A 57,671-nucleotide genomic window follows, 5' to 3' on the forward strand; every position below is an offset into this window, starting at 1 on the left:
CAATTCAATAACGCGTCGCCCCAAAAATAAGTGATGACAGCACCAAGCGCAATCGACGGACCGAATGGCACCGGCGTTTTGCGGTCTTGATTGTTGATGCGCAGTTGGACGATTCCAGCAATCGCTCCGATGAGTGAAGCGAAGAACAAGGTCATTAACGTTCCGCTCGTCCCGAGCACTAAGCCGATGACGAAAAACAATTTGATGTCGCCCCCGCCCATGCCGCCTTTGGAAACAATGGCAATTAACAACAAAATTCCGAATCCGACAGCCGCTCCGAGCAATGCATCCCACCACGGATCAAGCGGGATGAACAACCGCAACGCGAGCAGCACAATACCGACCGGCAAAAGCACTTTATCCGGAATCAGCATATAGGCAATGTCCGAAACCGTGATGATGACCAGCAGCGATACGAAAATCAGCGCGACGATCAGTTCAGGCGTAAAGCCCAACTGCCAAAACGAAATGGCGAATAAAGCAGCGGTGATTGCTTCCATCAACGGATAAATCCAGTGGATCTTTTCGCCGCATGAGCGGCAGCGCCCTCTTAAAAATAAATAAGAAAATACCGGCACCAAGTCGAGCGCCGTCAGCTGGCGGTCGCATTTCGTGCAATGGGAAGGCGGAAACGCGATGGATTCGTTTTTCGGCACGCGCAGTCCGACTACATTATAGAACGAGCCGAACACAAGCCCGAAGATTGAAAAGAAAGTTGCATAAGTAATAAACATAGAAACCCTTCTTCACTTTTAAATTTTTATAACAAAAGGAGAAATCACAATGATTTCTCCTTGGCTGTTTTATGCATTACTGGCCGTCAGCTGCTGCTGATTCATCGGTTTCGACATGGACTTCAACGTCTACATCAACGTCCGTCCCGTCTTCAGCAGGCACTGCTACTTCTTCCTCAACTAATGCCGTACCATCGTTTTGCGGCAACGGATTCATCTTGCCAGCTGGAGGCGGTGCATCGACTTTCGGAAGTGTGTCCGCTAGAGCAATCAGATCCGGACGGAAATACGCGGAAAAGCTCAACGTAACATCAAGCGGCTCTTTTACTTCTTCAACAGTCGTCACTTCTTTGTTTGCTCCAAAGTCGATTGAATCGATAACTAAGATACGGTCCATCGCCTCAATTTCTTTGATGAATGTTGTGATGCCATTATAATCAGCTGTCTGAAAACCGACAGTAGTTTTTACTTGCTGGAGATTTTCCAATCCTTCAACCGGAACCGGCAGCGTTACCGGTTCTTCAACAATGCCAATATCTGTCACAAGCGATTTTGAAAGCAGTTCCGCTTGTTCAATCTGCAGAACGAGAAGTTCCGATAAAGGTTCAATCGAGACTTTCTGCTGCAATTCGCTGGTGCTGATTTTTTCACCTTCAGGGATTTCTTTCAATTGCGTCTGGAGCGCAATCAATACATCGCGTTCAGAGCTTAAGGTCTGTTCCGCTTGCAGGCGCGCTTCTTTTGCCGGTGCATAGACCATGAAATATGAATAAGCTCCGAGCGCCAATAAAAAGACAATCGCTAAAATAATAAGGCCTTTTTCTTTCTGACTTTTCGTCAAACTGCTCATTGTCCATTCCCCTCCGTTCCTTCTGGAGTGGCAGGTGTTTCTTCATTTACTTCTACATCTACTTCAACATCCGCAGCCGGTTCAGTTTCTGGAGTTTCAGTTGTTTCAGCTGGCGTCTCGGTTGCAGGCGTTTCTGCTGGAGTTTCAGCAGGCGGCGCTTCCGCTGCCGGTTGTTCCGCCGTGCCCTCTGCAGGCACTTCGCCTTCAACCACTTCAGCTGGAATCCGGTCGTCAATAAACAGCAAGGTATAAGTCGCAAGGTAGCGTGGATTTTCAATTACAGTATCTTCCTCTTCTACAACTACTACCGTTTCTCCAGTCGTTGAAGCGGCTGCTTCTTCCAATTCTTCCTGAGTGACAGAATCCAAAGTAGCCGATTTAAGCAATTCCGAAGTTTTCAACTGCGCTAAATAAAACGCAGCTTCCCGGGCTGTATCAAATTGAACGGTCAATACAGCTTGATCAAGACCCACATAAGAGAAACTATCGAAAAATCCACGAGCCGGCAATTTGGAAACCAAGTCTTTCAAGAGAGGCAAAGTATCAAATTGATAGCTTTCTGCCCAATCGACAGTTACTTTCAATTGCTGCTCTTCATTCATCCCTTGCTTTGCTTCCAATTGCTGACGAATAGCCGCCTGTTCCGCTGCTACTTGTGTTGATTGAGTCGCCAGTTCGGCTGCTTCATTTTCATTGGCATTCGCCAGAAATGCAAAAACTGCCCAAAGAATGACAGCCAATAATAAAATGGAAATCGCCGCAATAAGAAAAGCGGGACGGTCCCGCTCTTTCTGCGGCAATAAGTTAATATCTACAAGCATGGATTACACCTCTTTCAGCGCAAGACCGATGGCGCGGTTAAAACGTCCGGGTACATCTTTCGAATCATCGGAAGGAATGGCATCGATGACCACCGGCAAGACCGGCAAAGAAAAACGCTCTTCCAGACGAGCCCGGAACGCGTCCCAATCACTGTATTCGCCGTTGCAAATCACTTTCGTAATGCCGACTTCGCCGCCGTTCATATTAAAACTGTAGAAGTTGGCAAGTTTTTCGGCTTCCTCTTCGATCAAATCCATCACCGCTGCAGGGTCTTCAGAAATCGTTTCAGAAATCTCCAAATCGACCGGCCGCATAAAGAGCGGGAAATGTTCATGGAAAATGGAAATCGTCATTTTTTTCGATTGCAGATCAATCAGCATAACGTGCTCGTGTTCTGTGAAGTCATGCTGCAGGTAAGCCAAGCGGTATAAAGCGAGCGGTGTGATGTCAGCCACAACCGCTTTTAATTTCACTTTGTCCAGCGCATTTTCATAATCCAGGATGACCGACTCCTTGGAAGCGATGATGATCACTTCCGGTTCTTCGGTATCAGTATGGTAAGGCACCACATCAAAGACTGGATCTTCGAAGGGCAAGTAAAGCGTTGAACCGATTTCGATGAAGAAATGGCCTTTCAGTTCATCTTGTTCAACATCTTCGGGGTATGGTACTTTGCGGATAATAACGAATTCGTCAGGGGCGAGGAATCGGACTGACTTCTTAGAGAGACCCCACTGATTGACAGCCTTATCGAGTATCGCTTCCAGCGCTTCGGTATCGATGATTTTCCCATCTTCAATGATGCCAGCCGGAAGAGCAAGCTCTTCCGCGCAGCTCAATTGAAGTGGAGAATGGGATTTCAAGTCGACATGACGAATCGCGTCTTCTTCTATAGTTATTGTCGCGACTCGTGCTTTTCTCGATAAAAACGATAAGGCCATTTTCTCAGCTCCTTAATTCAAACTTCATTATTTAAGTAAAATGTTTTAACTTCCTATTTCGACAGTTGCAGGAGCAGCGCTACCTTTAGTGGTATTAGCATTAATTTCATCAACTGTGGCTCCAGTAAATTTTAAAGTTTTTGACCCAGAATAGTTTATTGGAGTGGCATTAGTGAATTCAATTGGACCTGTAGCAGGCTTAGTAACAGAGTCACCACCAGCAAAATTACCAAAAGATTCTAAGTATCCACCAGTTTGTAATGCTGTCAGTGTAACAGTACCAGCGCCAGGATTTTCAGTAAAATAAATATTTGCACCCGCAAGTACATTCTGAGCATCAGATTTTACAGCACTATAACGGCTGTTCTCAATAATATTACCAATCGCTGGAATAGCAATTGCCGCGATGATTGCGATAATAACGATAACTGCCAAAAGCTCGATCAACGTCATACCTTTCTGGTCTTTCAACTTCTTCTGAAGAAATTTCTTCATTTTCTTTCCCCCTATAATTTGTAAGTTTAGTACTACGATGAGTACAAGTTAATTATAACAATAGTCACGAAATATACAATAGCATTTTTCAAGTTTATTTGAAATTTTTTCATTTATTTATGTTATTTAGACCTACATTTGGTCCACATTTTGGAACATTTCAAACATAGGCATCATTATCGATAGTATTATAGTCCCTACTAACGCTGCTAATACAACAATCATCAATGGTTCTATTAATGCTTTTAAGCGGTCGGTTTCAGCTTCCACTTCTTTTTCATAAAACTCGGCCACTTTTGCTAGCATATGATCAAGTGAACCTGTTTGTTCTCCGATTGAAATCATATGGGGAATGAGCGGCGGGAATGCCCAGTGGTTCTTCATCGGCTCTGTCAAAGAACCTCCGCGTTCCAGCGAATCACGTGAAGCGAGGATCACTTTCGACATGACCGCATTGCCAACCACTTTCTCCGTCATCGTCATAGCTTGCAGTATTGGCACTGAACTTGAAAACAGAGAGCTTAACGTCCGAGTCAAACGCGCCAATGCGGATTTTTTTAACATGTTTCCAAAGAGTGGTATTTTCAACATGATTGTATCGAGAATGAATTTTCCTTTTTCACTTCGTTTCATCAGCCAAATAGTCCCTGCAAACGATAAAGCAGCCGCAATCAGGATGTACCAATAATTTTTCACAAAATCACTGGCCCCCATGACTACCTGAGTAAGCATCGGCAGCTCTCCACCCATGCCTTCAAACATCTCTGCAAACATCGGCACAATGGAAGACAGTAGGAAGATTACAACACCAATGGCCAGAAAACCAACAACGAGCGGATATGACATTGCTGAGATGACTTTCTGCCGCGTCTGATACGCTTTATCGTAATGCGTAGCGAGCCGGTCAAGCGATTCATCAATATTCCCCGACAGCTCTCCCGCACGGATTAAGTTAATCGTCAATGGCTCAAAAATCTTCGGATACTTAGCTAAAGTATTCGATAACGAGTTTCCTTTTCGCAGCTCATCATCCACTTCAGTTAAGGTCTTGCGCAGCGCTTTGGAATCCACTTGTTGAGACAATATTTTAACGGCATCAACGATAGTCACCCCTGCCCGCATTAAAGTAGAAAATTGGCGCAAGAACATAATGAACTGATCCCGCTTAACTGGTGCTCCGAACGAGATATCTTTTTGAAGGGCCGTTGCCGGCATTTCCCGGATATCAATGACTCGGACACCCTCATCTCGCAGCTTTTCAACTGCAGACCGCCGGTTTTCTGCGACAATAATGCCGGACCTGATTTTTTTGCGGTCACGCCCTTCGTATTTAAAGCGAGCCATCTTATTCCTCCTCTACCAAGAAAGGTTGGGCGATTTGGCGTGAAATTTTTCCTTTTTTCAATAGTTCCTGCACAGACGTCGACATCATGTGCATGCCGGCGGCGCGGTTGGTCAAAATGATGTTCGGAATCTGGTGCACTTTCTCCGTACGGATCAAGTTGGCAATGGCCGTGTTGTTAATCAGAATCTCCGTCGCCGCCACCCGTCCCTTGCCATCTGCTGTAGGCAGCAAGCGCTGCGAAATAACAGCTTTCAAGATTCCGCCTAACTGTGTCCGGATTTGAGAATGCTGTTCCGGCGGGAATACGTCGATAATCCGTTCAACTGTTGAAGCGGCACTGGATGTATGGAGCGTCCCCATAACCAAGTGACCCGTTTCAGCAGCGGTGATGGCCGTTGTGATTGTTTCCAAGTCACGCATCTCACCGACAAGGATAACGTCGGGATCTTGCCGAAGTGCTGCACGAAGGCCATTCGCGAACGAGTTTGTATCGAAGCCGACTTCGCGTTGGTCGATGACCGATGTGCCATGATTGTGCATATACTCGATCGGGTCTTCTAATGTAATGATGTGCTTGGTCAGATGTTCATTCATATGGCGGATCATCGCTGCAAGAGTTGTTGATTTACCGGAGCCGGTCGGGCCAGTCACTAGGATTAATCCTTGGTGCGTATCGGCCAGTTTTTTCAATGTATCCGGCATATTCAAATCATCAATGGTCGGAATTTTGGTTGGAATTGTCCGGAATGCGTGAGAAATGGAACCGCGCTGATGGAATGAGTTGACACGGAAACGCGCAACACCGGGAATGGAATACGAATAATCCATCTCTCCTTTTTCTAGGAATGTTTCCCATAGGGATTCCGGCATTAACACGCGGGCAATTTCTTTTGTTTTTTCCGGCAGCAATTTTTCTTCGCCGTATTGCTTTAACGAGCCGTGCATCCGGAAAACCGGCGGGATGCCGGTCGTCATGTGGATATCGGAAACTTTCAATTCAGTGGCAGCCGTCAAGACTGTATCTATAAAGTTTAAAGTTGTATTCATCGGTTTAATCTGTCATGGCAACGCGCAGCACTTCTTCTGTCGTTGTCAGACCCTCCTTCACTTTTAGTAAACCATCATCGATCAGGAAGATGGTGTTGTTTTTGATGGCGACTTCGCGGATTTCCGCTGCAGTGCCGCCGCGGTTGATGATTGTTTTCATGTCTTCGTCAACGACCAAGACTTCGTGTATCGCCATTCTCCCGCGGTAGCCGGACATATTGCAGCGCGGGCAGCCTTTGCCGCGCGCCACGATATCGATCGTCAAGCCGCGTTTCGCAAAGATCTCCTGTTCACGCGGAGTAGCTGGCTGCGCTTCACGGCAGTCACGGCAAACCCGCCGGATCAAACGCTGGGCTACAACAGCATTCAATGAAGCTGTAACTAGAAACGGCTCGATTCCCATATCCATCAAACGCGTGATGGATGCAATCGAATCGTTCGTATGGATGGTGCTCAATACCAAGTGGCCTGTCAGTGAAGCACGGATGGAAATATCCGCCGTTTCTTTGTCCCGGATTTCCCCTACCATGACGATGTCCGGATCCTGGCGTAAAATGGAGCGCAGCCCAGCTGCGAACGTTAAGCCGACATTTGAATTCACTTGGATCTGGTTGATGCCTTCAAGCTGGTACTCCACCGGATCTTCTACAGTGATGATATTGACTTCTTCACTGTTTAATTTATTGAGTGCCGCATAAAGCGTCGATGATTTCCCGGAACCGGTCGGACCGGATATTAAGACAATGCCGTTCGGCTTGTCAATTTCACGGAGAAATCGCTGCATATTCGTTTCGTTAAAGCCCAGCTTGTCGATATCCGTCAAGTTGGCGCCGAGGTCCAAAATCCGCATAACGATTTTTTCTCCGAAAACCGTCGGCAAAGACGAAACTCGCAAATCGATGGCGCGGACGTCAACGGTCGTCTTGATGCGCCCATCTTGAGGAACCCGGTTTTCGGTGATGTCCAAATTCGCCAAAATCTTAATTCGCGCTGTCACCATCTGCTGCATCGTTTTCGGCAAAATCTTTTCCGTGCGCAGCGTACCATCGATGCGGTAACGCACTAGAATGCGATTTTCCTGCGGGTCAAAATGCACATCACTTGCTTTCATCGATACAGCGTTAGATAGAATCTGATTGACGAGGCGGACAATCGGTCCGTCGATATCATCCAAGTTTTCTTCTTCCAATGTGTCCTGTGGCATTTCTTCCAGCATGTCATCATATGATTCTTCTTCATAATATTTGGCGATCGTTTTTAAGATATCTTCTCTTGATGCGATTGCCGGTTCGATCTGGAATCCGGTCGTCAAACGCAGATCATCGATGGTGATGAAATCAGTCGGGTCGGTCATGGCGATATATAATTTATCGCCTTCCGCCCTCAGTGGCACCAGTGATTTCCGTTTTGCGAATTCTTTCGGGACGACGTTGAACAATTTCGGATCGAACGGATACCCGAATAGCGTGACGTGTGGAATGCCAAGCTGCACTTCGAGCGTTTCGATCAATTGCTGCTCTGTGATCAAACCGCGCTGGACAAGTGCGTCCCCCAGTTTTTGATCCGTCGTCTTAGCATCCAACGTGCTTTGAAGGTCTTCTTCCGTGATAAGACCCAATTCTATTAAAATGTCACCTAGTCTTTTTCGTGTTGTTCTTGCCAAATCTTTTCCCCCTCAAAACTCGTTAAGGATTGACCAAATTTCCACCCTTGTCATACACCGGTTCTTCATCAGGATTTGTGGTGTCTGTTTCCGAATCTTTAGCCGGCACATCGTGGACACCGTCGGCATTTTCATCAATATATCCTGGCTGCCCTGGCAGTGGTGCTGCAGGAGTTGTCGCCGGTGCATCATGTACTCCATCGCCATTTGCGTCGATAAATCCTGGCTGTCCCGGAAGCGGTGTTGTTGCCGCAGGAACGTCATGGACACCGTCGCCATTCGCGTCGATAAATCCTGGCTGCCCCGGAAGCGGTGTTGTTGCCGCAGGAACGTCATGGACACCGTCGCCATTCGCGTCGATAAATCCTGGCTGCCCCGGAAGCGGAGTCGCTGGGCCAGCGGCAGGAGCTGTCTCTGTTTTCGTCAGCGGATAAATTTCAATCCGGTGGACCGGCGGGTAGAAATCAGTGGAAACCGGATCAAGCTTCAATTCTTCCCCGTTTGCTCTGATCGAGCGGAGCACGTTGATGCCTATTCCATCACGGCCTTCTTCTTCAACAGCTACGCCTGAAGTGACAAATGCGCTGTATTGTTTGACCAAACGCGGTTCGACTTTTTCTTCGCCGCTTGTCATCGTTTCGTATTCATAGAGGAAAGGATATCCGCTGATCATGGCCGTCAGCTTATCGCTTTCCATGGAAAGGTTTAAAAGGAATGTGCTGTTATTGGTATTGGTAAAAACAAAATCGATGCCGAGCGGACGGTTGATTGCCGCTTCCCGACCGAGTGGAACAGCCGTCGGTGCAGCTGTTCCAATGCTGCGTTCTTCTATAGAGAAGTTCGTCTGCAGGACCGCCGCGTAAATGGATGAAGCGATTTGTGTGAGTTCAGAATCCGTCACATTGGTAAGTTCCATACCGCTTATAAAGTCCAGGAATGAAAACTGGCTGCCCGGCGCAAACTCTATGCCGTTCAAGGCATTGACGACTGCCATGGCGTCGCCGCCTGTTAAGGTATGGGTAATCACAGCTTCTGACACCACATCACGCGCGACTTCCAGTGTATCGTCACTGATGGTTACACGCGTCTGTGTCTGTCCAGCCGCCAATGCTGTTTCAAGTTTGGAAGTAATGTTCTCAACATCACTGTCCGAGAAAGCCGCGACCGGAAACTGCTGTTTCAAGAAAGTTTTTGTCGTTTCCGGTGACAATTGGAAGACAAAAGTATTTTGCGTGCCGCTTTGGGCTTGTCCAATCGTTTCATCCAGCAAAATTTCCGTGTTATCAAGCGGATAGCTGGCGGTTGCATCCTGGTAAGTCACCTGGAGCTCTGCAGCCGTGCGCCACGCGTCAGCCTGGCCGACAAAAAGCTGTTTCGCCTGTTCGTGTTCCATATTGGAGACATCTGTTGTCCCGATATACGTATTGTCGCTGAATTCTTCCGTCGGGAATATCCACGTATCGACTGCCAATGCTCCTGCATTTGCAACGCCGAAAAACAGCAGCGCTGATGCGAATATGGCTGCAAAGGTAAGTCCGAATACTTTATTGTTCACGTTGATCTTCCTTCCCGACTGGTTTAATCGATTGCATGCCGAACGGTTTTGCCCCGACAAGTTCCGGTTCTTTCTCTGGTTCTGGCTCTTTTTTCAATTCCGGCATCTTCACCGTTTCCGGCATGATGACTTTTTCCGGAATTTTAATGGTTTCACGTTCTTTTATTGTTTCCGGTTCTTTGATTGCTGTTTTTGTTTCGATGACTGACGGTGCTGACGGTGCTGCAGAAATCAATTCCTGCCGGCGCGCTTTGCGCTCTTCGGCTTCCTGCTCTTTTTCTTTTTCTTCTTTTTCCAGCAGCTTCATATATACAAGGCTGGCTACAAGAGAAATTGCTACCAGCGCGAGCACCGGCATATACCAGGCAAATCCGGATTGCATTAATAGTCCGACTGCAGCTGCGGCAAGTGCCCCACCGGCAATGGTCATTCTTCTTGCTAACGGGATGGCTTTAAAGCCGAAATAAGCAAGCGGCAAAACGATAGCCGCGACGATGATTAAAAAAAGTATCCGGATCATGAAAGTCCTCCTAACGCCTTACTAATATTTTTAATACGTGTCAATAATCCACTTCAAAATCGAAGTCGGTATCCATGACAACCGGTGATGAAATTGGAACGGTTTGTGTACTCTTGATTGAGATTCCGCAATTATTCAAGAATTCCGCATAGTTTGGAGCTCTTTTCACGAACACACTAGTACGGCTATCAGCATTTAATCCTGTAAGCTTAAATGTCTTACTGGGGTCTGCAGAATAATAAATGATTCTTCCGCTATTGGTTACTTCAATAGTAGATGCCAATCGATCCAGATCTGCTTGGCGAATTTTATCAATGTCCATGCAGAGATGGGAATAATTATCGATTTGGAATTGTCCACCGACGTATAAACGCGAATCATTCCCTGCCGCATTTCCAAGAACCATCAAATTGGTATAGTATAAGTTCTTTATGTTCCCGCCGATATTAAGTTCTTTCAGCACAATTGTTTGTTTGGACATGTTCTTTCCTAAGTTGTTCATGTTTTGCTCATTGGTCAACGTGCCACTTATAACAAGATTTCCATTCACCAAGTTGTTCATATTATTTGATGCTCCTGTGTCAGTTGCCTTGACCACAACGTTAGCTCCCAAAAAGTCGAGCGAGTTGCAGTTGGATGTACAGACATTCTTTTGGAAATCATCGACATGAACCCAAAAGTCTACGGGATTTTTGCCGGCTGCAGTGACTTTCGCTATAAAAGCAGCTAATTTTTCATCACCGGTCATTTTGCATTCATAAGGAGCTATGGCTGTACCTGCAATAACATTTGTCAGCAAAGTTTCACAGGATTGTGTTGGCGGAGCCGTTTTAAATATATCCTGATAAGAAGCATCTTCTTTTCCAGCAATAATTTCCTGATCGACGTTATATACTTCGCCTGGATTCAAAAAAGTTGCTGGGATTTTAATGCTAAATCGTGAGTTTAATTTTTTCGGAGAACTTACCGACGTTCCTTCCACTTCCACCTTCACTTCTAATTTGCGTTCGCTTACTATCCGATCCACCAAAACACTGCTCACACTTTGAAGTTCACTGGACGTATAAGGAACATTCATCAAGCTCCAGGACTTGGGCGCATAACTGGATTTAGTGGAAGCAAAAGATTCGGTAGGCGTACCGTTGAGTTTGATCAATTCATTGATTTTAATAAGAATCTTTTCTGCGTAAAGCCGCTTCATTTTGAGATCAATATTTTGTTCCCAGTTTTTTCGTTCGGCTGACGTATCGCACGCATCTTTGTTGCTGGATTGCAGGCAGGCAACGATCAAATCCAATTCAAGCCGTGTCTGATTGAGCACTTCCTGTTTGATCAAATCGAGCGCTCTTTCGAAATCGGTCGAGTAATAGAGAACGCCCATCTCTGCTGCCGCTACCGACTGATTGGAAATATCAACCGCTTTTTCCTGCTTGGCATTATTGAGCGTGCCGGACATAAAGGTGGCAGAGATGCCCAATACCAAAACGACCAGCAAAAGAACGACAACTAACGCATAACCCTTTTCATTTTTTAAGGATTTCATCATCTGCTCCCCTTTTGCCCTAATTGGTTAAAATTCTGGTCAAGGTCGTTTTGACTTCGACCAATCTAGTAGGCTTAACTGGATCAGCGACTTTCAAAACTAGCTCGACGTGGTTCTTTTTCGGATCGATTTTCTCTGTAGCCAACCAATCTTCAAACTTTTTTCCATTAATCGTCCCGCTGTATAAAAAATTGGTATCTGTCAAACGGACAAATCCGCCACAGGTAATGATAGTGGGATCAACTTCATCTTCGTTGCATGCATTGAGTTCAAGATGGCCCCCATTCAATTTGAAGTAATAATGGTCGTTTCTCCGATGTTCACTGCTGAGCTTGGTCACGATTAAATTCGCTTCTTGCTGCAATTGCGTTTTGCTGGTTTCTGCCGCGGTATGCTTAAAGCCGATGGAAAGTGCTGTCCACGCAATTGCCGCCACAATCGAAACAAGCGCTAAAGCGGCAATCAATTCAACTAAAGTGACTCCTTTTTGATTTAACTTCAATTTATCCGCCTCCTATGGCAGCAGGAGGTTTTTTAGCCGCATACCGGATATAGGAATACGTCTCGCTGCTCATTTGGTAACTTCCGTCTCTGGAATTTTTATTGCTGAAAACTTTCAAATGGATTTTGTATAGTTTGATCCGGTCATTTTCTGCACACGGGATTTTAGTTCCTGATCCGATTGCTGAAGCTTCTTTTAACAAAAAAGGCTCGCATTGAAGATAGATGTCTGTCTCATAACGGTAATCGTCTTCTTTTTTATATCGCACAAAAGAATTAGCTGAATAAGGGAGACTATCCATGGAATTCGCTGGGTCATTGCTGTAGCCCAAAGCTTCCAGTTCCAATTTTATTTTTTCCTTCTTCAAAAACTCAGGTTCCAACGAAGTCGGATCTGTAGGACTAGTCACTAAAATTTTTTCCCATTTTGAAGGAGTCAATATGGAAGCAAGTTCTTGTTTCGCCAAGTTCATCGTGTCGAGTTTTATTTCCGTACGCGCATTAAAAAGCGTCATCTGCGGAAAAATGGTCATGATGCCGACGAAAAAGATACCTAGAATCGCCATTGCTGCTAATACTTCCACTAAAGTTAACCCTTTTTCATTGCCGACCTTTCTCATTTCCGCCCTCCCTCTTTACTAAGTAACAAACACATTCCTGTATTTTACTTATAACACTTTCTTTTAGTCCATTTATCATCATATGCTTATTATTACATTTTATTTACCAATATGCACCGTTTATTTGCAGTAAATTCTATTCTTTTTACTATAAAATTAAATTTCTTTGGCAGTTTATATAGGAGAAAAGGCCGTGAAATGATTTATTCCTCATTTCACAGCCTTATTTTACGTATGCGGCTACTTTATTGCGTCCGGCTTGCTTTGCGCCGATGTATAATGCTCGGTCCGCGTTGCGGATCAGCGCGTTCGGCTCATTGCTGTCATCCGGTGCCGTCGATACGCCGATGCTTAATGTGATGTGGACGTTCTCGGTGCTGCGTTCAGTATCCAGATCTCTTTGTATGGAGAATTTATGCTTTTCGATTTTCCTGCGAAGGGATTCTGCAAACAATAAGGCCAGGTCTTTGCTGTAGTTCTCGAACATGATGACGAATTCTTCTCCGCCGTAACGTGCCACAATGCCTTCTTTGCCTACTTCGGCTTCCAGGATGCGGGCCAATTCGATCAGGATGTCGTTGCCGCTTTGATGGCCGTATTTATCGTTGATGCCTTTGAAATGGTCGATGTCCAGCATGACGAGCGACAAATTCTTGATTCTTCCGATATTCACTTTTTCCATGCTTTTCTCCAGCGCTTCATCCAAGTAACGGTAATTATAGAGTTTCGTCAATCCGCAGCGCTCGCTTTTGGCGATGGCTTTTTGGACGTAGCCTGCTTTTTCAAGTGACACCGCAAAATACGTGCTCAAGATATCCAAGATTTTTAATTGGTGGCTGACAAATGCGTATTTTTTGCGGGAAGCGAGCAATAAGACACCTTCGATTTTATTGTTCCGAGCAATCGGTGTGCACATGATGCTTTCCGTATCGATTGGAATATAGCCGGTTACAATATCTTTCCATTCGCTTTTCTTCCTATATATAACGGGTGTATTTGTGACGATCACATTTCCTGCAATGCCTTTATGATAGCGGACAGGCGGAACAGAGAATTTCTCGAACTCCTGATTTTCATACATGCGCAGCATCAAGAGATTGCCATCGCGGTAATCGATGACATAGGCGTAATCGGATTTGAACATTTCAGAAACTTGGATGACAAACTGATCGAGCACTTCGTCTGTGGACAGCCGTTCTGCCAGCTGATGGCCGATTTCCCCTGCCTTTTTCAAGTCGCTGGTGATCTGCTCGGAGTTGTTATACATTTTCATGACGGCCGTCATGATCAAGAATGGAATCCCCAGCAGCAATAGCGCCGGAATGCCGATATAGGCTTCTGAAATATACAAAGCAATGGCATAAGGGAACACGAGAAGTGTCAAGGCGAAATCCCACATGGCATCAACCGAAAAGAATTTCGCTTTGCTCCCTGTAAAGCGGTCATAGGAATAATAAATGATTTGGTTGGCAGTGACTGAAACAATCTGGAAGATCAAGCCGTAGAAAATAATATGCACCAGGTTGAGCGAACCGATTTGGCCGCCTGCAGCGAGATAAGCTAGTCCGGAACAGCAGGAAATCAGGAAAAACATCGTAGAGTTGAAAGGAATCCGCATGGAAAGGGGTTCATCGGTACGGCTTCTCGTTAAGACAATCAGCATGGTCAGCTGGGAAATCAAGATTTCAACGAATATTCCGTATTTTAAGAACACAGCAATGGTCACCCATTGGACCAGATAAGTCGAGGCCCCGTTAATGTTCATCGGCATCAAACAGGTGATGACAAAAAACAGGACATAGGCGGTTAAATGCCACGGATCGATTTCAGGAGGAGGAAAATTCTGATAGACCAGGAACAAGCCGGGGGGCACAAGCAAAAGCCAAAGAGCCCAGAGTGCCATTGTTCTTTTGCTTAATTCTCCCATTCCATCAACTCCCCCTGATTTAATTGGCATTTATAGTGAACCGCTCTATTAGTTTTTCTGGATCCGGTAGTTTTCGAACATCTCAAAATGGTTATTTCGAAGATTTGACAATAAATAGAGAGAACCCGTGACTATGGTCACTTCTTTTTTATTTGGTACAGGTAATATATCATAATATTTGACAATTGTCTTTATTTTACTTCTATTTTCTGAAAATAAAATTTTCGCTGGGAGGGCACGTTCATTTTCGAAATCAACGAATGTGAAATGATCGCTGACTGTTTCTAACAGGCGGAGAATCTTTGTGTATTCTTTATCTTTCAGGATTCCCATGACAATATGAATCGGCCTGCCGGGATATTGCTCTTTGATCGTTTCCACTAATGCTTTGATGCTCGCTTCGTTGTGGGCTCCGTCCATAACGAGATTCGGATAGATTTCTTCAAAACGGAACGGAATGGTAGCACCGGCCAGCGCATTTTCTGCCATATCATGATTGAACTTCAGCAGCAAAATTTCTTTTGCAGCTTCAAGCGCCAGTTTGGCATTTTCTTTTTGGTGTCTGCCTTTTAGTTTTAATTCGATATCGATTTGCTTTTCCGGCAGAATCAGTTCTGCGTGGAGCATCTTTGCTTCATTTTCAATAATATTTCGGGCTGCTTCGGGGAGTGGACCGATGATGATTGGTTTCCACTTTTTTATAATTCCTGCTTTATGCCAAGCAATATTTTCCAGTGTGTCGCCCAAAAAATTTGTGTGCTCAAAGGAAATCGAAGTGATGATGGCCAGTTCAGGATCAATGACGTTCGTGCTGTCGAACCTGCCTCCCATCCCCGCTTCCATAATCGTGATGTCCGGCTTTTTTTGCTCGAATATAAGAAAAGCCGCCGCCGTCAGCAATTCGAAATCGGTCAGCGGCGTTTCGAGTTTCGACAAACGCGCCATGGCGCTGTCCATTTCTTCTTCCGTTACCGGTTTTCCGTCCACTTGGATTTGGTCGTGCAGGTCTTCTATGTTTGGCGAATAGAAATTGCCGACTGTCAGCCCATGCTTCCGCAAAATGGCGGCTAGAAAAGCACCAGTCGAACCTTTGCCGTTTGTGCCGGCGATATGTATAAAGTAACCTTTTTGATGCGGGTTGTTTAATTCCGCTAATGCGGCCGTAATGGCCTGCAAGCCTGGCTTGATTGATGGATCCGTTTCGATATTCCATTTCTTTTTATAAATCTCAAGTCCATTTATCATTATATAGCCTCCTTTCCGCGTTAAACGTGATACACTTTTTAAGTATAATTATAGCACGAAGGTGGCGTAGAAATGACAACATGTTGGGTGATTTACAACGGGAGTTTGGTTTCCGATAAATTCGCAGACCAGGCGCGCCTTGTTGCTGAAGCGGCAGAACGCGCCGGCGTTGCGGTCCATATAATGAAGAATCATGACATCCTGATGGATTTGAAGAACGATGCAGATATGCCGGACTTTGCTGTTCTGCTGGATAAGGATATCCTGCTCGGATATTTCCTGAAAAGCCGCGGCGTGCCGGTGTATAACGACCCGGCGATCATCGACTTGTGCGACAATAAAGCCACGCAGTATATCCGCCTGGCATCAGCCGGCTTGCCCATGCCAAGAACAATTGTGGCGCCGAAAGTGTATCCCAACTTCTCTATTCTGGAATCAGGTTATTTTGAACGGGTTATGGAGGAATTAACATTTCCGATGATCATTAAAGAAGGCCACGGCTCGTTCGGGATGAAAGTCTATTTGATTGAAAATGAAAAGGATTTTTATGATAAAGTCGAATCGCTGCGCGGCATCGATTTTGTGTTCCAGGAGTTTATCGCTTCCAGCCGCGGCCGCGACATCCGGGTGAATATTGTCGGGGGAGAAATTGTGGCGGCGATGTACCGCCATTCCGAAACGGATTTCCGGGCGAATATCACGAATGGTGGAGTCGCGTCTCCTATCGATTTGACCGAAGCACAAAAGCAGATGGCTTTGGAGGCGGCGGAAGCTGTCGGAGCGGTGTTCGCCGGAGTGGATTTATTGTTTGATGCGGATGAACAGCCGCTTGTCTGCGAAGTCAATGCGGCGGCGCATATCCGCAACATCCTGAATGTGACGGGTGTCAACGTAGCGGACGCTATGATTGCTTATATAATGGAGGATTTGCGATGATCGTTTTGTATGAGTCGGCAGATGCCCAGCGCAATATCGGGTTTATCCGGGAACTGCAGCACTTTCAAGAATTTCGGTTGATGGAATGGGATGACTGGACTGTCGACGGACTGGAGCGTTTGATTGGGGAACTTGCGGATGAGCTGGTGCTGTTTCGTGTGCGCCGGCCGGAAGCTGCCCGCTTTCTGGAAGACCGGGGCATTTTTCTGGTGAACCGGGCGGAAGTGAACCGCGTGGCGAATGACAAATGGCAAAGCTTTCAATTGATGCTGCTGCTCGGTATGCCGGTCGTTCCGACTTTCCGGCAAGCTCCGGAGTTTCCATGTGTCGTAAAATCCGCGGACGGTCACGGCGGTGCTGAAGTCGAGATTGTTGAATCTCTGGATGACATTTCATTTGAATCGGAATCGCTAATCTTTCAGCCGATTGTGGAACATACCGCAGATGTGCGAGTCTACGTAATCGGCAACGAAGTGGTTGGCGCGGTAAAAAGAAGTTCTGCTGATTCATTTAAAGCCAATTACTCGCTCGGCGGTTCGGCAGAGAAATATGTGATTTTGGCGGCACAGGAAAAAGATGTGCTGAAAATAGCGAGGGCGTTGAACAGCGATTATATCGGCATTGACTTCTTGCTGCTGCCGGACGGCCGGCATTTGTTTAATGAAATCGAAGATCCCGTTGGAGCGCGGTCTTTTTATGAAACGCATGAAGATAATATTGCCGAATTACTGGTCGGACATTTGAAGAAAATTGAAAAAGAACGGCCTTTTCGGCCGAAGAAGGAATAGAAGTTTTGGCAGTCTGCTGTTGCGGGCTGTTTTTTTAATTGTCTTGCGGAAATTTGGGAACACCGATAGAAAGCTTCGAGACGTCGATTGAAATCGTTGAAACACTGATTGAAACCGGTGAAATAGCGATAGAGATGTTGTGAAACGCAGATAAAGAAGCCATTATGTGGCATGTCATAAGTTTAGATGTTTAATATTTCCTCGATAATTATAATTAAAGCCTGAAATAAAAAAAGCGCTCCTGAATTTCATTCAGGAGCGCTCTGCTATTTTATTAAGAAGTCAGTTTCAGCCCAATTACAGCTGCCACAATCATGGCGATAAAACCGATCCGCTTCCAGTCTTTTGATTCGCCATAGATGAACATGCCGACTAGTGTACCGCCGACGGTGCCGATTCCGGTCCATACTGCATAGGATAATCCCATCGGCAACGTTCTCATCGCCAAGCCGAGCAGGCTGAAGCTGACAACGAATCCGCCAACCAGGATGACATAGGCGTCGAGCGTCTTGTATTTAACGACCCGGTTCATGCCGATTACCCCTAATACTTCAAAACAGCCAGCTAATATCAAGTATATCCAAGCCATATTACACTACCTCTTCTTTCTTGTCCGGATCTGCGGTAACCAGCTTCAGCCCGATGACGCCCGCCAGCAATAAGCTGATGAAAAATACTTTCGTCCAGCTGAACGGTTCTCCGAATACGACCATTTCCACGATGACCGTACCTGCTGTTCCGATGCCCGTAAACACCGCATACGCTGTAGCAACCGGCACTTTTTCCAAAGCTTTCAACAGCACGACGAATGATATATATATAAGGACGGCGACGACCACCCAGGCCATCACGCTGGAAGCATACTTCAATCCGATTGCCCATAATATTTCAATAATCCCTGCAACAATGACCAGCATCCAATGCATATTCATATCATTTCCTCGACTTTCATCAATCTTTTGAAACTCCGCGCCAGTAATAATGCCAGGAAGCATCCAGTCTTTTGTTCAACCGTTCCGGGCCTCCGTACAGCATTTCCACAAAGATGCCGTCCAGTACACCTAGAAAAGCAGCAGTTGCCCGCTGAACATCGATTGTGGCGCTGAGCTGTTTTTCATCTGCTGCCTTTTCCATGATCGGTTCCAGCAGCTCTTCCATTTTGTCCAGATAAGCATATACGTTTTTCATCACTTCATCGTAAAGATGCGCTGGCGGAAAAAACGAAATGCGCAGCCAGAACTTGGTGTCGGCGTTCTGTTCATAGCGCTCTTTATGGTGTATAAGAAAATCATATAAAAAGCTCTCAATCGAGTGGGCCTTGTTTTGTTCAATAAAACCGACGACTGTCGTTATTTCATTTTCCATAACTTCGTTGAATACTTGCAGAAAAAGTTCATCTTTCCCTTTGAAATAGGTATAGATGGATTGCTTTTTGATGCCCACGTCTTCGGCGATATGCGCCATCGAAGTCCCATCATAGCCATGTTCCGCAAAGCGATTCAATGCAGCTTCTTTTAATTGTTGCTGAGTCACGCTATCACCCTTCCGACCGTTCGTAAGGTAAATATAACATGTCCGTTTACGGGTGTCAATCGGAGAGGGTTGATTGGTGAATCGAAGATAAGAAAACCCGTTTTTATTAAACACATAAAAAAGCCGCTCCCCCGAAGGAGAGCGGCTAATCTTTTATAGGTTCTGCAATTCAACCATGCGTTTTTCGACTGTCGCGTGTTTTTCCAAGTAGTCTGCTTCTTTTTTGCGTTCTTCGGCAACTACGGCTTCCGGCGCTTTGGAAACAAAGCGTTCGTTTGAGAGTTTGCCTTGAACAAGTTTGACTTCTTTTGCCCATTTTTCAAGTTCTTTATTCAATCGGGCAAGTTCTGCTTCCACGTCGATCAAGCCTTCAAGCGGCATGAACAATTCAGCACCTGATACAACAGCTGACATCGATTTTTCCGGTGCTTCGATGTTTTGGCCGATCGTCAACGTTTCCGGATTGCAGAAACGCTCGATGTAAGCGGCATTCGCTTCCAGAACTGCATGTGTTTCAGCGTCTTTCGCTGAAATCGTCAACGGCACTTTCTTGCTCATCGGCGACTGAACTTCCGCACGGATGGTGCGAACCGCTGTAATGATGTCCATCAACAGCTTCATGCTCGTCGACTGGCTTTGGTCTGACAACGACTCATCAACCGTCGGCCAAGCGGCAACTGTGATCGAGTCGCCTTGATGCGGCAGGTTCTGCCAGATTTCTTCTGTGATAAATGGCATGAACGGGTGCAATAAACGCATCGTGTTGTCGAGTACGTACGCCAGAACCGAGCGCGTCATTTTCTTCGCTTCTTCGTCTTCGCCGTATAATGGCAGTTTCGCCATCTCGATGTACCAGTCACAGAAATCATCCCAGATGAAGTTGTAAAGCGAGCGGCCCACTTCGCCGAATTCGTAGCGTTCAGCCAAACTCGTCACTTGTTCGATGGTTTCATTCAAACGAGTCAAAATCCATGAATCAGCAACAGAGCGCTTGCCGGAAAGATCGATTTCTTCGTAGGTCATGCCGTCCATGTTCATCAATGCGAAACGGGAAGCATTCCAGATTTTATTGGCAAAGTTCCAGATGCTTTCGACTTTTTCCATTGAGAAGCGAAGGTCCTGCCCTGGAGACGATGCAGTTGCCAGGAAGTAGCGAAGCGAATCCGCTCCGTATTCCGCGATGACATCCATCGGATCGACACCGTTGCCAAGCGATTTCGACATTTTGCGTCCTTCGGCGTCGCGAACCAGCCCGTGGATCAATACATCCTTGAACGGTTTTTTGCCAGTAAATTCCAGCGCTTGGAAAATCATGCGAGATACCCAGAAGTTGATGATGTCGTACCCTGTAACGAGTGCATCGGTCGGGTAATAGCGTTTCAAGTCGTCGCTGTCTGCCGGCCAGCCAAGAGTCGAGAACGGCCATAATGCAGATGAGAACCATGTATCAAGAACGTCTTCGTCCTGCGTCCAGTTGTCGGCATCCGCCGGTGCGTCCATTCCTACGTAAATTTCGCCGGTTTCTTTATGGTACCAAGCCGGAATCTGATGGCCCCACCATAATTGACGGGAAATACACCAGTCGCGGATGTTTTCCATCCAGTGCAGATACGTTTTTTCAAAACGGTCCGGAACAAAGTTAACGGCGTTTTCGCCTTTTTGCAGATCAACCGACTGCTGAGCAAGCGGCTTCATATCAACAAACCATTGCGTCGACAGATACGGCTCAACTACTGCCCCGCTGCGTTCTGAATGCCCAACCGAATGCAAATGCTCTTCGATTTTGAATAAAACATCCATCTCTTGCAAGTCTTTAACGATTTGCTTGCGGCATTCGAAACGGTCCATGCCTTCGTATTTGCCGGCGTTTTCATTCATCGTGCCGTCTTCGTACATGATCAATACGCGTTCCAGATTGTGGCGGTTGCCGATTTCAAAGTCATTCGGGTCGTGAGCCGGCGTGATTTTCACCGCACCGCTTCCGAATTCCATGTCTACATAATCATCCGCGACAATTTGCATTTCACGGCCGATAATCGGCAATGTTACCGTCTTGCCGATCAAATGCTGGTAGCGCTCGTCTTTCGGGTGAACCGCTACCGCTGTATCGCCAAGCATCGTTTCCGGTCGAGTCGTCGCGATTTCAATATGGCCGGAGCCGTCAGTCAACGGATAGCGCATATGATAGAATGCGCCTTGAACGTCTTTGTATATAACTTCAATGTCGGAAATCGCGGTTTTTGTTGCTGGATCCCAGTTGATGATGTATTTGCCGCGGTAAATCAATTTTTTGTCATACAACTTAACAAATACTTCTTTAACCGCGTTCGACAAGCCTTCATCCAGCGTAAAACGCTCGCGTGAGTAATCAAGCCCTAACCCTAATTTCGACCATTGCTGGCGGATATGCCCTGCATACTCGTCTTTCCATTTCCAAGACTCTTCAAGGAATTTCTCGCGGCCAAGGTCATAGCGGGACTTACCTTCTTCTTTCAGCTTGCCTTCAACTTTCGCTTGAGTAGCGATGCCGGCATGGTCCATACCCGGCAGCCATAAAGCGTCAAACCCTTGCATGCGTTTCATGCGAGTCATGATGTCTTGAAGCGTTGTGTCCCAAGCATGCCCCAGGTGCAATTTGCCGGTAACGTTCGGCGGCGGAATCACAATGGTATACGGCGTTTTGCCGCTTTCAGGTTTTGCTTCAAAGAATTTGTTGTCAACCCACCACTCATAGCGTCCTTTTTCAATCGATTGCGGATCGTACTTCGTCGGCATTTGCTGGGTTGTTGGCATTTGTTCAGTCATTGAAATTCCTCCTTTTGTATATGTGTTCTTGAGAAAAAGTTTCCCGGAAAACAAAAAAACCCCTTCGTCTGTAAAAGGACGAAGGAGTTGTTCGCGGTACCACCTTTATGCACAAGTCAAAATAAACCTGGCTCTCAAGTTCGATAACGGATTTCACATCCGGTTTCCGCTACTCGACTTTCACGGGAACTGCTCCGAGGTGACATTCAAATGATTGTTCATGAAAACCTCTCACCGCTTGGTTTTCTCTCTGAAATGTACGCACATTCTACTTTCCTCATCAACGCATCAAATATATACTTTCGTTCATTATACTCAAGTTCCGCTTTTAGCGTCAAGCCTTTTGACAATGTAAGTGACAATCGGTGATGCTACCAGCAGAATAAAAAACAGCCGGAACAATTGAAAACTGGTGATGAGTGCTACATCCCCGCCAGTTGCCAGCGCCGTAATCGCCATTTCCGCAATGCCGCCGGGCGCCGCGCTTAAAAAGAAATCAAGGAAAATATAGTCCGGAAGCCAATTGGTCAGGACATATGCGATGAATACCGTAAAACTGATGAGCAGCACATTATTGAGGACAATCGCCGCACCTAAACGGAATGTCAGCTTATCGCCGATCTGTTCCATCTGCAGTCCGAGACTAGCACCGATGCAAATCTGTGCAATGGCAATGAGCCAATACGGCATATCGATTAAAATATCGCCTGTTATCGTCTGGACAATGGCCAGCGTCAATATCGGCGCCAGGAGTTCCGCAGCCGGAAAGCCGATTCGTTTCATTCCGAAATACAGTACCAATCCGATCATAAGCCCACCAAGAGATGCCACCGGAGCAAATGTGAATAACTGCTCAGCCAGTTCGCCTTGCTCCCTGCCGGTGAGAAACACCGTCAGAAACGGAACGATGGTGACGACCATGAAAATGCGGATGGTCTGCATCATCGTCACGACCGTAATATTCGCTGATTTCACATCTTCTGCAATGACCACCATCTGCGCAAGTCCCCCTGGAATCGATCCCAGCAGGCTGGTCGCCAGGCTTTCATTGACCATCTTTTTAAACAGCAGGCCGAGCAAGATGGACAAAATCACGACGGACAAAGTCATGAACGCCATATACGGCAAATCGAACCACATCAATAAAACCGCATCGCGTGTAAAAGAAGAGCCAATTTGCACACCCAACAGCACTAGCCCCGCTGTCCGAAGCAATTTTGGCCAATACAGCTCCACTTTGGTGAATTGGCTGACCAGCAATAGCGTAAACATCGGCCCGAGCAGCCACGGCAGGAAGATGCCAAGAGTTTCAAACAACCAGCCTGCCAATGCTGCAATCAGCGCTGTTCTAAAGAATATGGACATCCACCCACCTGCCTTTCGTTCTCCGAAATATCAATTAATTCCATGTTACCGCATCAAGCGGTTAAAATCTTCCCATTTGGAATAAATCTTTGGAAAACACAGGGGTTTCCCCCTTTATTCAGAAACTGAAAGAATAGTGTGATGCCGGCTTTTCGCAAGCGAAAAGCGAAAATGCTTCTTTACTTGCGGAAGAACAGAATTACTTGCGATAAACGGAAGTTTACTTGCGGCAAATATTGCTTTACTTGCAGCAAACGCCACTATACTTGCGGCAACGCCCTTTTGTTTGTAGAATCAGAAAATTTATTTACAGAATCAAAATTTACATTAAAAGCCCGGCTGCAAACAATTGCAGCCGGGCTCCGTCTTATTTATCTAGCTAATTTCGCAAACACAGTATGGAATGCTTCCACTGTTTTCGCGATATGTTCTTCCGTATGCGCTGAAGACAAGAACATGCCTTCAAACTGGGAAGGCGGCAGGAAAATGCCTTCTTCCGCCATTAAACGGTAGTAGTCCGCAAACAACTCGGTGTCGGATGTTTTCGCTGATGCAAAGTCAACGACAGGTTCATTCGTAAAGAAGAAGCCGATCATCGAGCCTGCACGGTTCACGGTGTGCGGGATGTTGTATTTCTCAGCCGCCGCACGGAATCCGGCTTCCAGCTGATCGCCTCGTTTGACGAAAGTTTCATAAGTTTCTTCATTTAAACGGGATAATGTTTCGTAGCCTGCAGTCATTGCAAGCGGGTTCCCGGACAAAGTCCCTGCCTGGTAAATCGAACCGCTTGGCGCCACTTGCTGCATGATTTCACGCTTGCCGCCGAATGCGCCGACCGGCAGTCCGCCGCCGATCACTTTTCCAAGGCAAGTCATATCCGGTGTTACACCGAAATGGCCTTGTGCGCAGTTATAGCCGACACGGAAGCCTGTCATGACTTCATCAAAGATCAAAATCGTGCCCGCTTCATGCGTCAAGTTGCGCAATTCCTGCAAGAAACCTTCGTTTGGAGGAACAACACCCATATTGCCCGCAACCGGTTCTACGATGACCGCTGCAAGGTCGTCACCGAATTCCTTGAATGCCAGACGCACGCTTTCAAGGTCGTTGTAAGGAACCGTAATGGTGTTTTTCGCAACCGATTCCGGCACTCCTGGTGAGTCCGGCAAGCCTAATGTCGCAACACCGGATCCTGCTTTGATCAGCAAGCTGTCGGCATGGCCGTGGTAGCAGCCTTCAAATTTCAGGATTTTGCTTCGGCCGGTATAGCCGCGCGCCACACGCAAAGCACTCATTGTGGCTTCTGTACCGGATGAAACCATGCGGATCATCTCAATCGATGGCACGCGTTCCATGACCAGTTTCGCCAATTTGGTTTCGAGTAAAGTTGGAGCTCCGAAACTTGTTCCGGATACTGCTACTTCCTGGATTGCCTTGACGACTTCCGGATGTGAATGGCCCAAAATCAGCGGCCCCCATGACAAGACATAGTCGATATACGTATTGCCGTCGATGTCGGTAATCGTGGCTCCGCTTCCGGAAGCCATGAAAATCGGATCCATGTTGACCGATTTGAAAGCACGCACCGGCGAGTTTACGCCGCCCGGCATTAATTTTTTTGCTTCTTCGAATGCTGCAATCGATTTTTCGTATCCCATTATTTCTCCTCCAGCCAACGTGCCGCGTCTTTTGCGTGGTACGTCATAACAATGTCTGCTCCTGCCCGTTTCATGCTAAGCAAAGTTTCAAGAACCATTTTCTTTTCATCCACCCAGCCATTCAACGCCGCTGCTTTAACCATAGCGTATTCGCCGGAAACGTTGTAGGCTACAATCGGAATATCAAAATTGTCGCGAACTTCGCGGATGATATCCAAATAAGAAAGAGCCGGTTTCACAATCATGAAATCCGCGCCTTCTTCGATATCAGAAGTTGCTTCACGAAGTGCTTCCAGACGGTTTGCCGGGTCCATTTGATAAGTTTTGCGGTCGCCGAATTGCGGTGTTGAATGCGCTGCTTCACGGAACGGTCCGTAATAAGCAGATGCATATTTCACACCGTAGCTCATGATCGGCGTGTTTTCAAATCCAGCTTGGTCAAGGCCGAAGCGGATCGCCGCAACAAATCCGTCCATCATATTCGATGGCGCGATAATGTCTGCTCCTGCTTTCGCCTGTGACACAGCGGTACGCGCCAATAGGTCAAGCGATTCGTCATTCAAAATCACACCGTTTTCAATAACCCCGCAATGGCCATGGTCTGTATACTGGCATAGGCAAGTATCCGCGATGACTACAAGATCCGGATGGCGCTCTTTTGCAAAACGGATGGCTTCCTGCGTGATGCCGTGGTCGTGGTAAGCTTGCGTTCCGACTGCATCTTTTTCATTCGGCACACCGAACAAAATAACGGATGGAATGCCCAGTTCGACTACTTCATCAAGTTCTTCACCCAGTCTGTCCAATGAAAAATGGAACACGCCCGGCATGGAAGAAATTTCTGTTTTGACGTTTTCGCCTTCTACGACGAAAATCGGGTAAATGAAATCTTCTTTCTGCAAGCTGGTTTCACGGACCATTGAGCGGAGATTCGCAGTGGTGCGCAAGCGGCGTCCGCGGTTGAAATTCAATTCATTCATTATTAAAAACTTCCTTTCACGATTTCGTTGATGATTTCGGTATACGTATATTTCTCAGGAATAAAGTCGACGGTTCCGCCTTCTTGGCGGATGGCATTTTCCGTAACATGCCCGATGGCAGCAACCCGGATACCGGACCAGTCCCCGCCTGCTTCCCGGTAAGCGGAAACGGCTGAAGGGCTGGCGAATATCACGGTGACGCCGTCCAAGGCTTTTAATTTCTCGGCATTCTCTATTTTAAAGGTGGTTTCATAAATAATCCATTCATCCACCTTCATCGGCATCGATGCGATGGTGTTTCTGGCAAGCGAGCCTTTGATGAATAAACAGTTGGCTTCACCGGCAACAGCAGGGAATTCCTTTACAAACACATCGGCGCTGTAAACGGATGGCATAAAGCTCACTTTATAGCCATGCTGCTCAAGGACTTCCGCTGTCTTTTCTCCGACGGCAGCGATTTTTGCGTGCGTTGCTGTATGCAATTGGAAAAACGCTTCCGCACTGTTTCCGCTCGTGAAAATTAACCAGTCGTAACGTTCGAAATCCGGCAGTTGCGACTGCCGGACTGAAGTTTCTATGAGTGGATAATACAAAGTTTTGCCGCCAAATTTTTCAACAAGTTCGACCGCTTCTTCCGGCTGGTTAGAGCCCGTAAAGACGATGGTCTCGCCCGTCAATGGAAATTCAGGATCAAACATGGTTCTCAGCTTTTACTTTTTGGATTAGTTCATAGCCGCCTTGTGAGCTGATGCGTTCAGCCACCGTACGACCTGCTTCGATCGGATCACGGCTGATGATGGATTCTTTGTAGATCTCATCGGCATCCGGTGATGAAATCAAGCCGGTAAACGATATTTCACCATTATCCACTGTCGCATATCCGGCAATCGGCACTTGGCAGCTGCCGTCCATGTCTTTTAGGAATTTACGTTCTGCAGTAACCGCTAAAGCTGTATTTTCATCATTGACTTTCGCCAATTCCGCAAGCAATTCCGCATCGTCTTCACGGCATTCAATGCCGAGTGCGCCTTGGCCAATCGCTGGCAGGCATTCATCCACTTCAAGGAATTCCGTTACAATATCGTCTTTCCAGCCCATCCGTTTAAGGCCGGCAGCTGCAAGAAGAATGGCATCAAATTCACCTGACTTCAATTTTTCCAAACGTGTATCGATGTTGCCTCGGATCCATTGGATATCCAGATCAGGACGCATCAACAGCAATTGAGAACTACGGCGCAGGCTGCTCGTTCCCACCACCGCTCCTACAGGAAGATCCATGAATTTCACATGGTCATTTGAAATAAACGCATCGCGCGGGTCTTCGCGTTCAGGTACACAGCCGATGACAAAGCCTTCAGGCAAAACTGATGGCATGTCTTTCATGCTGTGGACAGCGAAATCAATTTCTTTATCGTGCAAAGCTTGCTCGATTTCTTTTACGAACAACCCTTTGCCGCCGACTTTAGAAAGCGTCACATCCAAAATGCGGTCGCCTTTTGTCACAATTTCTTTTATTTCAAATTCAAATGGCGCTCCCGCTGCTTTCAATTTCTCGATAAACTGATTGGTCTGCGTTAACGCAAGCTTGCTTCTTCGTGAACCTACAATAATTTTTCTCAAATGAATCCTACCTTTCCTTAATACCAAAAATGAAATTCCGATAACCGGCTTCCTAAAAAGAAGTTGATTAATAATAGTAAAAACGCATAGATATGAGCCATGGCATATGACATGCCGTTCATTGCGCCTTTGCGGTGGCGGTACAGCACCACGCTGTAGACGATCAGCAAAATAAAGGACCCGATGATTTTAAAATCGAGCAGCGAGAATTCCGCCAGTGAGATATAAGCCCATTGCAGGCCTAAAACCAGCGACACGAACAGCAGCGATATTCCGACCAGAATCGAAATCGTCATGCCGATCTCCGTTTGGCCGAGTGACGGCAAATTGCTCCATTGCTTTGTCCATTTTTTCTTTTTCAGCAATCGGTACAGCACCATGTGCAGCGCTGAAAAGACAAATGACAAAGAAAATGCGACATACGATAAAATCGCGAATGTGATATGGATCAATAATAATTCCGATACCAGGTCCTGCCCGGCCGGTGACTTTTCAATCTGAACCGGTGCAAATGTATGGATGGTCATGAATATGAATCCGATAATGTTGATGAAAAACACCGCAAAATCAAAACGGTAGAAAATCCGCAGGACCAGTGACAAGGTCACCAAAAGCCAGGCATAAAAATAAATCCCTTCAAACAGCGTCAGTATCGGAAAGCGCTGCGTTTCGATGATATATAACACCAGGAAAACCGTTTGCATGACCCACACCACACCGAGCAGCGTCATGGCAATGCGGCTTGCTTTTTTCTCTTTATATAAGTAATCAATAAAATAAAAAACAAGGCTGACAGCATATAGAATAACCATAGCTTCGTGCAGCCTTGCCATTGTTATATCAGCCATCCCATTCCCCTTCGTTTCCATAATTAAAGGCGTTCCGCATCTACATTTTAGCATATAGATTCGAAAACGCCTCTTTCAGAAAGCTTAAAATGAATATCCGGGAGTTTCTTGATTTTGTTGGGTCTGTTCTATGTTTTTAGCCGCTTTGACTTTCGGAGCGCTCATTTGTTTATTGACTTCCGCTTCAACGTCATCTTCAATGCCGAAAATCTGCTGGAACAGCTCAAGCTTTTCAAACGAGTTGGGTGATCCGGCCATTTCTTTGGCCTGCAGGATCGGTTCTTTCAGCAATTGATTGATGATTGATTTGGTATGCTTGTTCAATATTTTCTTTTCGCGGTCTGTCAGGTCCGGCATTTTGTTTTCAATGCTCGCCATTGTTTCTGCTTGGATGTTCAATGCTTTCTGGCGCAATGCCGAAATGACTGGAACTACTCCAAGTGTCGCCAGCCAGTCGTTGAACTGGTGTGTTTCCTGGCCGATCATCGTCATGATTTCCCCTGCTGCCCGTTCGCGTTCAGCCAGGTTCGCTTCAACGATCCCTTGCATATCATCGATATCATATAAAAATACATTGGATAAGTCCGCAATACGCGGGTCTACATCGCGAGGCACAGCAATGTCCACCATGAATAATGGTTTGCCTTTGCGAAGTTTTTCCACAAACTGCATCAATTCAAAATCGATGACATAATCTGTAGCACCTGTTGAAGAAATCAGGATGTCTGCTTCAAGAAGCGCACATTGCAATTGGCTCATTGGAAGTGCACGCCCGTTGAATTTTTCAGCCAAAGCTTCAGCTTTATCCAATGTACGGTTAATGACCGTCACGTTGTCAGCGCCGCTGCCTTGTAAATTCTTGATAGCCAGTTCGCCCATTTTGCCCGCGCCTAAAATAACGACATGTTTGTTTTTCAACGTGCCGAAAATTTTCTTGCCCAGTTCAACCGCTGCATAGGAAACAGACACGGCGTTTTCGCCGATAGCCGTTTCAGAATGTGCCCGTTTCGCAAGCGTCACCGCTTGCTTGAACAATTGGTTGAATACTGTGCCCGTCGTTCCGTATTCCTGTCCTGCAAGAAAACTGTTTCTTACTTGGCCAAGAATCTGTGTTTCGCCAAGCACCATTGAATCGATGCCGGCAGTCACACGGAATAAATGCTCTACCGCTTCTTGCTGTTCATGGACAAATAAATACTGGGACAACGATTCTTGAGGGATTCCGAAATAATCCGCCAAAAATTGCTTCACATAATAGCGTCCTGTGTGAAGCTGGTCCACCACCGCATAAATTTCCGTCCGGTTGCAAGTCGACACGATGACATTTTCCAATATGCTTTTTTGTTCTTTTAACGCTTGCATGGCCTGCGGCAGTTCTGCTTCGATGAATGAAAGCTTTTCTCGGATTTCCACAGGTGCAGAGCGATAATTCACCCCGACTACTAATGTATGCATGGGATCAAAACACCTTTCACGTTCATATTTCAATATAAGTAAGTATACCACTTTCCTGCTGGTGTAAGCATTTTAAATTGTGAACAAGCAATGAAAGTATGTTTATTTATAATTATTATAATGTAAGTTTAACAAAGCGACACATCACTAACAAGCAGAACGCTCTTAGTCGAAATAGTGAGAGAATTCAGGTGTGACGTTGCTTTGGGGATGGTTGCAACTCAAAACGAATTGGTTGTAATTCACAGCTGATTCGTCGGAACCCGTTCTCAATTAGTCGTAACTCAACTCCTTTTCGTCGGAACCCGTTCATTATTGTTTCCTATATAGAATAATATCCCCTTCCCTTCCTCCATAAGTTCAAAATCCGATTTGCCAGCCAGCCGCCGGACCGGCTGGCGATAAACACCTTTCTTGCAGCAAACTTTCCTGCTTGAAAAATCCCAACAAAAAAAGCGCAGCCAAAGCTGCGCTTCATTCTCATTGCATTCTTTTTTCAATTTCCGCCCAAGCCATATCTTTGCCAATTCCTGTTTCGGATGAAAAGACGACCAACGGATCGTTCTTGTCCATATCGAGAGTCTGGCGGACGATTTTCTTGTGCTTTTCCCATTTGCCTTTCGGGATCTTGTCCGCTTTGGTGGCGATGATAATGCAAGGAATATCGAAATGCTTCATAAAGTCATACATCGCGATATCGTCTTTGCTCGGCGGGTGGCGAAGATCGACGATTTGAATCACCGCGCGCAACTCTTCGCGTCCGGTGATATACCGTTCGATCATCTTGCCCCACGCTTCACGTTCCGACTTGGATACTTTCGCATAGCCATAGCCCGGAACATCGACGTAAAATAATTTCTCTTCAATTTTATAAAAGTTCAGCGTCTGCGTTTTCCCGGGTTTCGAGGAAATGCGCGCCATGCTTTTGCGTCCGATCATTTTGTTGATGAACGACGATTTCCCGACGTTCGAACGCCCTGCTAAAGCAAATTCCGGTAAGCCGTCTTCCGGATATTGATCCGGGCGGACGGCACTGATGACAAGTTCTACGTTATTGACAATCATTCGTTTACTCCTTCTAATGCAATTTCAAGCGCTTCATCCGCTTGAGAAACGAGTTTGAACGTCAATTCTTCGCGGACACTTTCTGGAATGTCTTCGATATCCCGCTCATTGTCGAGCGGCAGGATAATCGTTTTCAATCCGGCACGGTGGGCGCTCAATGTTTTTTCTTTGACTCCGCCGATCGGCAATACGCGGCCGCGGAGTGTAATTTCTCCGGTCATGCCGACTTCCCGGCGGATTGGGCGTTTGGATAAGGCAGATACTAAAGCGGTGGCAATCGTAATACCTGCTGAAGGGCCGTCTTTTGGAACTGCTCCTTCCGGAACGTGGATATGGATATCCTGCGATTCATGGAAATTCGGATCAATGCCAAGAGATTCTGCGCGCGCTCTGACAAATGACAAAGCGGTTTGCGCAGATTCTTTCATGACGTCACCCAGTTTACCGGTCAGCTGCAGTTTGCCGCTGCCTGGAGACAAAGACACTTCAATTTGAAGCGTGTCGCCGCCGACAGTGGTATAAGCAAGGCCCGTCGCAACTCCGACTTGGTTGACGGTTTCTGCCATGCCATAGCGGAATTTGCGTTTTCCGAGATATTCCTCAACGGCTTCAGCTGTCACGACTACTTGCTCTTTTTCGCCTGCAACAATCTGTTTGGTCACTTTCCGGCAAATCGATGCAATTTGGCGTTCCAAACCACGGACACCTGCTTCACGCGTATAATAACGCACGATATTCAGCAAAGCGTCTTCTTCAAACATTAATTGCTCTTCATTCAAGCCATGTTCTTTCAATTGTTTTGGAGCCAGATGATTTTTGGCGATGGTTTGTTTTTCCGCTTCTGTGTAGCCTGCAATCGTAATGATCTCCATACGGTCGCGAAGAGGTCCCGGAATCGTGCTCAAATCATTCGCAGTTGCAATGAAGAGCACATTTGATAAATCATAAGTTTCTTCAATATAATGGTCGCTGAATGAATTATTCTGTTCAGGGTCCAATACTTCAAGCATTGCAGCCGACGGGTCGCCGCGGAAATCATTCGACATTTTATCGATTTCATCCAACAGGAAAACCGGATTGATGGTTCCTGCCCGTTTCATCCCTTGGATAATCCGTCCAGGCATAGCCCCAACATACGTACGGCGGTGTCCACGGATTTCGGATTCATCGCGCACGCCGCCAAGCGATACGCGGACAAATTTGCGGTCCAGCGATTCAGCGATGGATTTCGCCAATGAAGTTTTACCTACCCCTGGAGGTCCGACCAAGCAAAGTATCGGTCCGCGAAGCGAATTGGTCATCTGCTGGACAGCCAAGTATTCAAGTACCCGTTCTTTGACGCTTTCGAGCCCGTCGTGGTCACGGTCAAGCACTTCTTCCGCATATTTGATGTCGAGGCGGTCTTCTGTCGCTTCCGACCAAGGAATAGTCACCAGCCATTCAAGATAATTGCGGATAATGCCGCTTTCCGCTGCAGCTGAAGGCAGTTTCTCGTAGCGGTCCAGCTCTTTTAACGCTGCTTTTTCGGTTGATTCCGGCATGCCAGCGTCTTCGATACGTTTACGCAAATCGACGATTTCACCGGATTTGCCGTCTTTATCGCCAAGCTCCGTCTGAATCGCTTTCATTTGTTCGCGCAGATAAAACTCTTTTTGCGTTTGTTCCATCGCTTTTTTCACACGCTGCGTGATGCGTTTTTCAAGATCGATCACTTCTTGTTCATTGTGAAGGCGGGTAATGAGCATTTCCAGGCGCTTGCTGACATCAAATGTCTCCAGCACTTCCTGTTTTTCGTTCACTTTCAGCGGCAAATGAGAAGCGACCATATCTGCTAAGCGGCCTGGCTCTTCTATGTCCGCTACCGTATTATACGTTTCTGTCGACACTTTTTTCGAAGCTTTCGCATATTTCTCGAAATGCTCGAGCAACATGCGCATCAATGCATCTTGTTCAGCCGTGCGTTCTGTTTCATCAGGAAACGACGTGACTTCAACAACGGTAAAGTTTTCATCTTCTTCGTAGTTTTTCCACTGGCCGCGTTCCAATCCTTCAACTAGGACACGAATTGTGCCATTCGGCAATTTCAGCATTTGCTTCACATAAGCCAGCGTCCCGATTTTTTGAAGATCATCTTTTTCAGGCTGTTCAATGCTCATTTCTTTCTGCGTTGCTAAAAAGACGATATTGTCTTCGAGCAATGCTTGTTCCAATGCTGCCACTGAACGTTCACGGCCCACATCAATATGAAGTACCATTGTCGGGAATACGAGGAGCCCTCGTAGCGGCAATAACGGTACGCGTTTACTTACTTTTCTTTTAGCCATCTGGGAGTTGCACCTCCGATTATTTTCGTCAAAAAAACAAGCTGACCCCTAACGCGCGGATGTGCACGATCAGAGTCAGCCCGTATCATCCTTCTTACCCACTTCAACAGCCTGCTACACTTACGTATTGCGTAAGTCCAGGCCGCAGAAGTCCGATTGGTTCAACTAACACTCAGCGGCTTCACCGCTAAGTGAAGTTCCACTTTACCCGACCGATGGGCAGTATAACTGCCCCTATGGTCCGATTGGTTCAACTAACACTTAGCGGCTTCACCGCTAAGTGAAGTTTCACTTTATGCGGATGTTTTTTCGTTGTCTTTTTCATCGTATTCCGAACCATCTTCTAAGATGAGTTTCGGCAATTCCTTATTTGTTACCGTTTCTTTCGTAATGACGCATTCAACAATATCTTCTCGTGAAGGCAAGTCGAACATTACTTCAAGCATGATGTTTTCGATAATGGAACGAAGTCCGCGGGCTCCGGTTTTGCGTTCAATTGCCAGTTTCGCAATTTCCACCAAAGCATCTTCTTCGAACGTCAATTCAACATCATCAAGTTCCATCATTTTTTGGTATTGTTTGATCAATGCGTTTTTTGGTTCAGTCAGAATCTGAACCAATGCATTTTCATCTAATTGCTCGAGGCTTGCCAATACAGGCAAACGGCCGATAAATTCAGGGATCAGACCGAATTTCAACAAATCTTCCGGAATCAACTGGCTAAGCAATGACTTTTCATCCAATTCTTCTTTGTTCGGGTCTGCACCGAAACCGATGACTTTGTTGCCCAAACGGCGTTTGATGATTTGGTCAACTCCGTCAAAAGCACCGCCAACGATAAACAATACGTTCGTCGTATCGATTTGGATGAATTCCTGATGAGGATGCTTGCGTCCGCCTTGCGGTGGAACACTGGCAGTTGTACCTTCCAGAATTTTCAATAGAGCTTGCTGAACTCCTTCGCCTGAAACATCACGCGTGATGGACGGGTTTTCGGATTTGCGCGCCACTTTATCGATTTCATCGATATAAATGATGCCTTTTTCCGCACGTTCCACATCGTAATCAGCTGCCTGGATCAGTTTCAATAAAATGTTTTCAACGTCTTCGCCGACATATCCTGCTTCTGTTAAAGAAGTAGCATCTGCAATGGCAAACGGTACATTCAGAATGCGGGCCAACGTTTGGGCAAGCAAAGTTTTACCGCTCCCCGTAGGTCCGATTAATACGATATTTGATTTCGACAACTCGACGTCATCGATCTTGCTATTTGAATTAACGCGTTTATAGTGATTGTAAACAGCAACAGCTAAAGATTTTTTAGCTTTTTCCTGGCCGATCACATAACCGTTCAGAATGTCTAGGATCTCTTTCGGTTTTGGCACTTCTTTAAACTCGACTGCTTCTTCAGTACCCAGCTCTTCTTCTACGATTTCCGTACAGAGCTCAATACATTCGTCACAAATATATACACCTGGCCCTGCTACCAGTTTGCGAACCTGTTCCTGTGGTTTTCCACAAAATGAACATTTTAAATGGTCTTTTTCGTCATTGAATTTAAACAATGTATTCACCCCTATTCAAGCCATTATCTTACAAGATTATGTTTATTGTAGCAACTAATTAGAATTGCTACAAAGAGAAAGCTTTATTTATGTAGTAATATTTTTATTCTATGTAGAGTAAAAACAAGGCACGCTGTTGTGCCTTGTTTTATCTTGATGCTTATGTGGAGCGATTATTCAGCGTCAGCGTCTGCAGCTGCTGAAGTGTTTTCAGTGAATTTAGCGTTTTCCACTAGGAATTCAACTGTGTTTTGCATGCGGATATCATTTTCAAGCATTTCAGTTCCACCCAAAGCAGTCTTGATTTGTTCGATGTCCATGTTGAACTGGCCAGACATTTTTTCAAGTTCTTTGTCGATGTCTTCTGAAGATACTTCCATGTTTTCAGCATTAGCGATTGCTTCGAGCACCAATGATACACGTACGCGAGTTTCTGCATCATCGTGCATTTGAGCGCGCAAAGCTTCTTCGTCTTGGCCTGAGAACTGGTAGTATAGGTCAAGGTTCATGCCTTGTTGAGTCAAACGTTGTTCGAAATCAGCCATCATGCGGTCCATTTCAGTGTGGATCATAGCATGTGGAAGGTCGATTGTTGCATTTTCAGCAGCTTTTTGAACTAGTTCGTCGCGAAGTGCTGCATCAGCGTTCGCTTTTTTCTGCTCAGCCAATGTTTCTTTCATCTTCGTGCGAAGTGCTTCAAGGCTTTCTACTTCTGGGTCGATTTCTTTAGCGAATTCGTCATCAAGTTCAGGAAGCTCTTTTGATTTTACTTCGTTGATTTTCACTTTGAATGTTGCAGCTTTTCCTGCAAGTTCAGCAGCATGGTATTCTTCTGGGAAAGTGACTTCAACGTCTTTTTCTTCTCCAGTTTTTGTGCCGATCAATTGTTCTTCGAATCCAGGGATGAATGAGTTTGAACCGATTTCAAGAGAATAGTTTTCTCCTTTGCCGCCTTCAAATGCTTCCCCATCAACGAAACCTTCAAAGTCGATAACTGCTGTATCGCCATCTACGATTGCTTCGTCTTCTTTTACCGCAAGCTCAGCAAAACGCTCTTGGTTTTCTTTCAATTGGTTTTCAACTTCTTCGTCCGTTACATCTGTATCCGGCTTAGAAACTTCAAGTCCTTTGTATTCGCCAAGTTGAACTTCAGGTTTGACTGTTACTTTAGCTGTAAATACAAGCGGCTTGTTTTTTTCCATTGTTTCGATATCGATTTCCGGGCGGTCAACCGGGTTAAGTCCAGCTTCTTCAACAGCGTTTGCATATGCATCCGGCAAGATGAAGTCAAGAGCGTCCTGGTAAAGGGATTCTACACCGAAACGTTGTTCGAACATTTGGCGCGGCATTTTTCCTTTACGGAATCCTGGTACGTTAATTTCTTTTACAACTTTTTTGAAAGCTTTGTCCAATCCTGCATTTACTTCTTCTACAGGTACTTCAACTGTAAGAATTCCTGTGTTACCTTCTTGCTTTTCCCATTTTGCTGACATATATAAGCCCTCCAAACATTTTCTACAAAGTCATATTACGTTTTATACGAATTTTGACAACCTCAATATTATAGCATAGTTGACGCTATGTTCAACTATTTCTATCCATTGCGCAATTCAAACCATTGCTCGGCATGAAAAATCAAGCTCATCAATGACGGATCCCCTGAAAAATCCGTTTCTCCCGTGAATAACTGCTCTAAATAACTCATGTAAGCGTCCGCCACTTCTGCTTCTTCAAACTCATCCCATTGAAAAGGATACAATAGGTAAGTATGCCGTTCGAATAATTCCTGAACCATCTCCAAGCGGGTCGGATCTTTTTCAAGGATATCTTCCATCATTCTCTTAATCGCCTGAATCCGGGGATTGTTGATTGGGTCCGGCAATTTTGCTACAGTAAATTCACTTTCGTAATGAAATTTACTGACTTTCACTTTGGCTCTCACTTTTTCCTGGTGGATCATGAATAATATGTATGTTTTCGTTAATAAATCAGTTTCCGGATGCTCCACAATTTCAATCAGGCTGCTCTTCATCACTTCATACGAAGCAGGCGGCAATTCCACAATCAGCCTTTCCTGTTCATTAGGAGACAAAGTGATAAAGTTCTTGACTGCATAAACTGCGGGGTCTATTTTCGGACTGGCAGTATTGGCAACAATGCGTTCATTCAGATCACGCAATTGCTGAAACTGTTCCAGCCGCTCTTCCGGAAGAATTTTTTCTTCTATTAAAATTCCGATCATCCGTTCAGCTTCTTCAAACTCCCGGACTTGCATTAAAATACTTATGTATAGTTCCATTGTCTCCAAGTAATGAACCGGGCCGACTTTCAGCAAATCCCGGCAAACTTCCAATGCTTCATCGTACTCTGCCAGCTCAAATAAGCAATATGCATACGCACCAAGTGCTCCGGCATGTTCCGGTTCATAAGACAGCACTTGGTACAACTTATCGCGCGCATCTTCGTATTTTTCATCTTTCAGCAAATTCATGCCTTCTGTCAGCAGCCGGTTAATCGTGTTCGGAAACACGATGACATTGCCTCTCCGCTTCAACTCTCTATATTTTTTCCGCATTAAAACACCCCATTTGTACTATCTATAATAACATAACGGCATTTTACGGGAAAATAAAATAACAGATTTTTTAGAAATTATAAAAAGAGAGCGCATTAAAAATGAGGAAAGTCAGTTTGAACACATACTGCTCTTACCTTCGTCCAGCCATGGGCCAAAGCAGAACTCACCCATGGCCTGATTAAAAAAATGCCTTTACATGCTAAGCAAGCTTCGGAATTGATTCGTACGGAACCAGCGGGGAAGGAATTGGCGAATTTCGTCATCATTGTAGCCGACTTGCAGTTTTTTTCCATCATGAAGAATCGGGAGTCTGAGCACACCGGGGTTATCTTGGATGACTTGGTATAACTGGGGCATCGACAAAGTATCAAAATCAAGTTTCAGTTTTTTTATGGCATATGCCTTTTTCGAGATGATTTCTTCAGTTCCTTCATTCGTCAAAGACAGGATTTCCTGGATTTCCTCAATCGTAATGGGTGTCGTAGAAATGTTTTTTTCGACATAGGGAATATTATATTCGTTGAGCCATGCTATCGCTTTCCGGCAAGATGTGTTGCTTGTAGCGGTATATAATTTGGCTTTCATCTTCTCACGGTCCTTTCCATTCATTTATTTTTCCAGTGCGCATTTTGTGGATAATTTCCGGCGGAAACAGCATCCGGCAAAACACTTTTGAAAATTCGTTATAATCAACACTCGCCCCTTCATTTTTGCGGGTTTGCAGTTTTTCCAGTAGAGAGTGTAAACACCAGATTAAAGTCTCTATTTCAATATCGGGCCACATTAATCCTTTTTTATGAAGCTTTTTCAGATGGCTCAGCACTTTTTCCTGCGTGCGCATTTTAGCATTATTGACCACTTCGGCAAGCTCTGCATCTTTCAGCATGAGTTCCGGCATCAACTTCTGCAGGTTTTTCTCATTGATCTTGTGGTAATGCATTTCCAGCCGACCCGCTAAAAGTTTTACAGGATCGCCGCTTTTCCACTCCAGATCAAGAGGAATCATGGAATCTATTTGGTCGTCAATCAATGTCATCAGCAATTGCCGTTTATCGGAAAAATAACGGTAAAACGTCCCTGTTGCCACTTTTGCATGGGCAGCGATTTCTTTAGCGGTTGTCTGTTCATACCCTTTTTCGATAAATAACAGTTTTGCACTTTCAATCAGTGCTTCTCTTTTTTGCTTGGATCTCAATTGTTTTGGGAACGTCGGAAAATTTCCGACAAGGTTTTCGTGCTGCATTGTCTCACCTCAAGGATAAGAATAACACGTCTGACCTTAAAACATGAACTCTGGTTCAGGTTTTTTGCGATATTTTTTATGAAATCGCTTCACATTTTCGCCAATAAATAAGAAAAGAATAATATTTCCCCCCTAAAACGGGAACCTGCTTTACCACATCGGCTCTTCTTTGTCCGAAAAAATCGTGAGGAAAGGCATAATTGCCAAACTGAGGAGGAATAAACTAAAGATGAGGGCGATGATGAATAGCGGGTTTGTGGAGGCAAACACATTCAATAACAGCGGCAAAAGAATTGCTATATTTAAAAGGCTGAGTCGCTTTTTCGACTTTCGCGAGATGTACTGGGTTTTTCCGCAAACCGGACATTCCAGCTTATTGTTTAAAGTGAACATCTTTTTTATCGTTTGTTTCCAACTCCATTGTAAATCGCAGTATGTGCATTTTGGCATTTCCATCAACTCCTGTTACTACCTTACGGATTAAAGGGATTCAAAGTTTCACTTTTAACCAAACTGCAAAAATAGCTTAAAAATAAAAAAGCTTTGAAGCATTATGCTTCAAAGCTTTTTATGTACATCTCTATGATCTCCCAAAAAGACGTTTTAAAAGCTTCTAAAATTTTATAAAATCAGGTTTCTTCCATACTAATGTGTACAATACGATTAATAATTTTTTATGACGAACATTGTTCTAAGTAAATGATTTTCTTTTGTTGTATAAAAGTGAACATTATCGAAATCTATTTTCTCTTGCGCTATGGCAGTGCAAATGTTGGTTTTGCCTGCTCCTCTTACGAAGAAGACTGTTATATAATTCCTATTTTCACTCACCAGTATCTTCATGACTCAATAAAGTGCTTTTTGTATGCTCATTTAGCAATATGTTTTTCGTATAATAAACAAGCAGTCAAACTTTGATCAGAAGTAGTTATCAGTGCCGGGATAACTACCTTACATTTCTCCATCGCAACTGGGCAACGAGTATGAAAATGACATCCTTGCGGAGGATTAATTGGACTCGGTAAATCACCCTTCAATATTATACGTTCTCTTTCCCTCACTTTTGGATTCGGCTGAGGAACAGCGGCCACTAACGCCTTAGTATAGGGATGACGAGGGGATTCAATCAATTCTTCTGTCTCAGTAAATTCCACAATTCTACCGAGATACATAACTGCAATTTTATCACTAATATGCTTTACTGCTTGAATACCATGAGAAATAAAAAGATAAGATAATCCCATGTCCTGTTGAATTTCTTTTAATAAATTCAATATCTGTGCTTGGATAGATACATCTAGGGCAGATACTGGTTCATCACAAACAATGAGTTTGGGTTGCAACGCAAGTGCCCGCGCGATACCTAGTCTTTGTCGTTGTCCTCCGGAAAATTCAATTGGATAACGATTTCCATGATAGGAAGCTAACCCCACTCTTTCCAATAGTTCATCTACCCTTTTTCTTCTTTCTAGTCTTGTACCTACTTTATGAAGGACTAGTGGTTCAGCAATAATATCTGCCACGGTCATTCTAGGATTCAACGACGAATACGGATCCTGAAAAATCATTTGGAGGTTTTTCCCTAATGCTTTTTTATTTTTATAATCACTTAGTTTTTTTCCTTCAAAATAGATTTCCCCTGCAGACGGATCGGAAAGGCCAACAATCATTCTACCCGTTGTTGACTTTCCGCAACCTGACTCACCAACTAAACCAACAGTTTCGCCAGGATAAATATCAAGATTTACGCCATCAACGGCCTTCACAAAATTATTTTTCTTTCCAAAAAGCCCACTTCCTACCGGAAAGTGCTTCTCAATTCCTTTAAGAGTTACTAGTGGCTGTTGCATAAAAGGCCATTTCTCCTTCCTTAACAAGGGGATTCCAACAGGAGACTTTAGCTCCTAATGGATGTTGACGCAACTTAGGCGCTTCTAGGCTACACTTATCAGTTGCATATGCACAGCGCTTAACGAAGTTGCAACCTTCAGGCAATTCCAATGGGTTTGGAACAATGCCAGGTATTGTATCTAACTTTTCTTTCGATGGTCCATTTAATGTTGGTATACTGTCCATTAATCCTCGAGTATACGGATGCAGTGGTGATTCAAAAATAGTTTCAACTGTCCCTTCTTCAACAATCTTTCCACAATACATAACAAGAACCCAATCGGCAGTTTCGGCAACTACTCCGAGGTCGTGCGTAATTAAAAGGATCGCGATTTGAAGTTCTTCTCGCAAGTCCCGTAACAAATTTAAAACTTGAGCTTGAATCGTCACATCCAGCGCAGTCGTCGGCTCATCCGCAATTAGCAGCTGTGGATCGCATGCGAGCGCTATCGCAATCATAACCCTCTGTCTCATTCCACCAGATAATTGATGAGGATAATCATTTAGACGCCGCTTTGCATCAGGTATACCAACTTTATTTAATAATTCTAAGGCTATTTTTGCAGCCTCTTTATATTTTACTTTTCTATGCAATACAATTGATTCAGCAATTTGTTTGCCAATAGGATGAACGGGATTCAATGAAAACATCGGGTCTTGGAAAATCATAGCGATATCATTGCCACGGATTTTCCTCATTTCAGTTTCTTTTAGCTTCAGCAGGTTTTCCCCTTGAAAGGAAATCTCACTTTCTGGTCTATACTGGATTGCACTTGCATTAAGGCCCATAATCGATAGAGAAGAGACACTTTTTCCACTACCCGACTCCCCAACCAATGCGACAATTTCACCTTTTCGAATGGAAAACGAAACATTGTTTACCGCTTTAATTTCACCTTCCGGCGTGGGAATAAACGCCCCGAGATTTTTCACTTCAAGCAGCGTGCTTTCTTCAGCCTTCATTCTTTCTGCCCCCTTCGTTTATCCTTTTTTATACTTGGGATCGAGTGCTAATCGAAGACCGTCCCCAAGAAAGTTACCGGCGAGTACTGTCATTATGATTGCAACGCCCGGATAAATAATCATCCAAGCATTCATACTGATCATGCTGTACGCTTGCTGAATCATATTCCCCCAGCTAATTTGCGGCGATTGAGCTCCCATTCCAAGAAAACTAAGTGAAGCTTCAACAAGAATTGCATAGCTTAAAATAAACGATGCTTGGACAATAATTGGAGGGGCGATATTCGGAAGAATATGTTTCCACATAATCCAACCTGCACCAGCACCGGAAATCTTCGCGGCTTCAACATAAGGCTCTGTACGAATTTGCAAAGTTTGACCTCTTGCCAACCTTGCTAATTGCGGTGTAAATACAATTCCAATTGCAATCATAGCGTTCCATAAACTAATGCCCAATGCACCCGTAATTCCTAAAGCCAGCAAAATAACAGGAATTGAAATAATCCCATCAACGATTCTCATAAAAATATCATCGATGATACCACCTAAATAACCTGACAGAATGCCCATAGGTACCCCAATCAACAATGGAATTAGAATCGCAAACGAAGCCGCTTGAATTGCCGCCTTAGTCCCCATTAATAATCGGCTGAAAATATCACGTCCAAGTTCATCAGTACCAAGCCAGTACTGGACGCTTGGGTTATTCATTACATTCCCTAAATCTTGCTTTAATGGATCGTGCGGAACAATATAAGGGGCAATCAATGAAATAATAAAGAGCATTACTAAAAAAAGAAAACTAATAAAAGCAAGACGTTCGGCCATTAAACGCTTAAAAATTGTGGTAAAACTCATTTTATCGCCTCCTTTCTTAGTACTCAATCCGCGGATCTAAGGCTGCGTACACAATATCAGTAATAAAGTTAATAATAATAATCATCACAATCATCACCAAAACAACGCCTTGTAGCATAGTAAAGTCACGCTGCAAAATCGAGTTGACTGCGAGTTGACCCATGCCAGGTATTGCAAAAATTGTTTCTATGACAACTGTAGATCCCAATAAGTTTCCAAATAGAATCCCAATTGTTGTCACAACAGGAAGCATCGCATTTTGTAAGCCGTGCTTAAAAGTGGCTTGCCAACGATTAACACCTTTCGAATATGCAGTCCGGACATAATCTGCACCCATAACTTCCATTAAAGAAGATCTTAAGTGTCTTGTAATCTGTGCCATCCCTGTAGTAGCAAGGCAAAGAGCGGGAAGTATTATTCCCTTGAAAAAAGTTACCGGATCCTCAAAAACACTTGTAAATCCAGTCGCTGGAAGCCAACTTAATGTAAGGCTGAAAAATAACACAAGTATCATTCCTAACCAGAAATTTGGAATTGCAGATCCTAGTGTCCCCAAAAAACGTGCCACATAATCCATCCAGCTATTTGGAAATATAACGGAGGTAATGGCAAAGATCATACCACCCGTGATAGAGATAATCATTGCAACAAACACAAGTTGAAGAGTTACAGCTAAACGGCCGAAAACTGCTTCATGGACAAATTGTCCTGTAAAAATTGAGCGTCCTAAGTCTCCCTGTACCGCATTCTTTAACCAATCAAAATATTGGACAAGAATGTTTTGATCAAGGCCCAATTGTTGTCGCAATTGGGCTACTTTTTCAGGAGTTGCATTGTCGCCTAACAAAGCCAAGGCCGGATCCCCTGGTATCAGTAAAATAAATGAAAATACAATGAGGGTTGTAATCAACAGCATCGGAATAACGTATAATAAGCGACGAGCTAAAAATTTTAGAAACAAATTCCATCTCTCCTTTCATTAATTTATCAATTAATCTTCTACCCAAATTGTTGAAAGTACAGGCTTTTCCAACATATTTGGAACATAGCCGTTTAGCTTACTGTTCATTATTGCAGTTCTTGGTGTGAAGAAAAGTGGTATTATAATCGCTTCCTCCAATACTGCTTTTCTGCTGATCTCCTTGTATAGTTCAGCACGCTCATCCTGGTTATAATTCATCCCAGCTTCAAGGATAAGACTTTCAATTTCATCTGTTGAATGACCTAAATTATAATAATCTTCAACAGAAAACAGACTTCCCATCGTAGATTGAGGGTCAGGACGCGCTGACCATCTCCCCAAGAAACTAGCCGATTCTTTTTCTGACCAGAAACTCGCAAGCGCAGCCTGTTGCTCCATTGCACGTAAATCAACTTGAATACCTACTTCTTTCAATTGGCTTTTAATTGCTTCGGCAATTCTTTGGTCATATGCTGTGGAGTGATGGACCATCTCGAATGAAACATTTTCTAATCCAGCTTCTTTTAGCAATTTCTTTGATTTTTCAGGATCATATTTTATCTTTAAGTTTTTATCTGAGGCCCAATAATTAGATGGAAATGGTTGATATGCTGGCTCTCCAATTCCAAAATTTATAGCTTGAACCATTGCTTCTCTGTTAATTCCATGATTAATCGCTTGCCTTACTGCCTTGTTATTTAGTGGTTCTATCGTTGGGTTCAAGTAATAATTTTTGAATGGTAGTGATGTTAATTTCTCCACTTTAAAACTTTCATTATTTTCAAAACCTGCAACGTTTCCAGGAGATATGTTTTCAGCGAAGTCTATTTCCCCCGATTTCAACGCATTAATTCTTGTCGTTTCGTCCCCAATGATTTTAACTGTGAGTTTATCTAAATAAGGTAACTCTTCTTGCCAATAATCTTCATTTGCTTCGAAAATAATTTCACCATTTGGAACGTGTTTGGCCATTTTAAATGGGCCGGTACCAACAGGGTTTTGCGAATAATTTTCCCCATACTTTTTAACAGCAGTTGGAGAGACAATCAAACCCCCAGTATGTGAAAGTCCTAACACGATTGATGAATCAGGTTTTGACAAGTTCAAATTAACTGTGTGTGTATCAATAACATCAACGCTTTCAATACTCATCAATTCCGATACTGTAGAATGCTCAGAGTTTGTACGGTCAATATTAAATTTAACTGCTTCTGCATCAAAAGGCGTACCGTCATGAAACTTCACATTTTTCCTTAAAGTAAGTTCTAGTGTTTTGTCATCGAGAAATTTCCATGACTCTGCCAACCCAGGTTCAGGTTCTAGTTCAGGAGTAAACCGAATTAACGTATCATAAACAGGCAATAATAAGGGGAAATTAATCCCCCCGGTCGATTTTATTGGATCAAAATTAGCAATGTCTGTCTCATAACCAATCGTTATTTCTCCACCTTTTTGTGGTGTTCCTTCTTTATCCTCTACATCACTATTATTGCCTTGCACTTCACTATCAATTTTGGAAGAACATGCCGAGACGATAAATGTCAATGCAAGTAAAAGAAACAATCTAATTAAGAATTTAAGCTGGGTAGTTTGCATAATTAATCTCCTCCTTTATCAATCTAAAAATTAAAACGATTGTTTATTAGTTGTAAATATGTCGCATCTTGTACATTTTCGCTTTAAATACTCCAACCTTATAAATTAAGCTGTTTCTCCACTTTCAGCTTGACTGTCTGAAAAAACGGCTACTTTCTTGTTTTGCAGAAAGAATATAAATCTCTCTCCCAACATCTCTACCATCCTCAAAGTACTTAGGTAATCTTGTCTTTTAACTCCAAACAAATTTTTTTAAGTGAATTTTTAGTTGCGGGAATATTCTTTTTCCCATTTAGTAATTTGTTCGAGTTTAAAGAGCGATTGCCTCTCTTCCCAAGTACAAATAAGTTCTAAGACATTTTCCTGTGAGCCTTCATCGTGCAACACTTTTAAAGAGTCACTGATTGCTTTAATCGCAGAGCGAAGTGCCGTATTCGCGCAAAGCATTATTTTGAAACCAATTGCCTCTGCTTCTTTCAGTGAAAGCAGTGGTGTTTTTGCACCCTCCACAAGATTGATAATTTGGTGCACACCTTTCAAGGAATCTGTGATCTGCTTCAGATGTTCAATTGTCGTTGGTGCTTCAACAAAAGTAATGTCAGCGCCAACTTCTGCGTAAGCATGTGCTCTTTCCAATGCATCATCAATTCCATTGACTGCGAGTGCGTCCGTACGGGCAATAATTGTCAACTTGTCGTCTTTCCTCGTATCTAACGCCGCTTTTATTTTATCGACCATTTCTTCTTTTGAAATGACTTGCTTCCCATTAAAATGGCCACACTTCTTTGGTGAAACTTGATCTTCCAATTGAATCGCAGACGCCCCAGCTCTTTCAAATTCTCGCACTGTACGCATGACATTAATTGCGTTTCCAAATCCCGTGTCTGCATCTACAACAATCGGAATGGTCGTGACATCCGACATTCGGCTAACGACCTCAGCCACTTCTCTCATAGTTGTAAGCCCTACATCCGCCCACCCTAACTGTGCATTGGATATGCCAGCACCAGTTGCATAAATTGCTTTAAAACCTGTCTCTTCTATCAACCTGGCTGTCATCGCATCATATGCTCCAGGAATAATAAACGAACCCGGGTCATTTAATAGCCTTTGAAATGCTTGTGTTTTAGTCATGTTTTATTATCTCCTTTTCAATATTATTTACTAAATTTTCAGTATATTTAACGCATTTTTTATGGACCTTCTGCAAAAAGGTCCAGTATTATCTTGATACTTATAATTTATTTTTTAGAATCTTATTCGGTTTAATAACAACAGCTTCTTTCAAATGCTTTTCAATTGATTCAATTGCAGCAGCTAAACTATTTTCAATATGCTTTTTCATCAATAACTCTGCTTTTTCGTAATCTTTTTTTGATATCATTTCAAATAATTCCTTATGTTCTTGTGCAGCTTTTTTCCCCCTTACCTCACTTTCAATTGGACCCAGCCGACGATACCGAGATATATGATCATTCATTTGACCCAATATTTTTATGGCTGTATTGTTCCCACTCACCTGATAAAGACATGAATGGAACTTTCCACCATATTCCACAATATCTTCTCTCTTATCATTTGCCGCAGCTTCTATAATTAAATTAGTAAAAAACTGAAGTTTTTGTATATCATTTTCCGTAGCTTTAATTGTTGCTTCTCTCGTGACTAGACCTTCGAGTAAACTTCTTACGTTAAAAATTTCTTGAACTTCTTGAATTGAAATTGGAGATACTTTTAGTCGTCCATTAGGTTGTCTAATAATCAGTTCTTCATTTTCTAATCTTTGTAGCGCCTCCCTTATAGGCGTTCTACTCATTTCCAGCTCGGAAGCTAAACTTTCCTGATTAATTGGTTGAGAGGCTTTCAAAACACCTTCGATTATTTGTTTTTTTACTTCAAAGTAAACAAAGTCTTTTGTAGATAACCTACTAGAACCTAAAGAAGTTATATTCATTGACTAATCCTTCCTCCACAATTTTAGTATAAATATATAACGGTATAATTGTATACATTAATACAATTATATATTTATACAAAACTATATCATTTTATTTTTCTCTGTCAATAAAAATTGCAGAAAATTCTATCTATTTTATCGCCTCACTGACACCGCTTAATAGTCCTCCGAAATAATTAATGAAACCCGGTAATTCAATAGCTTGGAAGATGCTTGTGTTTTAGTCATGATTTATTGCCACTAGCCATAGTCGCAACTAAAAGCAAAATAGATTAGTGAATTAAAATTAACTATTTAGATAAACGCAAAAAGATCTCCTAAAATAGAGTGGGGTCACGACAACTAAATAAGTTTTCTATACTATCAAAAGGGCACCATAATTTATCTAAAGTGATTTCAATTCAATTGATGATAATCCTTCATTGGACGTCTCCTAAAACCACTCACTTTCATTTGCCTTTCTAACGATATCCTTCATAGCCTTTTCGAGCATCATTGAGTTCCTTTCAGACCGCTTTCCTTGTACTCCACTTGCATATAGAATAAACCACTTTTTTGGGGCAATTTTTTGGGCATAAAAAAACCTCCTAATCGATTGATTAGGAGGTAATTTCGTTCTGTGTTTGGTAAGCAGGCCGTAAGGAAGGATCTTACCTTATGGTTCGTATCCTTGTTCTTTTCCCTAGATGCTTCAAAACCTATCACAGCAGTACATTATGTACATTTCTATAACGTCCCAGGAGAGATTCGAACTCCCGACCGACGCCTTAGAAGGGCGTTGCTCTATCCAGCTGAGCTACTGGGACATGCTTTCTTAACTGAAAGACAATTTTAATTATAGAAATGATTTGAAGAAAAGTCAATGCTATTTTAAAAAAATAATGAAATAAATATTATTGGTCAGATAATAACCATTCCGGCATCGCGAGTTTCAACTGGTGAAGCGCATTGCCTCGATGTGAAATGGCCGCTTTTTCTTCCGGCTTAAGTTCCGCCATCGCACGTCCTTCGCTCGGTACCCAAAAAATCGGATCATAGCCGAAGCCGTTTTCGCCGCGGCGCTCGGTCAAGATCTCCCCTTCACATGAACCTGAGAAAGTTTCGGTTTTCCGGTTTGGTGCAGCGACTGCTAAGACGCAGCGGAAACGGGCAGTGCGTTCGTTTTCCGGAACGCCGGCCATTTTCTCGAGCACTTTATCGATATTGGCATTGTCGCTTTTTTCTCCGCCGGCATAACGTGCGGAATAAACGCCTGGCTCGCCGTTTAAGGCGTCGATTTCAAGCCCAGAGTCATCGGCAATGACAGGGATCTGCAGCGCCTCTGCTACAGCCTCAGCCTTTAATATGGCGTTTTCTTCAAAGGTCGTGCCTGTTTCTTCAACGTCCATGTCCTGTGCAACGTCTTTCAATGTCAACACGTCATAGCCGAAGGGGCGCAATAATGCTTCAAAGTCTCTTGCTTTCCCTAAGTTTTGAGTAGCAATAATCACTTTTTTCATAAGTTTGAATTCACCTCTTCACCGACGCGTTTGGCTACTTCGCCAAGCGCCTCTTTTTGCATCGAAATCAATTGGCGGATGCCCGCTTCACCAAGGTCCATCATTTCATTGAGCTGAGCGCGTGTAAACGTCGCTTCTTCGCCTGTGCCCTGCAATTCCACGAAATGGCCTGCCCCAGTCATCACCAAGTTCATATCCACTTCCGCAGAAGAATCTTCCACATAGTTCAAATCCAGAATCGGTCCGTTTTCAGCGTCTATGCCAACACTTGTCGCTGCCAGAAAATCCGTGACCGGAAATGCAGCCAATTCCAATTTCCCAATAGCCATGACCATGGCGACGAATGCTCCCGTGATCGAAGCTGTCCGCGTGCCGCCGTCAGCTTGGATGACGTCGCAATCAATCCATAAAGTGCGTTCTCCGAGCTTATCCAGGTCGACAACTGCGCGCAGCGCACGACCAATCAAACGCTGAATTTCCATTGTCCGGCCGCCTACTTTACCTTGTGAAGATTCACGGCGGTTACGGCTGTTTGTCGCTCTTGGCAGCATGGAATATTCGGCCGTCACCCATCCTTTGCCTTGCCCTCTTAAAAATGGCGGCACCTTTTCTTCGATTGTCGCTGTACAAATCACTTTCGTCTGTCCAACTGTAATCAATACCGAGCCTTCCGGGTGGATCAGGTAATCGACTTCCATGTGCACCGGACGAAGTTCGTCCGTTTTTCTTTCATCTATTCGTGTCATTGTATATTTCCTCCTTGTATCTGCTCGTCTAGCGTATCATATTTGCGCTTCCACAGCCAAAAACCTGACAGCGTCAGCCATCAGGTTTTCGGAAATCGAATGGAATGGATAACAGGTTCTTCGATGTCCAGCCATTTCTCGATAATCGTTTTGAAAATCGGAATAGATCCCGATGTATAAAAATGATGCACTGGCGGCTTTGTACGGCCAGCGAACTGCTTCTTGAACCGCAAATGCCGCTCCACGTCTTTCGCTGTTTCTTTTGCAGAAGAAAGCACCTGGACCCCATCACCCAGCACTTCTTCAATAAACCCCTGCAGCAAAGGATAATGGGTACATCCAAGAATAGCCGTATCAAATGTCTCTCCTTCAAGCTGAGAAAGCGTTTCTTGAACCATTCTCCGTGCAAATTCCCCTTCGTACTCATCACTTTCCACTAATGGGACAAACCGCGGACAAGCAAGCTGGACGACATGGGCGGAAGACACCAGCGATTTGATCGCTTTTTCGTAGGCTCCGCTTTGTACGGTTCCGAGCGTTCCAAGAACAGCGATATCCTTGGATGAAGACGTTTTTACGGCTGCACGGGCCCCGGGAAAGATAACGCCGATCACCGGAATGGGCAGTTTTTTTTGAAGAGAATTCAACGCTGCAGCAGTCGCGGTGTTACAGGCGATCACCAGCATTTTTATTTTTTTCTTCATCAAGGCTTGTGCCATCTGCCACGTGTATTTCTTAACTTCTTGAAGAGACCGGGGGCCATACGGGCATCTGGCGTTGTCTCCTATGTAGAAAATTTGTTCATTCGGCAATAGCTTCATGATCTCTTTTGCAACTGTCAGTCCGCCTACCCCTGAATCGATTACTCCAATTGGCGCATTCACATTCATCGCCTCAATTCTATTTCATGTTGTTGTGAAGTTTCTCAAGCAACAAGGATAATTGCTGAACTTCTTCTTCGTTGAAATCGGCGAGAACACTTTTCAGATAGTCCTGTCGTTTCTCGATCACTTCTTCAATAATGCGTTCGCCTTCTTTTAATAACTTGATGCGGACCACTCTTCGGTCCTGTTCTTCACGGATTCGTACAACCAATTCGTTTTTTTCCATTCGGTCAACCAGGTCTGTGGTGGTGCTAAAAGCTAAGTACATTTTATTGGAAAGGTCACCAATTGTCATATCCCCATGTTCAAAAAGCCATTGCAAGGCAATAAACTGAGGTGGTGTAATTGTATAAGCATTTAAGATTTCCCGGCCCTTTTGTTTAATGATGCCGGAAATATACCGAAGTTCCTTTTCCATAAACGCGATGCGTTCCGAATCATGGAGATTGTGTTTGCTGTTATCATTCATTGAAATCACCACTCCTTGGCTACAAATCTACTCTATCTATAGTGACGGTTTTTTATTAATATGGCAAGAACTCACTTAATTTTTTGCAGAAATTAAATGGTTTTTTGTGAACAATTGTTTTTCCTGCTCGGTCCAGCGATGGCCTTTACCGGTCTTTTTCGATATCTGAACCATAGCCCCTCTGCCCGTAAAGCAAGTCTCGCCTTTTTCATTGGTGATCCAGTAATGGACATCGATAGAAGAATTGCCGATTGAATCCACTTTTACATGGACATCCAATTTTTCATCGAAATACACCTGTTGCGTATAATCCACTTGAATGTCAGCAACCACTGGAAATAATTCACTGCCGTCTTCCAGCCATCTTTGCATTAAACCGATTTCTTTCATGTATTCAATCCGTGCAAACTCAAAATAAATGATTGGTACCGTGTTATTGACATGGCCGAACATGTCGGTTTCTGAAAAACGGACTTGAACAGGCACCGAAAAATTAAACTCTTTTTTCCATTCTTCAAAATCCTTGATGTAGTTGGCTTTCATAATCAAACCTCCAGATAGACATTTATTTTATCAGTATAGCAAAGAATTTTAATTCTAGCTTTCAGCATTTACGCTAAAACCAAATAAAAAACCCTGCCGAAGCAGGGTTTTAAATAGTGATCAAGTTGAAGTGCCTTTAGCGGGCGCTTCCGCTTTTCTCATTGTCTAGCTGTAGCGCCCAGCCCCTCGAGTCGCTTCGGACTTGCCAGCGATGGCACAGAACGCCATCACCTGCAAGTCCTCCAGCGCTTGTCGGGGCTTAACGGGCGCTTCCGCTTTTCTTACTAGTCTACCATTCTGTCGCTTCCGAAGAAGTTGCGGAACATTTGGACTGTCGTGTCGCGGTTCAAAGCTGCGATTGATGTTGTCAAAGGAATTCCTTTTGGACAAGATTCTACACAGTTTTGAGAGTTACCGCAGCTCGCCAATCCGCCTTCGCCCATAATGGCGTTCAAGCGGGCGTCTTTGTTCATGGCACCTGTCGGGTGCGCATTCATAAGACGTACTTGAGAAAGTGGAGCTGGTCCGATGAAATCGGATTTGTCGTTGACGTTCGGGCATGCTTCTAAGCATACACCGCAAGTCATGCATTTAGACAATTCGTAAGCCCATTGACGTTTGCGTTCAGGCATACGTGGTCCTTCACCAAGATCGTGAGTTCCATCAATTGGAATCCACGCTTTGACTTTTTTCAGTGAATCGAACATGCGGCTGCGGTCAACGATCAAGTCGCGGACTACAGGGAATGTTTTCATCGGCTGAAGGCGGATTGGCTGTTCCAGTTGATCAACGAGCGCCGTACAAGACTGGCGCGCTTTGCCATTGATAACCATTGAACAAGCGCCGCAAACTTCTTCGAGGCAGTTCATGTCCCATGTTACTGGAGAGGTTTTTTTCCCTTCCATGTTCACCGGGTTACGACGGATCTCCATCAATGCCGAAATGACATTCATGTTCATGCGATATGGCAATTCGAACTTTTCCCAATACGACTCTTCGTTCGTAGAGTTTCTGCGTTCGATTTCAAATATAACCGTTTTTGCTGCTTCACCCATGGTAAATTAGCTCCCTTCTTAATGTTTCGCTGAGTAATCGCGTTTACGCGGCACGATCAAGGATGTATCAACCTCTTCATAATGGAAGATCGGCTCATCGTATCCGTTGAATTTCGCCATTGTTGTTTTCAAGAATTCCTCATCGTTACGCTCTGGGAAATCAGGTTTGTAATGCGCTCCACGGCTTTCGTTGCGAAGCAACGCCCCAATGGTGATCACTCGTGCTAAATGTAGCATATTTTTCAACTGACGTGTGAACATTGCGCCTTGGTTGCTCCAAAGCTGTGTATCCGTAATGTTGATGTGGTTGAAACGTTCAAGCAGCTCCTGGATTTTTTCATCCGTCGCTTTCAATCTATCGTTGTAGCGAACCACTGTTACGTTGTCAGTCATCCACTCGCCCAGTTCTTTGTGTAGAATATAGGCGTTTTCTGTACCATCCAAGGCCAGGATCTCTTCCCATTTGCGCTGCTCTTCAGCAACTGCCCGGTCAAAGATATCTGAAGGAAGGTCTTCTGCAAGAACTTCCAGCCCTTGGATATATTCAATCGCATTTGGACCCGCAACCATACCGCCATAAACGGCAGACAGCAGTGAGTTCGCGCCTAAGCGGTTCGCGCCGTGCTGTGAATAATCACATTCACCGGCAGCAAGCACGCCTGGGATGCTTGTGAATTGATGGTCGTCAACCCATAATCCGCCCATTGAATAGTGGACGGCCGGGAAGATTTTCATCGGTACTTTGCGTGGGTCATCACCTGTGAATTTCTCATAGATCTCGATGATGCCGCCCAATTTTATGTCCAGTTCTTTTGGATCTTTGTGCGAAAGATCCAAATAGACCATATTTTCGCCGTTGATTCCTAGCTTCTGGTTAACACAGACATCGAAGATTTCGCGAGTCGCGATATCCCGAGGCACCAAGTTACCATATGCCGGGTATTTTTCTTCCAGGAAGTACCAAGGCTTGCCGTCTTTATAAGTCCAGATACGTCCGCCTTCCCCACGTGCAGATTCGGACATTAGACGAAGTTTGTCGTCTCCCGGAATCGCTGTCGGGTGGATTTGAATAAATTCGCCGTTCGCATAATATGCACCTTGCTGATAAACGATCGAAGCGGCAGATCCTGTGTTGATAACGGAGTTCGTCGATTTGCCGAAGATGATCCCCGGTCCGCCAGTTGCCATAATAACTGCGTCTGCACGGAATGCTCTGATTTCCATAGTCGTCATGTTCTGGGCAGTGATGCCTCGGCTGACGCCTTGATCATCCAGAACCAGGCCAAGGAATTCCCAGCCTTCGTACTTCGTTACAAGACCGCTCACTTCGTGACGGCGAACTTGCTCATCTAGAGAGTAAAGCAATTGCTGGCCAGTTGTGGCACCGGCAAACGCTGTTCTGTGGTGCATCGTTCCGCCAAAGCGACGGAAATCAAGCAGTCCTTCCGGAGTCCGGTTAAACATAACACCCATGCGGTCGAACAAGCGGATGATTGCTGGTGCTGCGTCCGCCATTGCTTTGACCGGGCGTTGGTTTGCCAGGAAGTCTCCACCGTAAACGGTGTCATCAAAGTGAATATCTGGTGAATCTCCTTCACCTTTTGTATTAACAGCCCCATTTATCCCGCCTTGAGCACAAACCGAGTGGGATCTTTTTACTGGGACGATAGAAAATAAATCAACGGGTGAGCCTGCTTCGGCTGCTTTAACAGCTGCCATCAATCCAGCTAGGCCGCCCCCGACAATAGTAAGTTTGCCTTTCGCCATTTCGGTATTCACTCCTCTTTTAGTTCACCAATAATCCAGACGTTCTTAGACGAACGCTAACAAAGCTCTGATACCAATGATTGAAAGTACAACAAACACGACAAGTGTGAAGTAAGTTGCCCCTCTTTGAGCTTTTTCCGATTGAGTAATTCCCCAAGTAACAAGGAAAGACCATAGGCCGTTTGCCAAGTGGAAAGTCGCAGCTAAAACTCCGACAATATAAAACGCTAACATTAATGGATTGTCCAGGATATTAGCCATCATATTGAAGTCTGCATCTGCTGCATTGCCAATTGCTACTTGGAAACGGGTTTCGAACACATGCCACGCGATGAAAACCACTAGGAAAATCCCAGTATAGCGTTGTGCCGTAAATAATGTGTTGCGCAAATAACTGTATTTGCCCACATTATGTTTTGAAGTAAACGCTATGTATAAACCGTAGAATGCATGAAACAGCAACGGTAAATAAATAACGAAAATCTCCAAGAAGATAACGAATGGAAGATTCGCCATGAAGTGAGATGCATTATTAAATGCCGATTCACCTTGTGTTGCAAAATGGTTGACGATTAAGTGCTGCGTCAAGAACAAACCGATCGGAATGATACCGAGCAAAGAATGTAACCTGCGCATTAAAAATTCTCGATTTTCCAAAATTTTACCTCCCTCAAACATTGTTGCGCAGCAAAAAAAAAGACATTCGAACTTTTGCACGAAAGCTTCCATTGACTGCCACTTGCATCATGATACAATAATATGACATATTTATTGTACTCTCCGAAAATGGGAGCGTCAAGGTAACCAGAGGTATTTCCGTATGATTTTAAATAGCAATTTATTATATTGAAAGTAAGATTAGCATGACTTTCAAACAACCCAAAATCACCAGGACTTTGGTTATGAAATTATTCGAGACCATATATTTCCAGAAACTTTAGGCAAGCATGAAGAAGATATTCTTTACTGACCGGGAAAATCATTAGCCGGAAAATTTCCGTCCATTCCTTGGAAGAAGCGCAACACCTTTTTCGACTAGCTCATTCCGGCTGACTGATGCTCAAAAAAAGCATGGAAAAGCTTGATAGTGCACCATTATCTACTTCTGAGTCCGCGCAGCGCTGCTTTAAATTAGAAGCTGGATTCCGGGCCCAGCAAAAACAAGCAATCGATGATTATTTAACCGAAGCCTCTGTCGAAACCCAATATAAAAGAAATCAAGTCCGCATCACTTTAAAAACCGGCCTCCATGAAAAAGCATGAATTTCAAAACCCACTTCGCAAAAGCGCAGTGGGTTTTATTGTTCTTATATTTGAATAATAATTTCATTTTACCTTTATAAACATTTGCCGAATTGTCATTTTCCTGACATATCTACTTAAAAGAAAGCGGCTTCCTGTTTATCAACTTCAAACCTGCATGGTTTTTTTAATCGCCAAGTGACGTGTTCACTTCTTTTTATTAAGATAAACCGAATGCGTCATGCAAAGCGTTCGCTGATTTTTTCATATCCGCTTCCGGCACTACGACAGAAATTTTAATCTCAGAAGTGCTGACCATCTTCACTGGAATTTCCTGCAAGCGAAGAATATCGAACATTTGTGCAGCTACCCCGGGATTGGAGACCATGCCGGATCCGACAATTGACACTTTCGATAAACCGACTTCAAAATTAGCATTTGAGAATTTAATGTCTGACTGGAATTCGTTCAATACCCGCTTTGTTTCTTCCAGGCTGTCTTGTTTAATGGAAAATGAGACAGACGGCGGGAATTCATCCGTGATGCTTTGGACAATGATGTCAACATCGATATGGTTTTCCGCCAGTTTCGTAAATATATTCGCCAATGAACCGTTGAATGGTTTTTCATACGAGACGGTCACCCGGGCAATTCCAGGTTCAAACGCTACGCCTCTGACTATTAAGTTTTTCTCCACAGTGATCACCTCTTGTATGATTGTGCCCGGTTCATCCGAATAACTTGCTCTGACCGACAACGGGACTTTATTGTTTTTCGCAAATTCGACAGCACGAGGATGCAGGACGCCTGCACCGAGGTTGGCAAGTTCAAGCATTTCATCATATGAAATTTGCTCGAGTTTACGGGCTCCTGTCACATGACGCGGATCCGATGTATAAACACCATCGACATCGGTGTAGATTTCACATTTATCGGCCTCTAACGCAGCTGCCAATGCCACCGCAGTCGTATCTGAGCCGCCGCGGCCAAGTGTCGTGATATTGCCAATCTTATCAACGCCCTGGAACCCGGCAACCACGCAGAAATAGCCATTATCCAGAACCCGTTCCAAACGCTCTGTATGGATGGTTTCGATGCGGGCGTTGCGCGGAACGGATTCCGTTTCAATGCCCGCTTGCCATCCGGTGAACGATAAAGCTTCATGCCCTAATGATTTAAAGGCCATGGCAAGCAGAGAAATTGTTACTTGCTCTCCCGTAGCCAACAGCATATCCATTTCCCGTTTCGGCGGTTCGGCAGAAATTTCCCCTGCCAGTTTGAGCAGTGTATCTGTCGTTTTGCCCATCGCTGATACCACGATTACTACACGATAGCCTTTTTCTTTTTCAAGGATTGCCCGCTTGGCCACTTCAATGATTTTTTCGGGTGTTGCAACGGACGTCCCGCCAAACTTCATTACGATCGTCTTCATTTCATCCACTCCCACATTTTAAGATGTGGCTCTCAACATGTCAGGCACTGGGTGCCAGGCAATAAAAAAAGGTAGCTCACCGGTTCTACGGCAAGCTACCTCTTTTATCATGTACGAATACGAAAAACGTCCATGTGAGATAGCCCTCCAGAGATTTACTCTGACAGCCCGGCATTTCTTAAATGCCGGACCAGCATATGGGTTTGCAAAAATCCCCTACACTTCGGCGACCGCCCCTTTCCCCACTCTTCACAGATTCTGCAAATCTCCGAATGGCTACTATTGACGTTCGCGCCTCTATCATCACTTTTCCAAGTGATTCAATTATGTTTTTACGATAGCATGTTATTGCTCACTTGGCAATGCCTGCTGAACAAAATGCTGCTGAATGGATTTGGCCAGATTCTCAGGCATGCCCGCCTGGCGCAATTCTTCTATCGTCGCTTCTTTTATCTTTTTGACAGAACCGAAATGCTTTAACAATTTCTTCTTGCGTTTTGGCCCTACGCCTTCCAAGTCATCGAGCGCGGACTGGATGGAATTTTTCCCGCGCAGCTGACGGTGGAATGTGATGACAAATCGGTGCACTTCATCCTGGATGCGCTGCAGCAGATAAAACGCTTCACTCGTGCGTTTTAACGGCACAACTTCGATTGGATCCCCGTATAGAAGCTGAGAAGTCTGGTGCTTTGTGTCTTTAGCAAGGCCGGCAATCGGAATCGATAAGCCAAGCTCGTCTTCTAAAATCTCGCGCGCCGACTCCATCTGCCCTTTTCCTCCATCAATGACGATCAAGTCCGGGAGTGGAAGCCCATCTTTCAAAACACGCGAATAGCGGCGCCGGATTACTTCCCGCATAGCAGCGTAATCATCCGGTTTCGAGGCATTGCGGGTTTTATACTTGCGGTAATCTTTTTTCGACGGTTTGCCGTCGATAAATGTGATCATTGCAGAAACTGCGTCAGCTCCTTGGATATGTGAGTTATCAAACGCTTCGATGCGGAGCGGCGTTTCAATATTCATCGCTTCTCCCAATTCAATGCAGGCACCAACAGTCCGTTCTTCCTGGCGCTCAAGCAGCTGAAACTTTTCTTTTATGGCAATCTCCGCATTTTTCTTCGCCAGATCCAGCAAATCCTTTTTCTTGCCGCGCTGAGGCACCAGTACGCGGAGGTCGAGCCATTCCCGGACCAAATCCGTGTCTATCCCTTCCGGAACCAGGATTTCATTTGGCTTCA

The 57,671-nt window shown here is 44.6% G+C and carries 54 protein-coding genes, 1 tRNA gene, 1 riboswitch and 1 other annotated feature (2 of these 57 running past the window's edge); of the genes, 3 read left to right on the top strand and 52 right to left on the bottom strand.

Features of this window, described 5'->3' with window-relative positions; translation table 11 throughout:
- The 15 genes from ACSFXN_RS08585 to ACSFXN_RS08655 all read right to left on the bottom strand — a co-directional run.
- Nucleotides 1-734, bottom strand: the 5' portion of a protein-coding gene (locus ACSFXN_RS08585) for a prepilin peptidase (RefSeq protein ID WP_437149705.1). Its footprint begins 22 nt before the window's first position; the window shows 734 of its 756 coding nt (coding positions 1-734); the start codon lies at nt 732-734; its stop codon lies off the left edge, out of view.
- A gap of 76 nt (nt 735-810) precedes the next feature.
- Complete coding sequence (locus tag ACSFXN_RS08590; RefSeq protein WP_437149706.1) at nt 811-1,584, bottom strand: pilus assembly protein PilO; 774 nt, start codon at nt 1,582-1,584, stop codon at nt 811-813.
- Complete coding sequence (locus ACSFXN_RS08595; protein WP_437149707.1) at nt 1,581-2,405, bottom strand: PilN domain-containing protein; 825 nt, start codon at nt 2,403-2,405, stop codon at nt 1,581-1,583. The genes ACSFXN_RS08590 and ACSFXN_RS08595 overlap by 4 nt, the downstream gene beginning before the upstream one ends.
- Nucleotides 2,406-2,408: 3 nt before the next feature.
- Complete coding sequence (gene pilM / locus ACSFXN_RS08600) at nt 2,409-3,347, bottom strand: type IV pilus biogenesis protein PilM (protein WP_437149708.1); 939 nt, start codon at nt 3,345-3,347, stop codon at nt 2,409-2,411.
- A gap of 45 nt (nt 3,348-3,392) precedes the next feature.
- Entirely contained in the window at nt 3,393-3,842 is a 450-nt protein-coding gene (locus tag ACSFXN_RS08605) for a prepilin-type N-terminal cleavage/methylation domain-containing protein (protein WP_437149709.1), read from the bottom strand.
- A 132-nt stretch (nt 3,843-3,974) separates the two neighbouring features.
- Entirely contained in the window at nt 3,975-5,186 is a 1,212-nt protein-coding gene (locus ACSFXN_RS08610) for a type II secretion system F family protein (protein ID WP_437149710.1), read from the bottom strand.
- A 1-nt stretch (nt 5,187) separates the two neighbouring features.
- Nucleotides 5,188-6,234 (bottom strand): type IV pilus twitching motility protein PilT, encoded by a 1,047-nt coding sequence (locus ACSFXN_RS08615; protein ID WP_437149711.1) that lies wholly within the window; start codon nt 6,232-6,234, stop codon nt 5,188-5,190.
- Between the two features lie 4 nt (nt 6,235-6,238).
- Nucleotides 6,239-7,897: a GspE/PulE family protein gene (locus ACSFXN_RS08620; RefSeq protein ID WP_437149712.1), complete on the bottom strand. Its 1,659-nt coding sequence runs from the start codon at nt 7,895-7,897 to the stop codon at nt 6,239-6,241.
- 22 nt (nt 7,898-7,919) lie between these two features.
- Nucleotides 7,920-9,452 (bottom strand): VanW family protein, encoded by a 1,533-nt coding sequence (locus ACSFXN_RS08625; RefSeq protein WP_437149713.1) that lies wholly within the window; start codon nt 9,450-9,452, stop codon nt 7,920-7,922.
- Complete coding sequence (locus tag ACSFXN_RS08630; protein WP_437149714.1) at nt 9,442-9,972, bottom strand: hypothetical protein; 531 nt, start codon at nt 9,970-9,972, stop codon at nt 9,442-9,444. The genes ACSFXN_RS08625 and ACSFXN_RS08630 overlap by 11 nt, the downstream gene beginning before the upstream one ends.
- A gap of 40 nt (nt 9,973-10,012) precedes the next feature.
- Nucleotides 10,013-11,515: a hypothetical protein gene (locus ACSFXN_RS08635; protein WP_437149715.1), complete on the bottom strand. Its 1,503-nt coding sequence runs from the start codon at nt 11,513-11,515 to the stop codon at nt 10,013-10,015.
- A 19-nt stretch (nt 11,516-11,534) separates the two neighbouring features.
- Nucleotides 11,535-12,017, bottom strand: a complete 483-nt coding sequence (locus tag ACSFXN_RS08640) for a PilW family protein (protein ID WP_437149716.1) — start codon at nt 12,015-12,017, stop codon at nt 11,535-11,537.
- Nucleotide 12,018: 1 nt separating this feature from the next.
- Nucleotides 12,019-12,636, bottom strand: coding sequence for a type IV pilus modification PilV family protein (locus ACSFXN_RS08645; protein ID WP_437149717.1), 618 nt, complete (start codon nt 12,634-12,636; stop codon nt 12,019-12,021).
- 223 nt (nt 12,637-12,859) lie between these two features.
- Nucleotides 12,860-14,563, bottom strand: a complete 1,704-nt coding sequence (locus ACSFXN_RS08650; RefSeq protein WP_437149718.1) for a sensor domain-containing diguanylate cyclase — start codon at nt 14,561-14,563, stop codon at nt 12,860-12,862.
- Between the two features lie 48 nt (nt 14,564-14,611).
- Entirely contained in the window at nt 14,612-15,808 is a 1,197-nt protein-coding gene (locus ACSFXN_RS08655; protein WP_437149719.1) for a bifunctional folylpolyglutamate synthase/dihydrofolate synthase, read from the bottom strand.
- A 72-nt stretch (nt 15,809-15,880) separates the two neighbouring features.
- Between ACSFXN_RS08655 and ACSFXN_RS08660 the strand changes: the two genes are divergently transcribed.
- Together ACSFXN_RS08660 and ACSFXN_RS08665 are read left to right on the top strand one after the other, a co-directional pair.
- Nucleotides 15,881-16,744 carry an ATP-grasp domain-containing protein gene (locus ACSFXN_RS08660; protein WP_437149720.1) on the top strand — a complete coding sequence of 288 codons (864 nt, stop codon included), beginning with the start codon at nt 15,881-15,883 and terminating at the stop codon, nt 16,742-16,744.
- Nucleotides 16,741-17,532, top strand: a complete 792-nt coding sequence (locus ACSFXN_RS08665; RefSeq protein ID WP_437149721.1) for an ATP-grasp domain-containing protein — start codon at nt 16,741-16,743, stop codon at nt 17,530-17,532. The genes ACSFXN_RS08660 and ACSFXN_RS08665 overlap by 4 nt, the downstream gene beginning before the upstream one ends.
- Before the next feature lie 274 nt (nt 17,533-17,806).
- Here ACSFXN_RS08665 and ACSFXN_RS08670 read toward each other — a convergent pair whose 3' ends face one another.
- From ACSFXN_RS08670 to ACSFXN_RS08840, 35 genes are all read right to left on the bottom strand, one after another.
- Nucleotides 17,807-18,121: a DMT family transporter gene (locus tag ACSFXN_RS08670; RefSeq protein WP_300992424.1), complete on the bottom strand. Its 315-nt coding sequence runs from the start codon at nt 18,119-18,121 to the stop codon at nt 17,807-17,809.
- A 1-nt stretch (nt 18,122) separates the two neighbouring features.
- Nucleotides 18,123-18,464: a DMT family transporter gene (locus tag ACSFXN_RS08675; protein ID WP_436837168.1), complete on the bottom strand. Its 342-nt coding sequence runs from the start codon at nt 18,462-18,464 to the stop codon at nt 18,123-18,125.
- 19 nt (nt 18,465-18,483) lie between these two features.
- Nucleotides 18,484-19,065, bottom strand: coding sequence for a TetR/AcrR family transcriptional regulator (locus ACSFXN_RS08680; RefSeq protein ID WP_437149722.1), 582 nt, complete (start codon nt 19,063-19,065; stop codon nt 18,484-18,486).
- Nucleotides 19,066-19,218: 153 nt separating this feature from the next.
- Nucleotides 19,219-21,870, bottom strand: a complete 2,652-nt coding sequence (locus ACSFXN_RS08685; protein WP_437149723.1) for a valine--tRNA ligase — start codon at nt 21,868-21,870, stop codon at nt 19,219-19,221.
- Between the two features lie 71 nt (nt 21,871-21,941).
- Nucleotides 21,942-22,163, bottom strand: a binding site (T-box leader).
- Between the two features lie 22 nt (nt 22,164-22,185).
- Entirely contained in the window at nt 22,186-23,235 is a 1,050-nt protein-coding gene (locus ACSFXN_RS08690) for an AbrB family transcriptional regulator (protein WP_437149724.1), read from the bottom strand.
- Nucleotides 23,236-23,606: 371 nt separating this feature from the next.
- Nucleotides 23,607-24,893 (bottom strand): glutamate-1-semialdehyde 2,1-aminomutase, encoded by a 1,287-nt coding sequence (gene hemL, locus ACSFXN_RS08695; protein ID WP_437149725.1) that lies wholly within the window; start codon nt 24,891-24,893, stop codon nt 23,607-23,609.
- A complete protein-coding gene (gene hemB / locus ACSFXN_RS08700) occupies nt 24,893-25,873 on the bottom strand; it encodes a porphobilinogen synthase (RefSeq protein WP_437149726.1) in 981 nt (326 codons plus the stop codon). The genes hemL and hemB overlap by 1 nt, the downstream gene beginning before the upstream one ends.
- A 2-nt stretch (nt 25,874-25,875) precedes the next feature.
- A complete protein-coding gene (locus ACSFXN_RS08705; RefSeq protein ID WP_437149727.1) occupies nt 25,876-26,571 on the bottom strand; it encodes a uroporphyrinogen-III synthase in 696 nt (231 codons plus the stop codon).
- Nucleotides 26,564-27,493, bottom strand: coding sequence for a hydroxymethylbilane synthase (gene hemC, locus ACSFXN_RS08710; RefSeq protein ID WP_437149728.1), 930 nt, complete (start codon nt 27,491-27,493; stop codon nt 26,564-26,566). Before hemC ends, ACSFXN_RS08705 begins: the two co-directional genes overlap by 8 nt.
- Before the next feature lie 17 nt (nt 27,494-27,510).
- Nucleotides 27,511-28,341 (bottom strand): cytochrome c biogenesis protein CcsA, encoded by an 831-nt coding sequence (gene ccsA, locus ACSFXN_RS08715; RefSeq protein ID WP_437149729.1) that lies wholly within the window; start codon nt 28,339-28,341, stop codon nt 27,511-27,513.
- Nucleotides 28,342-28,425: 84 nt separating this feature from the next.
- On the bottom strand, nt 28,426-29,796 hold the full coding sequence (hemA, locus tag ACSFXN_RS08720) for a glutamyl-tRNA reductase (protein ID WP_437149730.1): 1,371 nt from the start codon (nt 29,794-29,796) through the stop codon (nt 28,426-28,428).
- A 480-nt stretch (nt 29,797-30,276) separates the two neighbouring features.
- The gene (gene yihA, locus ACSFXN_RS08725; protein WP_437149731.1) at nt 30,277-30,861 is read right to left on the bottom strand and encodes a ribosome biogenesis GTP-binding protein YihA/YsxC; all 585 of its coding nucleotides are present in this window, start codon (nt 30,859-30,861) and stop codon (nt 30,277-30,279) included.
- Entirely contained in the window at nt 30,858-33,185 is a 2,328-nt protein-coding gene (lon, locus tag ACSFXN_RS08730) for an endopeptidase La (RefSeq protein ID WP_437149732.1), read from the bottom strand. The genes yihA and lon overlap by 4 nt, the downstream gene beginning before the upstream one ends.
- Nucleotides 33,186-33,478: 293 nt before the next feature.
- Nucleotides 33,479-34,750 carry an ATP-dependent protease ATP-binding subunit ClpX gene (gene clpX / locus ACSFXN_RS08735; RefSeq protein ID WP_300992405.1) on the bottom strand — a complete coding sequence of 424 codons (1,272 nt, stop codon included), beginning with the start codon at nt 34,748-34,750 and terminating at the stop codon, nt 33,479-33,481.
- 173 nt (nt 34,751-34,923) lie between these two features.
- Nucleotides 34,924-36,243, bottom strand: coding sequence for a trigger factor (tig, locus tag ACSFXN_RS08740; RefSeq protein WP_437149733.1), 1,320 nt, complete (start codon nt 36,241-36,243; stop codon nt 34,924-34,926).
- 101 nt (nt 36,244-36,344) lie between these two features.
- Nucleotides 36,345-37,325 (bottom strand): tetratricopeptide repeat protein, encoded by a 981-nt coding sequence (locus ACSFXN_RS08745; protein WP_437149734.1) that lies wholly within the window; start codon nt 37,323-37,325, stop codon nt 36,345-36,347.
- Nucleotides 37,326-37,520: 195 nt separating this feature from the next.
- Complete coding sequence (gene spx, locus ACSFXN_RS08750; protein WP_300992400.1) at nt 37,521-37,913, bottom strand: transcriptional regulator Spx; 393 nt, start codon at nt 37,911-37,913, stop codon at nt 37,521-37,523.
- A gap of 4 nt (nt 37,914-37,917) precedes the next feature.
- On the bottom strand, nt 37,918-38,571 hold the full coding sequence (locus tag ACSFXN_RS08755; protein ID WP_437149735.1) for a TetR/AcrR family transcriptional regulator: 654 nt from the start codon (nt 38,569-38,571) through the stop codon (nt 37,918-37,920).
- A gap of 150 nt (nt 38,572-38,721) precedes the next feature.
- Nucleotides 38,722-39,021: a TIGR04104 family putative zinc finger protein gene (locus ACSFXN_RS08760; RefSeq protein ID WP_437149736.1), complete on the bottom strand. Its 300-nt coding sequence runs from the start codon at nt 39,019-39,021 to the stop codon at nt 38,722-38,724.
- A gap of 419 nt (nt 39,022-39,440) precedes the next feature.
- Entirely contained in the window at nt 39,441-40,421 is a 981-nt protein-coding gene (locus tag ACSFXN_RS08765) for an ABC transporter ATP-binding protein (protein WP_437149737.1), read from the bottom strand.
- Nucleotides 40,396-41,424, bottom strand: coding sequence for an ABC transporter ATP-binding protein (locus ACSFXN_RS08770; protein ID WP_437149738.1), 1,029 nt, complete (start codon nt 41,422-41,424; stop codon nt 40,396-40,398). Before ACSFXN_RS08770 ends, ACSFXN_RS08765 begins: the two co-directional genes overlap by 26 nt.
- A gap of 18 nt (nt 41,425-41,442) precedes the next feature.
- Entirely contained in the window at nt 41,443-42,282 is an 840-nt protein-coding gene (locus tag ACSFXN_RS08775; RefSeq protein ID WP_437149739.1) for an ABC transporter permease, read from the bottom strand.
- Nucleotides 42,283-42,298: 16 nt separating this feature from the next.
- Nucleotides 42,299-43,243: an ABC transporter permease gene (locus ACSFXN_RS08780; protein ID WP_437149740.1), complete on the bottom strand. Its 945-nt coding sequence runs from the start codon at nt 43,241-43,243 to the stop codon at nt 42,299-42,301.
- A 30-nt stretch (nt 43,244-43,273) separates the two neighbouring features.
- Entirely contained in the window at nt 43,274-44,839 is a 1,566-nt protein-coding gene (locus ACSFXN_RS08785) for an ABC transporter substrate-binding protein (RefSeq protein ID WP_437149741.1), read from the bottom strand.
- A gap of 264 nt (nt 44,840-45,103) precedes the next feature.
- A complete protein-coding gene (locus ACSFXN_RS08790; RefSeq protein ID WP_437149742.1) occupies nt 45,104-45,973 on the bottom strand; it encodes an isocitrate lyase/PEP mutase family protein in 870 nt (289 codons plus the stop codon).
- Between the two features lie 100 nt (nt 45,974-46,073).
- Nucleotides 46,074-46,793, bottom strand: a complete 720-nt coding sequence (locus tag ACSFXN_RS08795; protein ID WP_437149743.1) for a GntR family transcriptional regulator — start codon at nt 46,791-46,793, stop codon at nt 46,074-46,076.
- A gap of 735 nt (nt 46,794-47,528) precedes the next feature.
- Nucleotides 47,529-47,602: transfer RNA gene (locus tag ACSFXN_RS08800), tRNA-Arg, on the bottom strand.
- A gap of 87 nt (nt 47,603-47,689) precedes the next feature.
- Nucleotides 47,690-48,295: an XTP/dITP diphosphatase gene (locus ACSFXN_RS08805; protein ID WP_437149744.1), complete on the bottom strand. Its 606-nt coding sequence runs from the start codon at nt 48,293-48,295 to the stop codon at nt 47,690-47,692.
- The gene (gene rph / locus ACSFXN_RS08810) at nt 48,292-49,041 is read right to left on the bottom strand and encodes a ribonuclease PH (protein ID WP_437149745.1); all 750 of its coding nucleotides are present in this window, start codon (nt 49,039-49,041) and stop codon (nt 48,292-48,294) included. The genes ACSFXN_RS08805 and rph overlap by 4 nt, the downstream gene beginning before the upstream one ends.
- An 80-nt stretch (nt 49,042-49,121) precedes the next feature.
- Complete coding sequence (gene racE, locus ACSFXN_RS08815; protein WP_437149746.1) at nt 49,122-49,925, bottom strand: glutamate racemase; 804 nt, start codon at nt 49,923-49,925, stop codon at nt 49,122-49,124.
- A gap of 16 nt (nt 49,926-49,941) precedes the next feature.
- Nucleotides 49,942-50,394: a MarR family winged helix-turn-helix transcriptional regulator gene (locus tag ACSFXN_RS08820; RefSeq protein ID WP_300992345.1), complete on the bottom strand. Its 453-nt coding sequence runs from the start codon at nt 50,392-50,394 to the stop codon at nt 49,942-49,944.
- A 75-nt stretch (nt 50,395-50,469) separates the two neighbouring features.
- Nucleotides 50,470-50,937, bottom strand: a complete 468-nt coding sequence (locus tag ACSFXN_RS08825) for an acyl-CoA thioesterase (protein WP_437149747.1) — start codon at nt 50,935-50,937, stop codon at nt 50,470-50,472.
- Between the two features lie 284 nt (nt 50,938-51,221).
- Nucleotides 51,222-51,992 carry a succinate dehydrogenase iron-sulfur subunit gene (gene sdhB / locus ACSFXN_RS08830; protein ID WP_437149748.1) on the bottom strand — a complete coding sequence of 257 codons (771 nt, stop codon included), beginning with the start codon at nt 51,990-51,992 and terminating at the stop codon, nt 51,222-51,224.
- 18 nt (nt 51,993-52,010) lie between these two features.
- On the bottom strand, nt 52,011-53,759 hold the full coding sequence (gene sdhA, locus ACSFXN_RS08835; protein WP_300992341.1) for a succinate dehydrogenase flavoprotein subunit: 1,749 nt from the start codon (nt 53,757-53,759) through the stop codon (nt 52,011-52,013).
- Nucleotides 53,760-53,804: 45 nt separating this feature from the next.
- Nucleotides 53,805-54,419, bottom strand: a complete 615-nt coding sequence (locus ACSFXN_RS08840) for a succinate dehydrogenase cytochrome b558 subunit (RefSeq protein ID WP_437149916.1) — start codon at nt 54,417-54,419, stop codon at nt 53,805-53,807.
- 411 nt (nt 54,420-54,830) lie between these two features.
- On the opposite strand from ACSFXN_RS08840, the gene ACSFXN_RS08845 reads away from it, so the two are divergent.
- On the top strand, nt 54,831-55,022 hold the full coding sequence (locus ACSFXN_RS08845) for a hypothetical protein (protein WP_437149749.1): 192 nt from the start codon (nt 54,831-54,833) through the stop codon (nt 55,020-55,022).
- A 199-nt stretch (nt 55,023-55,221) separates the two neighbouring features.
- On the opposite strand, the gene ACSFXN_RS08850 is transcribed toward ACSFXN_RS08845, so the two are convergent.
- Both ACSFXN_RS08850 and uvrC read right to left on the bottom strand, forming a co-directional pair.
- Nucleotides 55,222-56,433, bottom strand: coding sequence for an aspartate kinase (locus ACSFXN_RS08850; RefSeq protein ID WP_437149750.1), 1,212 nt, complete (start codon nt 56,431-56,433; stop codon nt 55,222-55,224).
- A gap of 132 nt (nt 56,434-56,565) precedes the next feature.
- Nucleotides 56,566-56,741: riboswitch (Lysine riboswitch) on the bottom strand.
- A gap of 37 nt (nt 56,742-56,778) precedes the next feature.
- Nucleotides 56,779-57,671, bottom strand: the final stretch of a protein-coding gene (gene uvrC / locus ACSFXN_RS08855) for an excinuclease ABC subunit UvrC (RefSeq protein ID WP_437149751.1). The gene runs 904 nt beyond the window's last position; 893 of the gene's 1,797 nt are visible here — the last part of the coding sequence; its start codon lies off the right edge, out of view; the stop codon is at nt 56,779-56,781.

It is taken from the genome of Planococcus sp. 1R117A, from assembly GCF_051417975.1.
GTDB classification, from domain to species: Bacteria; Bacillota; Bacilli; order Bacillales_A; family Planococcaceae; genus Planococcus; species Planococcus shenhongbingii.

Bases quoted from the DNA above. Each gene is read 5' to 3' on its own strand.
- ACSFXN_RS08745 (WP_437149734.1), bottom strand. From the start codon at position 37,325: ATGCGGAAAAAATATAGAGAGTTGAAGCGGAGAGGCAATGTCATCGTG.
- tig (WP_437149733.1), bottom strand. From the start codon at position 36,243: ATGTCAGCAAAATGGGAAAAGCAAGAAGGTAACACAGGAATTCTTACA.
- ACSFXN_RS08645 (WP_437149717.1), bottom strand. From the start codon at position 12,636: ATGAGAAAGGTCGGCAATGAAAAAGGGTTAACTTTAGTGGAAGTATTA.
- ACSFXN_RS08775 (WP_437149739.1), bottom strand. From the start codon at position 42,282: ATGAGTTTTACCACAATTTTTAAGCGTTTAATGGCCGAACGTCTTGCT.
- ACSFXN_RS08660 (WP_437149720.1), top strand. From the start codon at position 15,881: ATGACAACATGTTGGGTGATTTACAACGGGAGTTTGGTTTCCGATAAA.
- ACSFXN_RS08590 (WP_437149706.1), bottom strand. From the start codon at position 1,584: ATGAGCAGTTTGACGAAAAGTCAGAAAGAAAAAGGCCTTATTATTTTA.
- ACSFXN_RS08850 (WP_437149750.1), bottom strand. From the start codon at position 56,433: ATGAAGACGATCGTAATGAAGTTTGGCGGGACGTCCGTTGCAACACCC.
- ACSFXN_RS08630 (WP_437149714.1), bottom strand. From the start codon at position 9,972: ATGATCCGGATACTTTTTTTAATCATCGTCGCGGCTATCGTTTTGCCG.
- rph (WP_437149745.1), bottom strand. From the start codon at position 49,041: ATGACACGAATAGATGAAAGAAAAACGGACGAACTTCGTCCGGTGCAC.
- ACSFXN_RS08655 (WP_437149719.1), bottom strand. From the start codon at position 15,808: ATGATAAATGGACTTGAGATTTATAAAAAGAAATGGAATATCGAAACG.
- ACSFXN_RS08820 (WP_300992345.1), bottom strand. From the start codon at position 50,394: ATGAATGATAACAGCAAACACAATCTCCATGATTCGGAACGCATCGCG.
- sdhA (WP_300992341.1), bottom strand. From the start codon at position 53,759: ATGGCGAAAGGCAAACTTACTATTGTCGGGGGCGGCCTAGCTGGATTG.
- ACSFXN_RS08755 (WP_437149735.1), bottom strand. From the start codon at position 38,571: ATGCAGCACGAAAACCTTGTCGGAAATTTTCCGACGTTCCCAAAACAA.
- spx (WP_300992400.1), bottom strand. From the start codon at position 37,913: ATGAAAGCCAAATTATATACCGCTACAAGCAACACATCTTGCCGGAAA.
- ACSFXN_RS08635 (WP_437149715.1), bottom strand. From the start codon at position 11,515: ATGAAATCCTTAAAAAATGAAAAGGGTTATGCGTTAGTTGTCGTTCTT.
- ACSFXN_RS08605 (WP_437149709.1), bottom strand. From the start codon at position 3,842: ATGAAGAAATTTCTTCAGAAGAAGTTGAAAGACCAGAAAGGTATGACG.
- yihA (WP_437149731.1), bottom strand. From the start codon at position 30,861: ATGATTGTCAATAACGTAGAACTTGTCATCAGTGCCGTCCGCCCGGAT.
- ACSFXN_RS08650 (WP_437149718.1), bottom strand. From the start codon at position 14,563: ATGGGAGAATTAAGCAAAAGAACAATGGCACTCTGGGCTCTTTGGCTT.
- ACSFXN_RS08685 (WP_437149723.1), bottom strand. From the start codon at position 21,870: ATGACTGAACAAATGCCAACAACCCAGCAAATGCCGACGAAGTACGAT.
- ccsA (WP_437149729.1), bottom strand. From the start codon at position 28,341: ATGGCTGATATAACAATGGCAAGGCTGCACGAAGCTATGGTTATTCTA.
- pilM (WP_437149708.1), bottom strand. From the start codon at position 3,347: ATGGCCTTATCGTTTTTATCGAGAAAAGCACGAGTCGCGACAATAACT.
- ACSFXN_RS08790 (WP_437149742.1), bottom strand. From the start codon at position 45,973: ATGACTAAAACACAAGCATTTCAAAGGCTATTAAATGACCCGGGTTCG.
- ACSFXN_RS08705 (WP_437149727.1), bottom strand. From the start codon at position 26,571: ATGTTTGATCCTGAATTTCCATTGACGGGCGAGACCATCGTCTTTACG.
- ACSFXN_RS08845 (WP_437149749.1), top strand. From the start codon at position 54,831: ATGGAAAAGCTTGATAGTGCACCATTATCTACTTCTGAGTCCGCGCAG.
- ACSFXN_RS08770 (WP_437149738.1), bottom strand. From the start codon at position 41,424: ATGAAGGCTGAAGAAAGCACGCTGCTTGAAGTGAAAAATCTCGGGGCG.
- ACSFXN_RS08760 (WP_437149736.1), bottom strand. From the start codon at position 39,021: ATGCCAAAATGCACATACTGCGATTTACAATGGAGTTGGAAACAAACG.
- ACSFXN_RS08675 (WP_436837168.1), bottom strand. From the start codon at position 18,464: ATGAATATGCATTGGATGCTGGTCATTGTTGCAGGGATTATTGAAATA.
- lon (WP_437149732.1), bottom strand. From the start codon at position 33,185: ATGGCTAAAAGAAAAGTAAGTAAACGCGTACCGTTATTGCCGCTACGA.
- ACSFXN_RS08665 (WP_437149721.1), top strand. From the start codon at position 16,741: ATGATCGTTTTGTATGAGTCGGCAGATGCCCAGCGCAATATCGGGTTT.
- ACSFXN_RS08785 (WP_437149741.1), bottom strand. From the start codon at position 44,839: ATGCAAACTACCCAGCTTAAATTCTTAATTAGATTGTTTCTTTTACTT.
- hemA (WP_437149730.1), bottom strand. From the start codon at position 29,796: ATGCATACATTAGTAGTCGGGGTGAATTATCGCTCTGCACCTGTGGAA.
- hemL (WP_437149725.1), bottom strand. From the start codon at position 24,893: ATGGGATACGAAAAATCGATTGCAGCATTCGAAGAAGCAAAAAAATTA.
- ACSFXN_RS08690 (WP_437149724.1), bottom strand. From the start codon at position 23,235: ATGTCCATATTCTTTAGAACAGCGCTGATTGCAGCATTGGCAGGCTGG.
- ACSFXN_RS08805 (WP_437149744.1), bottom strand. From the start codon at position 48,295: ATGAAAAAAGTGATTATTGCTACTCAAAACTTAGGGAAAGCAAGAGAC.
- ACSFXN_RS08615 (WP_437149711.1), bottom strand. From the start codon at position 6,234: ATGAATACAACTTTAAACTTTATAGATACAGTCTTGACGGCTGCCACT.
- ACSFXN_RS08765 (WP_437149737.1), bottom strand. From the start codon at position 40,421: ATGCAACAGCCACTAGTAACTCTTAAAGGAATTGAGAAGCACTTTCCG.
- hemB (WP_437149726.1), bottom strand. From the start codon at position 25,873: ATGAATGAATTGAATTTCAACCGCGGACGCCGCTTGCGCACCACTGCG.
- ACSFXN_RS08670 (WP_300992424.1), bottom strand. From the start codon at position 18,121: ATGGCTTGGATATACTTGATATTAGCTGGCTGTTTTGAAGTATTAGGG.
- ACSFXN_RS08825 (WP_437149747.1), bottom strand. From the start codon at position 50,937: ATGAAAGCCAACTACATCAAGGATTTTGAAGAATGGAAAAAAGAGTTT.
- ACSFXN_RS08595 (WP_437149707.1), bottom strand. From the start codon at position 2,405: ATGCTTGTAGATATTAACTTATTGCCGCAGAAAGAGCGGGACCGTCCC.
- ACSFXN_RS08795 (WP_437149743.1), bottom strand. From the start codon at position 46,793: ATGAATATAACTTCTTTAGGTTCTAGTAGGTTATCTACAAAAGACTTT.
- ACSFXN_RS08610 (WP_437149710.1), bottom strand. From the start codon at position 5,186: ATGGCTCGCTTTAAATACGAAGGGCGTGACCGCAAAAAAATCAGGTCC.
- sdhB (WP_437149748.1), bottom strand. From the start codon at position 51,992: ATGGGTGAAGCAGCAAAAACGGTTATATTTGAAATCGAACGCAGAAAC.